This window comes from Nostoc sp., assembly GCF_036919895.1.
Taxonomy (GTDB): domain Bacteria; phylum Cyanobacteriota; class Cyanobacteriia; order Cyanobacteriales; family Nostocaceae; genus Nostoc.
Genome location: NZ_JBALBW010000110.1, coordinates 1 through 57,671 on the forward strand (window position 1 = coordinate 1; position 57,671 = coordinate 57,671).

The window sequence follows — 57,671 nt, forward strand, 5'->3', positions numbered from 1 at the left end:
ACTAAATCCGTCGGGAAGTTTCAGATTACTCAGGTTGAGTGCAGCTGTACCGGTGTTCTTGATGGTAAAGGTTTTGGTCAAGGTGTTACCGGCAACGACATCGCCAAAGTTAATTGCAGTAGTACTACCATCTACAATGTCAACTGTGCCATTGAGAACTTGAATTTCAGGAGCGCTAATAGTGCTGCGGGGGGCTTCGTAGGCACCAATGTCAATCAATGCAGTGCCATTGCCATCGCCATCCTGGGGAGTATTCGTACTAATGCCATTGAAAAGATTGGAACCCGCATCAATTGCAGCGCTTCCAGTTTTGAGTGCAAAATTTCCTTTGGCGGCATCAACAAATTGGGGATCTTTACCCAAAATATTCTGCAACCCTGTGGCCTTTAGATTATCTGAAGCTTGAAATAAATTCGAGTTATAAACAAGGTTGCGATCGAAAGTTACATCTGTTGAGTATTTGATCAGATTGGCATTTTGATTGTCATTTGCATACATGATGTTGTTATAGACCCGTACATTGTCTGAGTAACTAACACCAATCTCTCCAGAGTTTGTAAGAACACGGCTATTCTGATAAACCGTGTTGTTGACAATATCTACATTTGTAGCTTTGAAAGCCTCAATGCCAGAGCTACCATTGTTGTAAACTATGTTATTAGCAACTAAGGTCTTACCGCTATAAGGCACACTATTAGTAGTCTTAGTAGTAGTGTCAAGCATAATCCCGTGACCTTCAGTGATTTTGCCAGCTTCATGCCACGGAACTAGACTTTGATTATCGTAAACAATATTGTCTCGAAAAATCATCCTGTAGTCAGTAGTATTATTATCGTAATTAAAACTACGGAGAGCGCTAATTCCCTGAGTCCCCCAAGGCGAATACCAAGCGTTTCCAGACACAATATTTTTCTCAACAGTAATGTAGTCTGTATTGGTGAATCCCATTCCTGCACCGGGAAAGTTACGGACTGTGTTACCGGTAATGACAATATGATGGGGGTTAGTACCGCCTACCCCTTGACTATTTGTCCAAGCTTTTACTTCAATTCCACTGGCATTAGTTAAAGGGTTGTTGAGGTTGTCCTTTTGTTGTAATGCATAGTCTAAAGTTATATTTTCCCGATTGCCTTCTATATCAAGTCCTTCAATTCGCACGTAGGATGAACTAAATACAAGAATGCCACTTCCTGTTGTTTGGATCTTAGGTGTAGCCCCTGGATAAGCTTTTATTGTTGTCCAGTTATCTGGCGAGCCATTTTTGTTAAAAAGCATCGCTCCTTTGTCATAAATCCCATTCATGACGTAGAGTGTGTCGCCTGTTTTCATCTCATACACGGCTCTGCCCAAGGAGCGAAATGCAGCGCCTTCCTTCAAGCCATTATTGCTATCATTACCTGTTCCAGAAACGTAGTATGTAGTCATTTATTTACTCCAAATGTGTGTGCAAGGGTAATTGGAAGTACACCTCAGCAAGTTTCTTGAGTTGCTAAGGAGCGATTTGGATGGTTAATCTGTCTGGAATTTTCAGACAGTCACAGTTGTGCGATCGCAACTTGAAATTGCGTCGGTTGTAGAAACGCTGTTGTCAAACTGAAAACTTTTTCTCCTGTCAACCGTTGATGGTTAAATCAGGGATATTAATATCGTCAATCGTCAGTGTTTTATTGAGGGTGAACGGACGATTAGCACGTAGACAAGGCAGCGCAAAGCCGGAGACGTTTCCTGTCTTCTCTGAGCTTTTTGTTAGATATCCTGTGATGAAGTCGAGTTGAATAGTATCTTTACCTGTAGCAGCCGCGTAGGCATAGCCCGTCGTAGACATCGCTGCTCTTTGCGAGCCAGCTTATCTGCTATTTTTGATACAAGAATCGTAAATCTGCATAGTCATTCCTTTGAACTTTGTCCGTTGTTTTAGGTCAGGAAGTTGCCAAATCGGCATGGTAGAATGCACCTCCGGGCTGATAACTGAGGACTAAAAGTTACAGTGATCGAAGTTAAATTGGTTGAAACTTTAGTAGGTTGATCCCTTAAGTTAAGGGAACTAATGTAACAACTTAGTCGAACCTGTTGTAGGCGATGTAACTGAGCCTTGTGAACTTAATTAAAAGTAGCCTTTACAAATAGCACTTGATATCAGTAAAAATTCTGAATATGGTAAGTTTTTTTACAACAAAATCAAAATAACTATGGAGGTATAGTGGTAGAGTCCTGTTAATTTCGATAGTGATATGGGGATAGAGAGTGCTTTGTGCGAGGATTGGATGAAGTTCCTTCAAACATTTTTTGCAAGTTACGCCTACGCCAAGCAAAAACCATCTCACCAGTAAGTAGGTTGCCTTCAGGAGGCAGGATAGTAGAGGGTTTTAGCCTAATTCATCAATCTTTGAGATAGTTTGGTTTGATGATGCCAACTGACTTAATCTTCATAATATGAATACTGAAATAAACTCCAGAATACCTGTTGCTTTAACCATTGCTGGTTCAGATAGTGGTGGCGGTGCAGGAATTCAAGCTGATTTACGCACCTTTGCTTTTCACTGCGTCCACGGTACTAGCGCCATAACCTGCGTCACGGCACAAAACACTTTAGGAGTCAAAAGAGTTGATGCCATACCAACAGAGGCTGTTGTGGCGCAAATTCAGGCAGTAGTTGAAGATATTGGCGTACAAGCTGCCAAAACTGGTATGTTGCTCAATCAGGAAATTATCTTGGCTGTTGCCCAGCAAGTGGAAGCTTTACAAATCGAGAATTTAGTAGTCGATCCAGTAATGGTTTCACGTACAGGGGCACAATTGATTGATGATGATGCTGTGAAGACTTTATGCCATGCCCTGATTCCCAAGGCAGTTATAATCACGCCGAATCGCTACGAAGCCCAGATTTTGAGCGGTTTACAAATTAATTCTTTGGAGGATATGCAAGCTGCGGCTGAAATTATTCACAAGACTTTACGGACGAAGGCTGTTTTAGTCAAGGGTGGTGGTATGCAGGGAGATTTGCGTGGGATTGATATCTGGTTTGATGGGGACAAGTTGGAAGTTTTGACTACAAAGCAAGTAGAGACAAAAAATACTCACGGTACTGGTTGTACCCTATCGGCTGCGATCGCTGCTAATCTGGCTAAGGGAAATAACTTGTGGTCGGCAGTGCAACAAGCAAAGGAGTATGTGACTACTGCACTTACTTACGCCCTAGATATTGGCGAAGGGCAAGGCCCTGTAGGACATTTTTTCCCAATTATTGTGGGGACTAGAGACTAGAGACTAGAGACTAGAGACTGGGGACTGGGGACTAGGGACTAGGAAGATTAACCAATTCCCAAATTCCCAATCCCTCATAATAAATCTTTGCCCTTTCGGCATTTTTCTATTATTCTTGGGCATAGTTTCAGGGGTGACTATCTCTGTTAGCATCTCTGTACGATCTACTTACCTTGATTTTTAATACCAAGCCCCCGATGCGAACAACCATAGGTTCTGTTCACAGAAATTCGCCAACACCGACTACTCAAGCCTACCCTCCCTCTGTACCACTATCTGTATACAGGGAATTGTCAGCAGAGTTGCAAGCAGCACAGGCGAGGCTAAATGCACTCACCACCCAAAATCAGCAACTAGCACAAGAAAATCAACTATTACGCCAAGAAATTATCAAAGTTGCCGAGTCTTTTTCTCATTTGCAAAATTTTGTAGATTCCCATGCTACGCCTAGTTATCACCAAGCTTCCCAAGCTTCTAGCGGCGTGAAAAGCGCTACCAAACAGCCAGCAACTCAAGTGTCTCCACGTCAGCAGGTTGCTCATCCTCGTCCACCTATTGTCCCCAAAGCCGCGCCCGAAAAAAGCCGCCACCAAAACTTTTCGACACCTGTAATGGAAATTAATTTCCCGATACAAGAACCAGTTTTTATAGAAGAGCAACAAGTAAGTTATTATTCCACTACTGAGCCAGATGCTAAGGGACTAAGTGGTTGGTGGTTAATTATCACCATTTTGTTAATCATGCTTACTGCCTTTAGCGCAGGATATTTCGTTGTGCGTCCCTTATTTGAACATCAGAAACGTTAGTTTGAAACTCCCACAGTCGGCAGCAGGCTAGCAAGCAATTTCTCTGCATTCACTCTCTAAATATTTGAGGATATCTGCTAAATAACGAAATTTATCTATTTCTAGGTTATAAAAGCTACATAAAATGCTAATTTGACAGCAACTTCTTTTTGTTAGAACCTCAAAGATTATCCAATTAATAAATCCTGGCTGGTTCTCATGTCTCAAGCATCAGGCAATGCATCTACACTTTAAGAAAGTGGTAATTATTACATATCTTTTAGGAAAAGCACTGCTAGTTACAGCTTCAGACTGCGGATCTGGTTAGATATATAAACGAAGCTAGTAGAAGTCAGGAGTCAAGAAGATGAAAAAAGTAGAAGCTATTATCCGCCCATTTAAGCTAGATGAGGTAAAAATTGCCTTGGTTAACGCTGGTATTGTCGGTATGACTGTTTCTGAAGTTCGGGGGTTCGGACGGCAGAAAGGACAAACTGAACGTTATCGCGGTTCTGAGTACACTGTCGAGTTTCTGCAAAAACTCAAAGTGGAAATCGTAGTTGACGATAATCAGGTTGATATGGTGGTAGACAAAATTATTGCTGCTGCCCGCACTGGTGAAATCGGCGATGGTAAAATTTTCATCTCGCCTGTTGAGCAAGTGATTCGGATTCGTACCGGCGAAAAGAACACAGAAGCGGTTTAAAAAAGTTATGAGTTAAGAGTTATGAGTTGTGAGTGAGGACTAAATGAATGAAGATTTAGCAGAATTCATAAATCCTAACTCCTAACTCCTAATTCCTAACTCTCAACTCTCTCCAGTTGCGGAAGTAAAGCTGTAAAAGCCCTGCCTCGATGGCTAATTGACCGCTTTAACTCCCGTGTCATCTCAGCAAAGGTCAATTGCAACTCTGGCACATAAAAAATTGGATCGTACCCAAAACCACCATCACCACGAGGTGTATGGAGAATTTCACCACGACAAATACCTTCAGATTGGAATACGATCGCACCATCAGGACGAGCGATCGCAACTACACAAACAAACTGCGCTTGCCGATTTACCTCGTTCCCTAATTCTTTCAATAGCCTAGCAATCCGTTCTGAGTCGGTTTTGGCATAACGTGCAGAATAAACTCCTGGTGCGCCATTTAGGGCATCTACTTGCAAGCCCGAATCATCAGCGATTGCCCAGTTTCCCGTAGCTTTAGCAATTTGTGACGCTTTCAAACAAGCGTTAGCGGCAAAAGTTTCGCCCGTCTCTTCAATTTCCAATTCTTCCGGTTTGAGGGTTAATTCCCAACCAGAATTTTCCAGGTAAGCTTGCATTTCCCGCAACTTACCTGGATTTCCTGTGGCTACTACAAGTAATTTTGTCATTGGTCATTGGTCATTGGTCATTGGTCATTGGTCATTAGTAATTTACCAAGGACAAAGGACAAATGACTAATGACTGATAATGAATTTTACTCCGCCCACTGTTTGGCCCAAGCAAGAGTTTGATGCACTTGCTCAATTGTCGGGGCTTCGCAGTAGAGGCGTAAAACTGGCTCAGTCCCGCTAAACCGAATCATTAACCAGCTTTTATCAACTAGGCGATATTTGTAGCCGTCAATTGTTTGGCAATCAATTACCGCTAACCCTGCGATTTCTGTTAAGGGTTGGGTTTCCAGTTGTTGTAAAAGACGCGATCGCACTTGCATATTTGCTAAGGGTAAATCAATGCGATCGTAAGCTGAGTTAAACCCGGTTTGTTTCTGCAAGTAGCGATTATACTCACCTAAATCTAAACCAGAGTCTACGATTGCCTCCAGCACATACAATGCTGATAGCAGCGCATCGCGTTCAGGAATATGGCTACCATAGCCGATTCCTCCCGATTCTTCGCCACCCAGTAACACTTTTGCGACTAACATTCTGTCAGCTATGTATTTATAACCAACTGCTGTCTCAAAGACTGAGAGGTTATGTAGTGCTGCTACAAGGGGCATTAAGTCGGAACCACTAACGGTTTTGACTATTTCTCCACTAAAGCCGCGCCGTAGGGTTAAATGGTCGATTAATATCGGGATTAATACTTGGGAACTTAGGAAATTTGCTTCTCCATCCACTGCTGCAATGCGATCGCAGTCTCCATCAAATACTAACCCCACCGTTAAACCTGATTTATCGGTTTCTCGATGATCTTTGATGACTCCAAATAGCTTTGAAAGGTATTTAGGCAAGGGTTCCGGCGCACCGCCACCAAATAGGGGATCGCGTTCTGAGTTGATTTCTTTGACTTGATTTCCTAGTAGTTTTGCCAATCCGCCAGCCGCCGCGCCATGCATGACATCAGCAAATAACGTTAGTTTGCCAGATGCGATCGCTTCTCGAAGTTTGGCGATATCAACTTTACGTTCTAGTGCTTGGGTATAACTAGGCCAAGGATCGAATTTCTCTTGCTTACCTGGGGTAGCTGCTAGTGGTACCTCCACCAACAACTGCTCTTCGATCTCCTTTGTGACTTCTGGCGGTACCGATCCACCAAAATAACCCTTGACTTTTAAACCCAAATATTTCCCAGGATTATGGCTGGCTGTAATTACTAGCGCACCTAAAGCATTGAGTTCTTTTGCCGCCCAACTATAAGCTGGGGTTGGGGCAAAGCTTTCGCTCAGTAGCACATCAAAGCCGATAGCGGTGACAGTATCGGCAACAGCACGAGCAAAATCTTCGGCCATGAATCGGCGATCGTAACCGACAATTATTGTCCGGCTACCCACCTGAGAAAAATATGTATCATATAATACTTTTGCGGCGACTGGTGCGACCAGGGCTAGGCGTTCAAAGGTGAACTCGTCACCAATAATGCCCCGCCAGCCGTCTGTACCAAACTTGATTGAGTTAGCTACAACTGGCATCTAGGTATCCTAACTGTCTACTTGAGGATTCTAGCATTTATACAGTGTATAAAGTAAAAAAAGAATCTAGTAATAATATGTACTAATAATATTTAACACAAAAGTGAGCAAATCTGTGTATTCTACAGGTGCAATGTCTAACGGTTCATCTAGGCTTACCACATTTGAAAGAGGATAGCGCTTTTGTAACATACTGTTTCAAAAGGCTTACACTATTTAGAATTGCAGGTATCTATCGTTAACGTTAAGCAGACTTGAGGGTTCCAGCAAGTCGTATATTTAATTGAGGCTGTAAGGAAAAAAGCAGTGATAGACAATCAGGCAATATCAGTTTATTTACAGGAGCAGGTGGACTAGATATTGGCATAGAACAGGCCGGTTTTCAGGTAGACCCAAAGCCTTGCCTACCTGCAAAAACTCCACCATACCTAAACTTCGTTTGCCACCCTTGTATTTAGAGATACACAAATCTCAATCATCCCAATATTTCTATATACAAACATTAATAATCCTTAATAGTGAACACTATTAAGGATTGTTAATATGAGCAAAAACTGCTCACGAACGTGATTTTTCCTTAAAAATCATCGAGAAACTGACTAAGGCGACTGATTACGGGGTCAACCTCTTGAGGAGGGGTAGCAACAGTATAAGAAGTATTATTTACTACTTCTAATTGACTTGGAGACGGAACGAACGAGCGATTGTTGACTATGAGCGCCAGTTGTGCGACTTGTTGAGAAAGTTGCAGTAGATGATGTTCCATCGCCTCCAAACGATTAGATCCCTTGGCAAAAAAACGTTCCTCAAGTCCAGCCACTTGACGTTGCAGTTCACCGATTTGTTGTTCAACCGGTGTTGTTGCTGCTGTTTGTGGAGCAGGTTGTACAGATTCCGGTACACATAAAGATTGCCACAAGGCTTCTTTACAGAGGTCGCTGAAAGTCTTGTCTGGTTGTTTTTCCAAATAACTTTCTACTTGCGCTAACAAGCTTTCATCAGCAAGCTCTGGGTTGAACGTGACGGATTTAACTACCTTTTTTGACCATTGGAACATCAGCTTTATGCCCTAGCAGCGCGATTGGAGGATAATTGTGCCTCTCCATAAATATACTGCCCCAAAGCATTCGCCTGACGGGAAGGTGCTGCTAAATGAGCATTAATCTTTGCTTCTTTGAGTAGACGTTGAACGTCGTCCCAGAAGAACTCACCACCCCCGCCAGTGAGAATCACATCGGTGACGCGTTCTGGCAACCAGGCTAGCACACGGCTACAGATTTCACGTGAAAACATCTCTGTGAGGTTGGGAAGAAAATCGTCTAGGTTGGTGGGCTTGCTAGCGCCTTTAGGACGGTAATAGCGCTCACCTCTGGGTTTGTTCACAGCAGAAATCAGCGCTAGAGATTGACTATCTGCTCCCTCAATTTCGGCAGACACCAATTCATAAAACTTATTCATGCCGAAATCTTCGCTCTTAGAAGCACCTCTGGCAAAACGGAAGTTATCTACCATCAAAAGATCGACGGTTTGATGTCCTATATCAACGATCGCCACTGATATTTTTGTAAAATCGGGACTACCAGGACTTTTCTTCGGTTGAGCTTCAGACCACAGTAGGCTGCCGTAGCCTTCTGGCATTACCCATACCTTACTGACGTTCAGCGATATAGATTCGCCTCGGAAGTTCAACACATGAGGGCCACCTACTTGGCTAATCAACTGTGCTTTTTCTTTTTCAAATTGCTCTAAGGAAAGAAAAGGCAGACCTAGTACAACTGAGATATCGTCTCTGAGTTTGAAGTAGCCAGCACTTGCTAATACTTTTACCAGTGCAGCCTCTACCTTAGATTGGCCGACTCCTAGATTCGCTCCAAAATCTGCTGCTAGTTGACCAACAGCATATCCATTTCCTTGATACTCCAGCCACAAATCCATTAAGGGGTCAGTAGCTCTGGCTTCAAAAACACCGCCGCGGACTTGTTCTATCGACATCTGCTTGACGTTAGCAGGTACGAACACCACACTGCCTGGTTCACGACTCACACAAGTTTTTGTGGAAGTTCTACCTAAATCAACACTGAGAATAGTTTTACCGGAACCACCGCCTGGCTTAGTACCACTGGTAGGAGGATTATTATTAACAGCATTTATGGGAGTCGTCGATGCTAACGGCTGCCTATTCATGGGTATAGCAGCACTATTCATAGGGTTAGCGGCGGAAGGTTGGTCTGTCATGAAAGCTCCTAGTTCAAATTTAACTGTAAAAAGTTGTCATGCTCATCTTACAAAAATGCGAGCAACCAGAAATTCTAGGTTGCGTCAAGTGTAGCTAGAAATACGCCAAAAATTAATTCGGGCGATATCTCCGATAAGCTCATGCCTTCGCACATCTAGTATTATTTGGCATAGTGTAGGCGAATTTTGGCCAGATGTAACCCCTGCTTTTACTGCTTTCAAACCAAAAGCGTCCGTGTTTCATCTTCTAGTACGTCTTAACTGGCGCTTAAATATCCAAAAAGCAAATGCTAGAACCAAACCCCCAAGTACGATTTTGGATACAGGAGCAAGGTACTTGTCCACAAGTTCATACTGACTACCCAAGGCGTATCCAGAGTATGTTAGCAAACCTACCCAAGCCGCGCTACCTACCGTTGTGTAAAACAAAAAAAGATATAGGACTTATGCAAAACTACATACTGTAGGGGCAATTCATGAATTGCCCCTACCTGAAAATCTTTCTTTTCAGCTATTGTTTGCGTAAGTCCTCAAAAGATAATTATCCTCGCTTGCTAGAATCAAGGTAACTTAGCTGCACTAAAAGTTGGCATCCCAATTTAGAAACAGAGTAAAACAAGTGGAAGCTAGGGGTCTGTTTCATTAATTTTGAGGGTTATAAAAATTCGTAGTCAGTAGCTCTAGTGTTTTAAATTGAGCGATTTATGCCTCACTACGAACCTCACAAAATTCATGAAACGAACCACTAGGTTTTGTTTTCTAATTTTTTAGATCCCTCTTGGTCGGTTTTTTAAAAGGACTAGGAAGGATCGAAAAATTTGATGACCTAATTTCAAAACATACTTTTGAATTTTCTTCTGAGATTGATGCAGTGGAGGGGATGAGGCAGAAAGGGAAGGTAAGGAAGAAAATTTTACTTTCTCCCCCTCATCTCCATCTGCCAATCTTCTTCTAGGCTGTCGGGGTCAATGATTGTACTCTTGGTTCCGATTGCCAGTCTAATGGATTCCAAACTCGATCTTCTAGCGCCATCTGCTCAATTAAACTTGCGAGTCTCAGAGCTTTGAGAGCTTGTTCACCACCTACTGAGGGTTGATTGCCACCGTGTACACAGTTGACAAAATGTTCTAATTCTGCACTTAAGGGTTGAATGTTGCTGGTATAGACTTTTTCAATCAGACCATCTTGCCTGTAAAGTACTTGTCGGTGGTCGGTGAGAGAATTGGCAGTGGTTTGTCGGTGAATCAAAATTTCATTTTTGAGAAAATCTGCCTCAGTAAATGAATTTTTGCAATGGGCGACAATCCGACGAATTTTGCGGTGGGTGACTTTACTGGCGGTCAGAGTAGCAACAATACCATTAGCAAACCCCAATGTAGCGGTTACATAATCTAAATAACCAGAGTCTAAGGAGCGAGTCCCGCTAGCAGTCAATTTTGTGACTGGGGAAGCAGCTAGTTCTAAAAGTAGGTCGATGTCATGGATCATTAAATCCAGTACAACCGAAACATCGTTTGCCCGATCTGAGTAAGGACTCATTCTGTGGGCTTCTAGCGCCAGCAATTCCTCTGTTTTCAGAACTTGGCTTAGTTCTTTAAAAGCTGGGTTGAAACGCTCAATATGACCTACTTGCAGGATACACCCAGACTCAGCTGCGGCATTTACTAAAGACTCTGCCTCAGAAATACTAGCTGCGATGGGTTTTTCAATCAAAACATGAATTCCCGCTAACAGACAGTTGATACCCACGGCATAGTGCAGACGGGTGGGAACAGCTACACAAACTGCTTCCACAAGGGGTAGCAGGTCACAGTAATCTTCAAAAAAACGCACCTTGTAATTGCTGGCAGTTTCTAATCCTCGCTCGACGTTAATATCTGCCACTCCGACCAGTTCAACATCTTTCATTGAACTCAGCACGCGAGCGTGGTGTTGTCCCATGTTACCCACTCCGATCACGCCTATGCGGATCGGTCGTGGCTGGTTGCGCTGTGTATATGGATTCGATTCTGCCACTGACATGCTATCTTGCACTATTATTCTCTCCTCAACCACCAAATATAGAGACGCTACGGCCGTTGGCGTTTATACTCGAAAGCCAGTTACGATCCGTCTAAAACCATCCAGATGGTAACATAGAGCCTATGTTTATGAAGAATTTCAAAGTTTGCGATCGGTTCCCGTAATCTAAATATCTTTTGTATAGATAGTTCGGGTTGGTTTTGGATTTTGCACTTTTTACAGAAAATATGTATCTTTTTATTAAGTTTAAAACATTCAGTAAGACTTAAGTGTAAATTCTCCTTGGCATTGCCTTCTGGCATCTTGCTGAGGTGTAATTTGGTGATTTGAAATCTAAAATTTGCAACTGAGATGAAAGCTGTAATTCTGTTATCTGGGGGATTGGACTCTTCCACAATTCTGTATCAAGCTAAGGCCGATGGCTGTGAATGTCATGGGATCTCCTTTGATTACCAGCAGCGACACCGAAGAGAGTTACAGTCAGCCCTTAACGTTGCTCAAAAGGCTGCGATCGCAAAACATCAGGTAGTAAATTTTGATTTACGACAATGGGGCGGTTCCGCACTTACCGATGATGCGATTGATCTACCCCAAGAGCGATCGCTGGATGAAATGTCTCAAAATATTCCTGTAACTTATGTTCCGGCTCGGAATACCATCTTTTTAAGCTTTGCTCTTGGTTACGCCGAAGCGATCGCAGCTGAACGTGTCTATATCGGTATCAATGCCTTAGATTACTCAGGATATCCTGACTGTCGCCCCGACTATATTCAGGCAATGCAGGAAGTTTTTCGCCTGGGAACTAAACAAGGGCGTGAGGGACAGCCAATTAAGATTGTTGCACCCTTAATCAATTTGAAAAAAACCGAAATCATCCAACTGGGGAATCAATTGGGAGTTCCTTGGGAGCTAACTTGGTCTTGTTATGCAGGTGGAGATGTCGCCTGTGGTGTATGTGATTCTTGTCGCTTGAGGTTGGCTGCTTTTGCCGAATTGGGACTTGCAGATCCACTAGACTATGCTTCTTGAGTTAGGAGTGAGGAATTATGAATTTTAACTCCTAACTCTCAACTCCTAACTCTTCTAACCGTCGCAGTTGAATTTGATGGAGGCGTGGGCCAACAATTGATACCACAGTGAATTCGAGATTTTCATAAAAGAAGATTTCGCCAATGGCTGGAATTTTCTGTAACTGATACAGCAAAAAGCCCCCTAGTGTTTGGTATTCTCTGGTCAGGGGCAAATTGAGATGCAAAACTTCGTTGAGGTCTTCAAGGTTGATTTGTGCTTGCACCAGAAATTTCTGCTCATCTAACATCTTAATCAGTAAGTCGTCACTGCTTTCAGGAACGCTTGCGTCGCCGATGATTTCGGCAATGACATCTTTGATTGTCACGAGTCCTACAGTACCGCCGAATTCATTTACTACCATGACCATAGCGGGCTTCTCTTGCTGCATCATGGGCAACAGTTCACTCAAGGGCGTGTGTTCTGGAACAAACCGGGCGGGACGCATCCAAGATTGGATCTGTGTCTCTAAACTGAGTTTTCCCACAGCCAAAGGTTGTGCCAAATCTTTAAAATAAACAATGCCGCGAACATCGTCTAAGGATTCACCAATCACCGGATAGCGAGAGTAACCAGTAGCAGCCATTTCTTTGAGTAATGCCTGGAAGGTAGCATCTTTTGGCAGCGTGATAATACTGGTGCGGGGGATCATCACATCTTGGGCCCTGACATCCCCAAACTCAAAGACATTATTGAGCAGTTCTCGCTCCGCACGCTGTAAACCAGTAGATCCCCATTCTGTAGAGATAATCAGTTGCAATTCTTCGGGAGTCACAGGTGGCCGCCAGCCTTGACCTGTATATTGGATGCCAAAAATCCGCAATAAAAAACGAGTTGATTGGTTGAGAATCCAGATGAAGGGGCCAAAAAAACGCACGATCGCTTTTACCGGAGGCCCCAAAAACCTCGCTAGCTGTTCTGAGTACAGCATGGCTAAGGATTTGGGACATAGTTCTCCGATCACAATTTGTAAATAGGCAATCAAGAAAAAGGCAATAGGAATTGATAGGGAATGGGCGAGGAAGGTAGTCATCCCAATCGGTAAAGGCCAGGATCTTAACCAGGTATTTACCAGCACGACAATCGTACTTTCGCCAATCCATCCCAACGCCAAACTAGAAAGGGTAATGCCTAACTGGGTAGTAGATAGCAGTCGGTCAATACTACGTTGTAGCATTTCGACAGCGATCGCTGGAATATCCCCAGCCTTAACTAGCTGGTGAATACGCGATCGCCGCACGCTGACCATCGAAAATTCCGCTGTCACAAAAAAGGCATTTATGGCAATCAGTAGTAGCACTGACAACAACCGCAGCGCCACATCCGTCCAAATTAAGTTAGGAAAACCAATCACCGCCAAAGCTCGTGTAAAACTCACGCCCTCCATTTAGAGGGATTGGGGATTGAGTATTGGGAAGAATTCAATCCCCAGTCCCCAATCCCCAGCCCCCAATTCCCAGTCCCCAGTCCTCTACCTTCCTACAGGAATATTCGATGCCTCTAGCTTTAATTGTTGAGCAGGATAATCAGTCAGAGCAAGTGATATTTTCTTGACATCATCAAGTAAAGCTGTGGGAATGCTCACTGTACCTGAAAATGCTGGCCCATTTACAGGCAATTCTGTTGGTAAACCCTCTGTACTAGCACTTAGAGTTCGTCCTTTGTCATCGGTAACATCTAAAAAACTATACAGGAAGCGCACAGAATCTTTACCTTTGTTCTGCATTTTCACTTTCAGTAGCAAATCACCACCAGAGTAACGGGCGGATTGTACAGTCATGGTTACGCCCTCACTTTGGGCAGTAACAGGAAAGCCTGGTAGGGGTTTTTCTTCAACCACTTCTGGAGGCTTTTCCTCTGGCTTCTGCTTGCTGCTATTGGTTTCTTCGTCATCTTCCTCTAGCTTTTCTGATTTAGCAGCCTTGGTCTTACCGTCAATTCGCGCTTTGACAACTTTCAGAATCTCTTCCTCTTTTAATAGCACCAGCCCTCCTTGTTGGGAGCTATTTGTCTTATTGCTGGCAAATTTGGTTGTGGGACGACCATCTGGTGTGGTAACGCCTTTAAGTGCTGAACTCCCTAGTTCAAACCCCAAAAAGGCGCTCACAGAACCTGCTCCCATCATCAGGATTAACAAAATCAAAGTAAGAAGTACAGTAGAATTTATTTTCATTGCTGATAAGCTATCACATAAAAATGCTGGTCTATTTAAGAATAGTGAAGCTTTTGACCTCAATCCTTAAAGGAACCTAATCAATATTAGTCTGTACTATTTCATGATTAAATTATGTAGTATAAAAATCTGGTAAACTATTGTCCAGTATTCACACGTGGTAAATTTGTGTTATAATTACGGAATTGGCTAAACTCAGTGCATGAGGTATTTTCCTCACTCTAAAAATTAGCTAATGTTGACCTAAGAGTTAAAATAATTTACTCGTAGGAACCCAAAACTCTAAAAACGAGCGCCTTTGGCCGATTGGGGAGGCAGCGAACTCATAATTCGCCTTCAGGCTGGTTCGATTCCAGCAGGGCGCACTGAATCATCAAAAAATACTAATAGAAGGCATGGGGTATGGGCACTTGTACTGAATGTTGCTGATAGTGTTGGTTAGTAATTATTATCCCCTGCTCCCCACTTCCCTAATCCCCAATCTTACCGAGGTGGTAAAGTTTCAAACCTGAATTCAGTTCCCACTTTGAGTTTGTTGCTATTAAAACGAGGAGACATCATCAGCGATGTGTCATAAGGATTTGGTAGATCGGGGGTGCGAATATAAGGATCGTTGCCAGCTTGCTGAGTCAGGACATCATGATATAAAGTGTTAACCAACTCAGCATCGCGGGCAATTTCATTTTCTGGGAAGGAACCACCGAAACTAGAACCAGATCCTAAAAGTGAGTCTAGCTGACGCTTAAGGCTACCATTTTCGTAGAAATTGCGATCGTGACTGAAATAAGCCCGTTCAAATACATCACTCGTAGTTTCAGTTTTGGGGGTTTCGGTTTGGGCAAATGCAACTGAGGGAAAAATAATCCCAGCAGCAAGCAGCACCAACAAACCACCAAAGGTTTTAAATTTTATCCGCACGTTTCTGACTCCTCAATTTTCGTTTTTGGCGAATCTTAATTTATGCTTAAGTTCAGAACTCTGATGAGTTCAACCTTTGGTGTAGCACAACTTTTAATGTTTTGTAATGACGTATCCTACTGAAACTCTTACCCACTCAGATATTTGGGCAAGCACTGCTGATTTGACTACCTTGCGCCACAAGCTACTAGATTTATTTTGCCAACTGGCTTATCAAGAGGGTGATTTTCTCCTCTCTTCTGGGCTGCGTAGTTCTTATTATGTCAATAAGACACAGGTAACACTCCATCCTCAAGGTGCTTTGGCAGTTGGACGGTTACTATTTCCTTTACTACCTTTAGATACACAGGCTGTAGGTGGTTTAACAATGGGGGCTGACCCAATTGTGACAGCAGTGAGCATAGTTTCTGTTTATGAAAACCGCCCGATACCAGCACTAATTATTCGTAAGGAAGCCAAGGGTTATGGGACGAAAGCTTATATAGAAGGCCCTAGTTTACCAGAAGGCGCAAAAGTAGTAGTTTTGGAAGATGTGGTAACAACTGGACAATCCGCTCTGAAAGCAGTTGAGCGTCTTAAAGATGCAGGTTATACAGTCAATCAAATAATTTCGCTGGTAGACCGGCAACAAGGGGGAGGTGAGTTGTACCAGTCGGCTGGGTTGAAGTTTGAAACTTTGTTTTCGATTCAGGAAGTTCAGGAACGCTACCGACAACTTGCGAATTTATGAATATCTAAAATATACGATTTAGTTAGAGACTAAAACATATACTCGTGTAATCTAGAGCCAAAAATCCCCCAATGTGGGGGTTTTGCGTTAAAGCCAGCAGCGGGATTTGAACTCGCGACCTTCCGATTACAAGTCGGATGCACTACCACTGTGCTATGCTGGCGAATTTTGCTGTTTACTATTAAATAGCAACCACAATTTCTTATTGTACCATAATAAATTTATTTGTCTAGCTGTAATTCCTAAAAAATATCTCCCTCTTCAGAAATAAGGTTAAAAGACAGATTAGAGATTTGCGCCTAGACAGTTTAGTTAGTGTTGCAATTGTGATGAAACAGAAACAAATCAGCGATCGCAATCACTTCAAAAGCTAACTCAAATCTTAGGCCGGACGCAAAATATCTCGTCAATTCTCAAACTGTATTTTCCTAGCACGGCTTAATAAAGGAACGGAAATATATAATTATTTTTTACAGTTTATAAGCATGGCAGCATTGCTCGGACGAGATTTATTAAGTCTAGCGGACATCAGTCCGACGGAACTTCAAGAACTCCTGGAATTGGCAACTCAACTGAAATCGCAACAGTTGAAGTTGCAGTGTAATAAAGTTTTGGGGTTGTTATTCTCCAAAGCGTCAACTCGCACACGGGTAAGTTTTACTGTGGCGATGTACCAACTGGGTGGACAGGTAATCGATCTCAACCCTAATGTGACTCAAGTTAGTCGCGGGGAACCGTTACAGGATACGGCGCGGGTATTGGATCGATATCTGGATATTTTGGCAATTCGCACTTTTGCACAGCAGGATTTGGAAACTTTTGCTCACTATGCCAAAATTCCAGTGATTAATGCGCTGACTGATGCAGAACATCCTTGTCAGGTATTGGCGGATTTATTGACGATTCAAGAAAGCTTTGACACTCTTGCTGGGTTAACTTTAACCTACGTGGGTGATGGGAATAATATGGCTAATTCTCTGATGTTGGGCTGTGCTTTGGTGGGGATGAATGTCAGAATTGCCACTCCTAGCGGATATGAGCCAGATTCTCAGATTGTAGAACAAGCAAGAGCGATCGCTAACAATAAAACGGAAGTCCTCGTCACTCACGATCCAGAATTAGCAGCTAAGGGTTCTGCTGTACTTTATACTGATGTTTGGGCGAGCATGGGACAAGAAGCGGAAGCAGATAATCGGATGCCTATTTTCCAGCCTTACCAAATTTCGGAACAGCTATTGAGTCTTGCCGAGCCAGAGGCAATTGTTTTACACTGCTTACCAGCCCATCGTGGTGAAGAAATTACCGAGGCAGTTATTGAAGGTTCTCAGTCAAAAGTTTGGGAACAAGCAGAAAATCGTCTCCACGCGCAGAAGGCTTTGCTTGCGAGTATTTTAGGGGCAGAGTAGAAAGTCAAAAATCAAAAGTTAAAGGCAAAAGAAAATAAAATAATCTTACTTTTGCCTTTCATATTTTTACTTTTCTCTTGTTATGGGGAGTTTTTTGTAGTACTAATGTTCTAGAGACATTAATAATTACTTCCCGCAAATTTATGGAACGTCTAACGGAAGCTCAACAAGAACTTTACGAATGGTTGGCAGAATACATCAGATCGCACCAGCATTCGCCTTCTATTCGGCAAATGATGCAAGCGATGAACCTGAAGTCACCAGCACCAATTCAAAGCCGTTTGGAGCATTTACGCACCAAAGGATATATAGAATGGACTGAAGGACAAGCGCGAACAATTCGGATTTTGCGTCCTGTGAAGCAAGGTATACCAATTTTGGGGACGATCGCGGCTGGTGGTTTAATAGAACCATTTACTGATGCTGTAGATCATTTAGACTTTTCTAATTTCGATTTACCTCCCCAAACCTACGCTTTGCGCGTAGCTGGCGATAGTATGATTGAAGATTTAATTACTGATGGCGATGTGGTATTTCTGCGTCCAGTAGCAGAACCAAATCATTTAAAAAATGGTACTATCGTCGCCGCCAGAGTAGATGGATTCGGTACAACATTAAAACGTTTTTATCGCCAAGGCGATCGCGTTACCCTCAAACCAGCAAATCCTAAGTACAATCCCATTGAAGTCAGTGCGATGCAAGTACAGGTGCAAGGTTCACTCATTGGTGTTTGGCGTGGTTACAACTGAGTAATCGGGACTGGGAACTGGGAAAAATAAATACTAATGCCCAATGCCCAATTATTAGGGTTCATGACCACCTTTGTGCTTAACTTATGTACCTGACGAAAAATTCAGTGCAGCAACTGCCCACTTTCCGGTTGAAATTACCTTATGCAAGGGAAAGTAAGGGCAGTTATTACACGCAACCATTACCAGGATGCCCAAGAATGCCTCCGTCTCTGCAATTGCGGGAATATCAGCGCCAAGCGATCGCTAGCTGGTTTACCAACAATGGCAGAGGGACGCTGAAAATGGCTACTGGTAGTGGTAAAACAATTACTGCATTAGCGATCGCTTGTGAATTATATCAGCAGATTAATTTACAAGTTTTGGTGGTGGTGTGTCCCTATCGCCATCTCGTTACCCAATGGGCGCGAGAATGTGAAAAATTTAATTTACAACCGATTTTAGCTTTTGAGAATTTACGCACTTGGCAAAGTCAACTTTCTACGCAAATTTATAATCTGCGTTCTGGTTCTCAACGGTTTGTTACTGTAATTACTACGAACTCTACTTTAATTGGAGATGGGTTTCAGTCTCAACTCAAATATTTTCCTGCCAAAACTTTAATTATTGGGGATGAAGCGCATAATTTGGGCGCACCCAAGTTGGAAGAAAGTTTACCGCGTAGTGTGGGGTTGAGACTGGCTTTATCTGCCACACCGGAGAGATATTTTGATGATTTTGGCACGCAATCTCTATTTGATTATTTCGGCCCAGTTCTCCAGCCTGAGTTTACTTTGAGGGATGCGATCGCTCAAGGTGCTTTGGTGCATTATCTGTATTATCCCGTGCTGGTAGAATTAACTGAAGCCGAAAGTATTGCCTATTTAAAGTTAACTAAAAGAATTGGGCGATCGCTACTTTATCGAGATAGAGAAAATGGCGGAAATTTTGAAGACAATGAAGATTTAAAACCGTTATTGATGCAAAGAGCCAGGTTAATTGGTGCGGCGGAAAATAAATTAACTGCGTTGCGGGATTTAATGACAACTCGCAGCGAAACTACTCACACTCTTTTTTATTGTAGTGATGGTTCACAGGATGCGGGACAACGTTCATCTCTACGCCAACTCAAAGCTGTTGCTAAAATTCTGGGTGTAGATTTGGGTTATAAGGTAAGTACCTATACGGCTCAAACAACTTTACAAGAAAGGGAAATATTGCGCCATCAATTTGAAAGTGGAGAGTTACAAGGTTTAGTCGCAATTCGTTGTTTAGATGAAGGTGTTGATATTCCGGCAATTCAAACTGCGGTGATTTTATCAAGTTCTGGTAATCCCCGCCAATTTATCCAGCGACGGGGGCGAGTTTTACGTCCTCATCCAGGTAAAGAACGCGCAACAATATTTGACATGATTGTTTTACCACCAGATTTAGATAGAGAAACTATAGAAGTTGAACGTAATTTGTTGAAAAAGGAATTGCGTCGCTTTGTGGAGTTCGCTGATTTGGCTGATAATGCGGGTGTTGCAAGAATGAAGTTACTTGATTTACAAAAACGATATGGTTTATTAGATATTTGATGATGAACCAGAAAATAGTTGTATTTTTTTATAAAATTTTTCGAGTTTTGAAAAAAGAAGCATTAAGTATGAAATAATAAAAGTATGGATTTGATAATAATGGGATGTAAGCCGCTTTAAAAATTTGACTTATATCCCATTATGATCTAGATTACTTAATATAATAACAGAAAAGAATTAAAGAATAAAGTGCTTTTTCAAAAAAAATTAGGATTTTAAAGATAACGCTAATAGTGGGTTTACGGAGGCTATCTTAGCACTAGAGAAAGTTAAAATGTAGAAAAACTATATTTTAAAATCCGATATGTCACAAGAGACGAATATCGACGATGTTCAAGAGCCAATAACCAGCGCACCGCCGGAAGTACGGCAAATTATTGAGCGCGTATGGAAGCTGGAAAAAGGCAGGCTAGATAAGAAGATTAACAGCCATATAAATGATAATATTTTAGACATTATTAAGGAAGAAGTGCGATGAAGCTGACTTCAATCAAGCTCTGCAACTTTCGCTCCTTTTATGGTACGACACCAGAAATGATCCTGGCTGGGGGAGATGCTCAGAACACGACAATCATTCATGGCAATAATGGCTCTGGAAAAACTAGCTTGCTGAATGCCTTTACGTGGGTATTGTATGATAAATTTAGTGCTGCGTTTGCATCGATAGAGCAGTTAGTGAATAAGCGTGCGATCGCAGAAACTCAAAAAGGTCAAGCTGTAGAATGTTGGGTAGAAATTGGCTGGGAACATGAAGGTAAGCGTTATCGTGTGAAACGCGCCTGTAGGGGTTATAAAAACGAAGGTGATTTTGACGCTGGTAAAACTCAATTAACCATGTGGGTTGGTGCGGATGATGGCAAATGGAATATTCCAATTCAGCAACCAGACGATATAATTAATCAAATTTTACCCGCAACTTTACATCAATATTTTTTCTTTGACGGCGAACGAATTGAAGAAATAGTTCGTTCTGACAAAAAAGCTGAAATTGCCGAAGCTACAAAAATATTCTTGGGTGTGGAAGTAATCAACCGTTCCATCAGACATTTGGGAGATGCTAAAAAAACTCTAGAAAATGACTTAAAAGCGATTGGTGATTCTGAAACTAAACAGCTATTACGACAGCAAGAAAAAATAGAACGTGAACGTGAACGCATTACCAAACGGCAAACTGAAATTAAAGAAGAGTTAGAATATCAACAAACTTTTAAAAAAGAGACAAGTAATCGTTTACGAGAATTGAGTGCTGCTAAGGAATTGCAAGAAAGATGGCAGGATTTAGAATCGCAGAAAGCGGTTAATCAAGAAGAATATAAAAAAACCAAGGAAGCACTGAAAAAAGTTATTTCCGCACGGGGTTATACCGTTTTACTCTCAGAAACTACATCGCAGTTCCGAGGAATCATCAATGATTTAAAGCAGCGAGGCGAGTTAACCTCTGGAATTTCGCGGGAATTTGTCAACGATTTGCTCAATTCTCAACGCTGTATATGTGGCGCAGAATTACATGAGGGTAATCACTCTCATACTCATGTGAGTACTTGGTTAAATAGAGCAGGTTCTTCGGCGGTAGAAGAAACTGCAATTCGGATGAGCGCTCAAGTAGATGAAATTGACAAGCAAGCAATAGGATTTTGGGAAGAAGTTGATAGAGAACAAACTAGGATTAATCAGTTAAGGCAAAGCATATCTCAAATTGAAGGTGATTTAGACAATATTCAAGAACGGTTGCGAAAAGATGCTAATGAAGAAATTAGCAGTTTGCAAAAACGGTTAGATGAAATTGAAAGTAAAATTGATGAATTGAATCGAGAGCAAGGTGCAAATCAGCAGCAAATTGCTCAACTCACAACTGAGATTGAAGGTTTAAACAAACAAATTGCTAAACAAAAGCTGAATGAAGACAAGCAAACTTTAGCACAGCGACGAATTAACGCCACTCAAGATGCAATCGAACGGTTAACGGAAGTTAGAAATCGTCAAGAACAACAATTTCGTCTGCAATTAGAAAAGCGAGTGCAAGAGATATTTACTGAGATTTCTGTTACTCCATACATTCCTAAAATTAGCGATAAATATGAGCTGACATTAGTAGAAAATACTACAGGGGTGGAAGCACTTGTTGCAGCATCCACTGGGGAAAATCAGATTCTCAGCTTATCTTTTATAGCCAGCATCATTGATAAAGTTCGGGAATGGAGCGAGAAGCGAAAAATGATGATGATTCCCGATAGTAGTACTTTCCCAATTGTCATGGATTCGCCGTTTGGTAGTTTAGATGAAAGTTCGCGGCGACACATTGCAAAGACAATTCCTAAATTAGCGAATCAGTTGATAGTTTTAGTTACTAAGACTCAGTGGCGGGGTGAAGTGGAAGCAGAAATGACAGACAGAATTGGTAGAGAATATGTGCTTACATATTATTCATCTAAGCCAGATTGCGAACAAGATTATATTGAGTTGGGTGGCGAAAGATATCCTTTGGTGAAACAAAGTCCGAATGAGTTTGAGTATACGGAAATTATCGCGGTTGAACGAGATGGGTAATTACTCACGCAGAGGCGCAGAGGCGCGGAGGTTTTTTAGTTACAGTTGAGAAAAGGGAGGAATGAGGTTATGGTGGCGAATCCAGAAAGAAGTTATATGTCTCCCCAGGAATATCTGGAATGGGAAGAACACCAAGAAATTAAATATGAATATATTGATGGTGAAGTTTTCGCCATGACTGGGGATACTCTTCCCCATACAACTATTGCTTTAAACTTAGCTTCAGCGTTAAAAAGTCATCTCAGGGGGAGTGGGTGTCTTCCTTTCATGGCTGATGCGAAAGTTGGGGTATCGGAGAAGGGGCCTTTTCATTATCCCGATGTTGTGGTGAGTTGCGATGAACGGGATAAACAAGCTATTCAATTTCTCCAATATCCTTGTTTAATTGTTGAAGTTCTATCCCCAAGTACGGAAGCTTACGATAGGGGTACAAAATTTACGCGGTATCGTCGCATTCAGACTTTGCAAAAATATATCCTCATTGATGCTGAAAAAATTGGTTTAGATTGCTTCCGGTTAAATGATAGAGGACTCTGGGAGTTACATCCTTATGAAGCAGGGGATGAGGTTCATTTAACCAGTGTTGATTTTCACTTTCCGATTTCTTTGGTTTATGAGGATGTTCAGTTTCCATGAAAAACGAACCGCAGAGGCGCAGAGAAAGCTGAGAGAAGAGAAGAGAAGAGAAGAGGGTCAAATTGAGATTACCCCTAACTAATTAGAAGATGTTTTATGAGTATTAAAACTGAAGCAACTATTGAAGATTTGTACGAATTACCTGACAATTGTAAGGCAGAGATTGTCAATGGAAAATTGGTGCTGATGTCTCCAACAGGATTTTTACCAGGACGTGCAGGTGGTGAAATTTATGCAAGTTTACGGGATTATGAACGTCTGACAAAAAGCGGCTATGCTTTACCTGATAATGTCGGTTTTATTGTCAATCTCCCTCATCGTCGTTCTTTAAGTCCTGATGCTGCATTTTATACTGGTAAACCTACTGGTGGGAAGTTTCTTAATGGTGCGCCTCTGTTTGCTGTTGAGGTGAGAAGTGAAAATGATTATGGTGATAAGGCTGAGAAAGATATGGCTAGCAAACGCCGTGATTATTTTGCGGCGGGGACTTTGGTAGTTTGGGATGTGGATGTACTCAAAGAGGAAGTTATCAGAGTATATCGTGCTGGTAATCCTGAAGAACCCCAAATTTATCGCCGTGGTGAGGTGGTAGAAGCTGAACCTGCGTTACCAGGATGGACTATGTTTGTGGATGATTTGTTTGTTTAGTGTTTGTTTAGCGATCGCCCACATACTATTATAAAATCATACCTTGGCAACTGCGTAAACGTAGCGATCGCTTTTAGCTGTCGGTGGATGATTTGCTTGTTTAGCGATCGCTCACATACTATCATAAAATCATACCTTAGCAATTGCGTAGGCATAGCTTTTCGCTGTCGGTTAAGATGGCAACAATGTAAATATTAATATCATGGCTGAAACTGGCAGAATCAGGGTTGCTAAAGATAAGGCTGAGTTGGTGAAAGGTTTAACATCTTCAGATGGTGGGACAGGGCCTTTTAATACTTTTGCTGATGTGATTGTGTTTGCAGCAGCTTTGGGTGCAAAGCATAAAAAACGAGTGGCTTTGGGAGAGATTTCTAAAAGGGAACCATCGCCAATCAGGATAGAGTATTTTGCCTCAATGGGAAACGATATTTTAATAAAATTATTAGCTATTAATGAAACTCAAGATATAAAAACACTATCTATTAATGAAGAAGAATATGAAAGACAACGCAATCATATATTTGAAGAGTACGCTAATGGTGGACTTGAAATATTGGAAAATGAATTGCGTGGGTCAGTAGATTATGCAGAGCGAATTTTATTATTTCTCAGTTATGAGCGATTCAATCAAGAAAAGGAACCAGAGGAATTCGATTTAAGTAAATTCCTCTGTTGATTCAATCTATTTTGAACCTCTTAATCGGAGTAATAAATACATATTTTAAACGTCTTGTTCTAAATCAGGTTCATCATCATCCTCAGAGCGTTCTTGACTAGAAGACTGGCTATAGAATTCAGATAAGCCAGCTGCGAGTACAGCAGAAAACCTATCACGTACCATATCTCTTTTTCGCTCATCACTCATTTGCTCATGCTCTTTACCATAAAAAGCATTTGTATCAAAACCTTTATACAGACTTTGGTAAGCAATATTACAGTTAGTCCAGTGACTTTTATTTGTGTCTGCACTAAAGAACTTTAGAAGCTTTCGCTTAGACAATATTGCATCACCATTAGCAATATCTATCTTAATTTTGCGTGTTCCGAAATACCACAAACACAACAAATAAAATATTCTGTCCTCTACTGTTTTAGCAACCTTAATTTTGTCACTATTTTGATTTGTAGCTATAAATGTCCATAAACTGAAGGGATGATTGCTTAACTTGGCATCTACCTTGAGAATCCCTTGTTCGTATAATCGATCAAGAAAGCTGAGAACATCATCTATATTCCCTAAATTTTTGTTTTTTCCTTTCTGATCAAATTCTACCAGTCTTCCTAAACGAACCATAGCTTTCTGGAATATCGCTTTGAAAGCCCATTGACTATCTTTCATGCCGTTAATAGCATTTTGGTGAGTTAGTATTTCTCGATTATGCCAATCACTATCCCTAGCATTCTCCTGCTGTTTAATATTTGCTTTATGCTTACTAGTTTGAGCTTGAAATCTGCCAAAAGTACCCTCTACCAAGTTATGCTCACGAGCATATTTAAGTAAATTACGGTACGGCTTGAAGTCAAGTAAAAGTTTAATTAGCCAAGGACGAAAATTGATTTCAAAGCCTTTTATCGCTGAATCAAGATAATGTTCTGGTAAACGCGAAAAAGGTGTATCTGCTTCTCCATCATCGTCACAATAATCTTCTAGATAATATTGGTAAAGAGAACGACCTTCATACTGAACTTGCTGTTCTCCTACGCCAAGTGAATCATTAATGCTATCAATAAATTCTTTGACTTGTTTTGTCTCCATCGGATCACGTGGTGGTTTTATATTTAGTGCTGCCGAAACTAACAAATCAAGATGAACTAAGGAGTTTAAGTAGTAAGATGTATCGAATTTGTGAGAGTCATCTTGCCATCGCACTAGAGATAGAGGAAGTCGATCTTTAGCATCTTGCGCTGTTCTCTCTGTTACCAACGTTCTTACACATTGTGCATTGATGCTCTTGTCGTCAAGAATAAGCTCTCTAGCCTTATCAACAGTCTTGGCATTTTTATTCAAATCAGTGAATAATTCGCGAGCAATTCCCCGAATGGAATAGTCACTTTCACCTTGAACATTTTGGAAACCAGCACTGGGATGAAGCAAAACGAACATAACTGGAATTTTGGTTTGTTGCTCAATTGTGTTGAGTGTACCACCCCGAAAGTTTGGGTCTTCACGAAAGGTACGAAGTGCCCAAAGACGATGTTGTCCATCTACAGCTACAGCAAGTACGCGGTCTTCATCCCAACGAAGTCGCGCAGAAAGTCCAATAGAAACGAATTGGACACCACTAAAGTTAGCAATATTGGCTGATGAATGATTCCATTGTGCATCGTCATGATCTGTACTATCCCAAGGGATCGGCGGTGTCTCAAAACTTGCGGAATTATCAAAGCTGTCCTGAATTTTACCATCTGTCCCTTTTGGCATAAGTACGATGGTAATTGCATTAAAAAATTTTAACTTTTTAGGATCTAAAAGGTATCCTTTAACTATGTCATCCTTGACTCTCTTTTCATCGATTTCTCGCTGGAATAGTTCTTTAAGCGACCATTCTGTGTCTAATGATGCTGGAATCTGTTCAGCAATCTCAAGTTCATCAATGGCTCGGTTAATCTCAAGCAGCGATAGAAAGTAAGGAAGTGCTATTCCTTCGGATAACGTGTAAGTTCCAGTTAAGCCGTAGAGGGGTTTATTATATCTTGCTTTGTCTTCATTGTTTGAGATTATGAACATTTTGTGTCACCCGTACCTGAGAGTAAATGATGGAATAAATAGCCTAAGCTGTTGCACCGTATTTTTGACGTATAGTCAGTTATACACGTGTTAGACTCATTTTATACACTAAGTATCAGGGTAGCATAATAATTTCCTTAAAGGCGAGTAATCGTTAGCAATTACAAAATGGGTGGAAGTCCTACCGCTTTCGGTTCAACAAACTCGCCGTCAAAACTTATAGTTTTATCTTCCACAGTCCTAGCATCCGCCAAAGCTTTACGAAGTTCAGCACGTTCCATCTGTTCCTGAATTCCACCTAAGATGTAAACCAATAACTTCGCCGCTAAATCTCGTCCAGCAACCTGCACCCGCTTTTTATTTGGGTCATACAAAACCCCATACCAGAGAGATTGGGGATATTCCATACCACTAAAGCCGCCTTGCTGGTCAAACTTCCGCAACTTCTTAAAAATATCTGCTAGGGAAAAACCTTTTTTAAATACCAAAATTCCCAAAGCTTGCGCTAATGCAACTTGAGCAACCGGACGGAAAAGCATATTTCCTTCACCTCCATCCTTCTCAAAACTGAAACGCCGTAAAGCTGGTGTATCTTCGTGTTCTAAAATTTTATAACTGGAAAGACTAGCCAAATTATCAAATAGCTTGCTAAATTCCTGAATCCCCTGCTCAAGTTCTTCATCCTCTGGACGCATGGGAATTAGACCTTTCTCCAAGGGTTTCCAGTGGGGGAACTTTTGACCCAAATATCGCTCAGACATATCTTGCAGAGCTTGCAAAGTGGTTAAAACTGTAGAATTGGAGGCTACTGTTGCACTATTCCAATTAACACGGGGATTGCGATCTTGTTTTTGTTCTAATAATGGATGTGTAACTGCAATTTTTCTCGCAACGATCGCAAAACCATCATCTTCATTCAACTGTGTTAGTTGCCCTTTAGTCAAGGGTGCAGCCATCAGGTTAACATGAACAAAAATTGACCTTACCCTCCGCCTCGCCTGGGTGCGAGTTTCTCCAGCCGCTACCGCACAGATAAACTCAATACCAATTTTTTCCTTGGGTAAATTCTGCAAGTAAGCAAGGTCTACTTGGTATTTTTCTATCAAATCATTGACTGTAATAAAACTGTCATCAACACCTTTATCTTTTTTATAGCGCTGGAGTTTACGAGTTTTGATTAATTCCATCAACCCCTGAACCCCCATCAGTCGATGTTGACCATCTAGCGCATAAATGGTTACATCATCCTCTGAAATATTTAGCAGACCTACCTTACCGTCTTTATCTAAAGGTATAAAATCAGTTGTAGACTTTGTAGCGCGTCCTTCGCTATCCCACTCAGCAGCTTTGGGATTATCCACCCACGGTTGATTAATCACTACCAGCACCGGCGGAAACTTATGATTGTCTCTAGCCGCTAAATACTGGACTAGGGGTGCTTGACGTGACCAATCAAGGGGACGTTGCTGAATTTCATCAATACTATCTGCGTCAATCTCGACATTATCTGTCTCAGAATTATACTTTTTCTGAAACAGAGGTAAGCCAGAGGCGAAGTGAACCCTACCTGCGAACCATTCCAGTGTAACAGAGCTAACATAAGCCTCAGTACCACCCATCTCGGTTTTTTGAACGAGAATCTGATCTTTTCTCCCTAAAAACTTCTCTAGGAGTAAAGCTAGTACCTGTTTTTCTTTATTTTCTCGTTCCAGGTATTCTCTAGCGATGTCAGCAGTTGGGTCAGATGCACTATCTTTCATGTTAAATTTTAAAAACAGAATAGGATTATGTTGTTTAATTATCCAAAAAATTGGATATTAGTAGTAAAGTTTTTAAAAACTTTTGCTTAACCCAGGTCAGTGGGTTTTGGATCTGTAGCCGCGTTCGCCCTTGGCGTGCCGGAGGCATCATTCTATTCGCCCTATTTTCCCAGATATTACGCCAGTGTTTCCAGAGATCAGGAGAAATGACTACAGCACAACAACCAGAAAATCAAGTTCAGCAAGCGAATACTGTAGCAGATTTAGTGGCAGATATCCAAGCTCTCACTACTGAAATTCAAGAATTGTATTGCTTAGATGAAATACCTTGGGTTGTGGGTTACTCAGGGGGAAAAGACAGCACCGCGATTTTGCAACTTGTGTGGAATGCGATCGCAGCACTTCCCGACGTAAAGCGAACTAAAATAATCTACGTAATCACGACAGACACACTGGTAGAAAATCCTATTGTTGCTGCTTGGGTACGCAATTCTCTAAAACAGATGAAATCTGAAGCTGAAGCCCAAGGATTACCATTTGCACCCCATTTGCTACAGCCAGATTTTAAAGAGACATTTTGGGTAGGTTTGATTGGTAAAGGTTATCCAGCACCGCGAGGAAAATTTCGTTGGTGTACAGAACGCCTGAAAATTAATCCTTCTAACCGCTTTATTCGTGATGTGATTCGAGCGAGTGGAGAAGCGATCGTTGTGTTGGGGACTCGCAAAGCTGAAAGCACAAAACGTGCTAGCCGAATGAGAAAATTGGAAGCCCAACGGGTACGCGATCGCCTCAGCCCTAATATGAACTTGCCAAATTCTTTAGTTTATAGCCCTATTGAAGACTGGCAAAATGATGAAGTCTGGATTTATTTAATGCAGTGGGAAAACCCTTGGGGGTACAGCAATAAAGATTTATTCAGTATGTATCGAGGTGCTTCTGCTGATAATGAATGTCCTTTAGTTGTTGATACATCTACCCCTAGTTGTGGTAGCTCTCGTTTTGGTTGCTGGGTTTGCACACTGGTGAGTCAAGATAAATCCCTGGCGGCGATGATTCAAAATGACGAAGAGAAAGAGTGGATGCAACCTTTACTTGATTTTCGTAAACAATTAGACGCAGAAGAAACCCGTGATAAAAGAGATTTCCGACGTAGAAATGGCGGTGTCCAACTTTATGAACGTAACTTAGAAGATGGCATATCTATTGAACCTATTCCTGGCCCCTTTATTAAAGAAGCGCGGGAGGATTGGTTAAGAAAGTTGCTTACAGTTGAAAAAGAAATTCGTCAAACAGCGCCAGAAAATATGCGCGATATCACCCTAATTACTCTAGAAGAAATGAGCGAAATTCGCCGCATTTGGCTAGAAGAAAGACACGAATTTGATGATAGCTTACCCCGGATTTATCAAGAAGTGACAGGTGAAGAATTTCAAGATACCCGTCCTGGTGCTGACCTTAGCCTACTAGGCCGTGATGAATGGATAGTATTAGAAGAAATCTGTGAAGGTGACGGGATGCACTTGGAACTCATGGCGAAATTGTTAGACACAGAACGCCAGTATCGCAAAAAAACTCGTCGCGTGGGAATATACGATACTTTAGAAAAATGCTTTAATACGAGTTCCCGTTCTCCAGAAGATGCGATTAAAAATGCTCGTTTGAAACGCGAATTAAGCGAAGCAGTTAGTCAAGGTGATGTTGCAAAAGTCAAGCAGATGACTTTGGGCGATGTTCCAGCAATCAATGAAGTCGATGAAGTTAAAAGTGAAAGTGATGAAGAGGTAACTTGGGCAAGTAGGAAATTTAAAAAGGAAAATTTAGAAGATGGGAGTCAACAAACTACTTAAAGAACGCTTGACAAAGTTTGATTATCTTAAAACAAGCGAGGTTCTATGATTCAAGCCATACACAAATTAGTAACTTTTGAAGATTTTGCAGCTTGGCGGCCTGAAGGTGGAAGATACGAATTACATGATGGCGTGATTGTTGAAATGGCTCAACCAGTGGGAGATCATGAGGATGTTGTTGGTTTTTTAGCGCTAAATATATCTATCGAAATTGGGAGACAAAAACTTCCCTACTTCATTCCAAAAACTGTATTAGTCAAACCACTTGAAAGTGAATCAGCTTATTCACCAGATATCTTAATAATCAATCGGTCAAATTTAGTGAATGAGTCTTTATGGAAAAAGGAATCAACTGTATCTCAACCTGCATCTATTCCATTGGTTATTGAAGTTGTTAGTACTAATTGGCGAGATGATTACTACAAAAAATTAGCTGATTATGAAGCTATAGGTATTCCCGAATATTGGATTATAGATTACGCAGCTATAGGTGCTAGGAAGTTTATTGGCAATCCTAAACTGCCTACTATATCCATTTATCAATTAATTGATGGCGAGTACCAAGTTACTCAATTTAAAGGCGATACCCATATTGTCTCGCCTACTTTCCCAGAATTGAATTTAACCGCCGAACAGATTTTTCAAGCTGGAGGTGTGCAAATCTAGCCACGCTTACCAACACCGAGACAGATACAATCGCATTTCTTAACAGTTAGTGATGGTATTATAGCGGTTCCTAATTGCATGGAATACAGACCTAACCCCCAGCCCCTTCCCTTCAAGATTCAAAGCCTCTCTCCTTCTAGGAGAGAGGTTTGGAGAGAGATCAAAACTGTACTGCACCCAGGCGAGAACCGCTATATCTATATTTCATAGACAATATTTTTTATCAATGCGTCAGACAAAATCATCTAATTAATTTTATCTGATTCCTTTCATAACAAACTTTCTGCTTCTGCGATCGCTGTCGAACTCATGTTAATCTTAAAAATCAATGATATTTCTTGAACTCGTATTACAAAACTTTGGCCCCTACAGTGGCAAACAAGTAATCAATCTTAACCCAAAAATTGATGAGGAAACCTCACACCCAATTATTCTCTTAGGTGGGATGAATGGCGGCGGAAAAACTACCCTTATGGATGCCATTCGTCTTGCCCTTTATGGACAACGCGCCCAATGTTCCACCCGTGGTAATTTAAGTTATAGTGATTTTCTCAACCAATGTGTTAACAACAAAATTGATCCAGTTGCAGACACTCGGATTGAATTACTTTTTGAACATATTGAAAATGATAAGCCAATAAAATACCGTGTTGTGCGTAGTTGGACGAAAAATCCTAAAGATGGTAAAGATACATTAGGTATTTTAGGTGACAGTGATACCTGGCCTGATGCTTTAGTTAATATCTGGGATGAGTATATAGAAAATCTCCTACCACTAGGGATTTCTAACTTATTTCTCTTTGATGGTGAACAAGTTAAAGAACTCGCAGAACAGGAAACACCACCACCAGTTGTAGTAGATGCAATTCGCGGACTTTTAGGTTTAGAGTTAGCAGATAGATTAGCAGTTGATTTAGATATCTTAGTTAACCGTAAACTTAAAGAAGTTGGTAATAGTAAGGATTTAGCAAACCTAGAGGAAATTGAAACTAGGTTAACGCAACAGCAAGAAGATTATCAAACAACAGGAGAAAAGTTAGAAACTCTCAAAAATCAGGTAGAAGAGTTAGAACAAAAGCAGCAAGAAGCCTTTGATAAGTTTATTTCTGAAGGTGGGAAGATTGCAGCAGAGCGCAATCAACTAGAATTACAACAAGGTACAAAAACTGCGGAAATTGAACAAGTACGTCAGTCGATGTGTGAATTGGCGGCTGATGTTTTGCCTCTAGCATTAATTCCCAATTTGCTTAATCAGGTGCAAACACAGGGAGAAAAGGAATTTCGCTATCAACAGGTACAATTATCTAAAGATTTGTTATTTGAAAGAGATGAGCGCTTACTCGCTTGGTTAAATCAAGTAGAAATTTCTCCGATAGAAGTTGAAAAAATTCAATCTTTTCTAGTCCAAGATGTAGATAATTTATATGCAAAGACTATTCAGCTAGAAGCACCTTGGTTATTAGCCGATGATGAAAGTTTAAGTCAGCTAGATAATCTTATATATCACTTACAAAATTCTAAACTTTCTGCAAAAGAGAAATTAGCTATTCTCAAAAATAAAGAAGAAGAAATTCATACTCTCGAAAGACAAGTTCAAACAGCAGCAGCACCAGAAGATTATACAAAGCTGCGTCAAGCACTAGAAACGGCACAAAATCAAGTTGTTGAAGCTAAAACAAATTATGAAACAATCCGCCGTAGTTTAGCTGAATTAGAAACTATTATTGCTAAGTCTAAAAAAGAATTAAGTGAATATACAGTAGAAAATATTAAACATAAAAATAGCGAACATATTATTACATCAGCAGCAAAAGTTCAAGAAACACTCAAGACTTTTCGGGAAAAATTAACTCTGCGAAAACTCAATAAATTAGAGGAAGAAGTAAAAAATTGCTTCCTTTATCTGCTGCATAAATCAGATTTAGTGCATCGTATTACCATTGATACTAAGACTTTCAGCCTTTTGCTTTACGATTTAAATGGTAAACCTGTTCCTAAACATCGCCTTTCTGCTGGCGAAAAACAACTACTTGCGATCGCATTCCTCTGGGGTTTAGCCAAAGTCTCTGGACACCGCCTACCAGTAGCAATCGATACGCCACTAGGTAGGCTAGACTCCTCTCACCGTAGCAACTTAGTTGAACGTTACTTTCCATCCGCTAGCCATCAAGTAATTTTGTTATCTACGGATACTGAGATTGGAAAGAAAGAAGTCGAAACACTGCGGGAAAACGAAGCGATCGCCCGCGAATACCTGCTCAAATACGACTCCTCCACCCGCCAAACAACAGTGGTAGAAAATCAATATTTTTGGTAGTAGATATCGTCTAAAAAAGATATTTACAATATATATCACAACCTTTGGAAAGTAGATAAGCAATTATGAACTCGCCTCATGTATTAAAATTAGAGAATGACCTACGTGTTCTGTCATTAGAAGAATTAGAATGGTTATTAGAACGGATCGCAAAGCAAGTGCAAGAAAGAAAGGAAATAGTAAATAAATTCACTGATGTGAAATATATGAAGGAACAACTAGTTGCAATGGCTAATGATTTAGATGTAAAAACAGAAATTACCTCTATAAATAATGAATTTAGTGTTACAGAAATGGATGGTTTGGAAAAACTGTGAGCATCGAGAGAGGACAAATTTATTTTGTCAATCTTAATCCAGTGCTGGGTCGAGAACAGGCAGAAACAAGACCAGTTTTAGTTTTATCTATAGATGCTATAAATCAATCACCTTTGGTTGTGACTGTAATTGTCGGTACGAAAGGAACAAATATTAAGCGTGATTATCCAACTAATATACGAGTCTCGCCAGGTGACAGTGGATTGCTTATAGAAACAGTGTTCTTATGTTTTCAAATTCGTTCTTTAGATCCAAATCGCTTTCCTGCTGATCCATCTGGGAATATTTCTGACTCAAAGATGCTTGAAGTTGAAACTGCGGTTCGCTACTGTTTGGGTTTATGAGCAAAAACTACTTTAATTTTTAGGAAGATTATGGAATCACCAATCGAAAGAATAAAACTCTCTCAAACAGCTAAAGACCAACTTACCAAACTTAAACGCAGTACCAAAATCGACCAATGGAATATCTTATGTCGTTGGGCATTTTGTCGTTCCCTCGCAGAAGCAACCACACCCTCCCCTGTCCCAATTCCCCAAGATAGCAACGTCGAAATGAGTTGGCGCGTCTTTGGTGGCGAAATGTCCGATATTCTCCTCCTCGCACTTAAGCAACGCTGTCACAATGATGGTTATCCCACCGATAAAGAAACCCTTGCTACTCAATTCCGCTTACATCTGCATCGCGGTATTGGCTACTTAGCAGGCGATCCAAATATCAAGAAAATTGAAGATTTAATTGAACTGGCGGTCAAAGATTGAAAGGATATTAGAGGGTGTTAACTGTTCAGCGTTAACTGAAACTAATATTATGCCTGAAGCGCTAGAAATTGAGCGTCATAGAGCTGCGATCGCTCGGACTGACCTATCTCGCCCTGTACGATTGGCTATAGAAGGGTCAATCCTGAATCCAGACACCACCTTTTTTGATTACGGTTGCGGCTATGGTGGTGATGTTCAGCGAGTAGCAAACTTAGGTTACACCAGCACAGGTTGGGATCCTTACTACTATCCTGATGTACCACGCACCGCCGCCGATGTGGTCAACTTGGGCTATATCCTCAACGTCATTGAAGACTCAGAGGAACGCCGTCAAAGCCTAATCCAAGCTTGGGAACTCACCGGGAAAGTTTTAATTGTCGCGGCTCAAATCCTGATCAATGCTCCCAGTAAAACCCAACTTGCTTACAATGATGGCATTGTCACACGGCGCAATACTTTTCAGAAATATTACGAACAACAAGAACTCAAAACTTATATTGATGAAGTCCTAAATGTCGATGCAGTACCGATCGCACTAGGCGTATATTTTGTTTTTCGAGATGAAGCTGAAAAAGAAAGCTACAAAGCTATCCGCTTCTTTTCTGCGACTTCTACACCGCGAGTCCGCATCCCCACGAAGCGGTTTGAAGATTATCAAGAACAACTGCAACCACTCATGGCGTTTTTTACCAAGCGCGGTAGACTACCCGTGAAAGGTGAATTGGAAAATGAACCGGAATTAATTAGCGAATTTGGTAACTTCCGCCGCGCCTTTGGTGTAATTTTACAAGCTACTGATGAGGCTGAATGGGATGCGATCGCTTATCGTCGTTCTCTCGATATCCAAGTTTATCTCGCCCTGACCCACTTTGATAAACGTCCTGCATGGCAAAAGTTAGCCCCAGAAATGCGTCACGATATCAAAGCTTTTTTCAGCAGCTATGAGGAAGCTTGTCAAGTAGCCGACCAAAAACTTTTCAGCTTGGGGAAACCTGGAGTGATTCAAACTGCTTGCGAAAAAAGCAAAATTGGTAAACATACACGCGGTGCGCTTTATGTCCATGTTTCCGCACTAGCAGCACTTGACCCCATACTACGAATTTGTGAAGGTTGCGCTAGCCGTACCATTGGGCGTGTAGATGAAGCCACTTTGATCAAATATCACACTGATAAGCCGCAAATATCCTATCTGTCTTACCCCGAATTCGACACCGATCCCCATCCGGCGTTAAAAGCCAGCATCGGTATTGACTTAAAAACCCTCTTCGTCACTCACCGAGACTACGAAACTAGGGCAAATCCGCCAGTTTTGCACCGAAAGGAAACATTTGTTACCCGCGACTATCCGGGCTACGAAGAATTTGCTAAACTCACCCAACAAGAAGAGGAATTAGGATTGCTCAAGGACAAAAGCGACATCGGGACTCGTGAAGGTTGGAAAAAATGCCTTGCTGCATACGGGGTAGAAATCAGGGGGCATCAGGTTTATTCAATTAAGGAAAATTAAGGAATAATCACACTGTTAGAGCAGCATTGATATGTATCTTAAATAAAGAAAATCTTAGCAGATTTGTGTGCTTATACGAAATTAGACAGCAGGTATGGCAAGATAACTGCAATTCAACTTAGATAACAAGGAATCTTCAATATTGTGCAAGTAAATAAATCGCTGCTGCGAATTTTTGGCAGCCAGAAGATGGGAGCTTTGTTATTTCTTGGCTTTTCATCAGGGTTGCCGTTATATTTAACCAGTCAGACATTGCAAGCCTGGTTGACCAAAGAAGGGATTGGCTTGGCAGCGATCGCCGCTTTTAGTTTAGTCAAGCTACCATATTCTTTAAAATTTCTCTGGTCGCCTTTACTAGATAGATTTGTACCCCCTTTTTTGGGGCGGCGTAGAGGTTGGCTGGTAATTATCCAAGTAGCATTACTGTTAAGTATAGCTGCAATGGGTTTACAAAACCCATCCCAAGGGCTACAACCTTTAATAATTGCTGCTGTAGCCGTTGCCTTTTTTAGCGCCAGTCAAGATATTTTAGTTGATGCTTACCGCACTGATGTAGTGGAAGCAGAAGAAAGAGGTGCTGGAGCATCTATTTACTTACTGGGTTATCGCATTGCCATTCTAGTAACAGGTTACGTCACTCTATTTTTAGCAGATAGGATGCCTTGGCAAGCTGTTTACCTGTTGATGTCGCTGTTGATGCTCGTAGGCTTTATCAGTTCTATTTTTGCACCAGAACCAGTCCTGCGCGATCGCCCGCCTCAGACTTTATCCGCCGCCGTCAAATTACCCTTCATTGAATTTTTCCAGCGTCAGGGATGGCTACAAGGACTTTTAATTTTGGTATTCATTGTGATCTACAAGTTGGGAGATTCTTTACTAAAGAATGTATCCACCCCATTTTTGTTAGATAAAGGTTTACATTTCACTCAAACCGACATCGCATTTCCTGGCGCATTGGGAATTTTCGCCACTATTGTTGGCACCTTGGCAGCAGGAGCAATAATGACCAAAATTGGTGTTAATCGCTCACTCTGGATATTTGCTATACTCCAAGCTGTCGGTAACTTGGCTTTTTTTGCGCTAGCAGTAGTCGGTAAAAATTTCTATCTGATGTTAGCTGCCGTTAATATCGAACAATTCTGTGCTGGTCTAGAAACTGCTGCTTTTGTAGCATTTTTGATGAGTCTTTGTAACCAAAGCTTTTCAGCTACACAGTACGCCTTACTTTCCAGTTTACAAGCTTTTAGTAGAGATATTGTCACGGCTCCAGCAGGTACATGGGCGCAAGCCACCGGTTGGTCTACATTCTTTCTACTGACAGCAATAGCAGCTTTGCCAGGATTACTATTATTGCCATTTTTTGCCCCTTGGAATCCCAAGCCAGTGGTAGTATTATCCAGACCAGGACTTGACGACGAAGAAGAGGATATATGGGGAATCAAGTAGTTATTGCTGTAGGCACATTTATTCTCTTACTGACTGGTTTATTACTTGGGTATGTTCTCTCGCAGTTAGTTCTGGGATATCTAGCATTTAATCTCCTAACTTTTTTCGGAACACTCAGCCTAATTTTAATTTTTGGTACACTTTATTACGTTTTATTTTGGCAGTTGCGAAGAAATCAGTCCCGACCATCAACTATAAATCAAGGGATACCAAACCAAGTAGACGATGGTGTATCTGATAGCTATCTCAAAAATAGGCTAATTGCTAAGTTATCTGGTGACACTGCCGCAGCCGAACGGTTAATTGAACAGGCAAAGGAAACTTATCCTGGGATGCCGGAAAATTGGTATTGCGAGAGAGTGCTTGATGATTTAGAGCGCAGCCAATAGTACTAGGGGAGTAGGAGGCAGGGGGCAGGGGAGGCGGGGGGGGGGGAAGAATTAATACAGCACCTCCGGCTATTATGAAGCACAATTTTACCTATATCCCTTTCCTATCCTAACTTTTGAGACTGTGTGCGTACCTCATAGCAGGCGCAAGTGCTGTAACCAATGCCCAATTCCCCATTCCCCATTTCCATATACAGAAAATTGCTAAAATAAAGAATGCTTCACAAATCTTCAGCTAAGTTCTCATAAAATTTCCTAGTTCTCTTTGCAATTAAAATATGGCTATTTTTCGTCAATACATCGCCCCACTCCTTGCAGTTTTGGTATTTGTCTTTGCCCTAGTCGCAGTCAGCGCCCGCATTTTTCTACCATCCGATATGGCAGCACCTGCACCAATTGAAGAGGTAGGGATAAGTTCTCAACCCACTCCTGCTAATTTGCCACCCGCACTTCAAAACTCAGCTAGTTAACTCAATAAATGCCAGAAGTTTCTGAGCAACTACTACCGGGGTATATGATTCGCCGTGGTTCCACGTTGGAGCGATCGCTGCTGCTTAAATTTATGCAGCTAACTTACCAGGATCTCTTGCCCAATGAGGATTTTTCTCACCTAGAGCAAACAGTTAAGCAATACTTTTCTAGCGATACGCCCTTGTGGTGGGTAGAAGAAGAGGGGGAGCGGGGGAGCAGAGGAGAAAGAAGTAATTTTACTTCTCCCCCTTACCCCCTACCTCCTGTCCCTCTGCCTCTTATGCCCAATACCCGATCCCCAATTGCTTGCCTTTGGGTGGGTAATGCCATAGATCAAGTACATGGTAATCGCCATGCTCACATCTTTATCCTCTACGTTGTGCCAGAACATCGGCGGCGAGGTATTGGTACAGCTTTGATGCAATATGTGGAGAATTGGGCAATTCAAAGAGGCGATCGCCAGATCGGATTACAAGTGTTTCAATCGAACAAACCCGCATTAAATCTTTACAATCAGTTAGGTTATCAAACCCAATCCCTGTGGATGGTAAAATTCCTGAGTGCAGAAAAATAAACTAAAGAATAGACATAACATACTTTAAGTATTTGAGTATATAACGGTTCTCGTTTGGATAAAATTCAACGAGGGGAAAGGAAAGTGTATAATTACGCAACTTATAAAGTTTTAACTTATTGGCACGGGGATTATGTATTAATCCCTTTTCGAGATTGAAATGAAATTATGTATGACGAAGACGATCTAAGCCTACTCGACATTGAGAAGGAGCTAGAAAGCCCCCTAGATAAAATAGAGCCGCTAACTGCCGATTCAGTTGTGGCGAAGCCCGATCCGGAAGTGATGCTAGCCCTCCTGGAAAATCCCCAGCCCCAGCAAAGAATGTTAGCGGCGCGTGCTTTTTGTGATATAGAAGATGCGCGTGCCACCCCCCATCTGATTCGCCTGTTAACTGATATTTGTCCCTTAGTTCGGGTGAGCGCATCTTATGCCCTTGGACGCAATCCCAGTTCAGAAGCAGTGACTCCATTAATTGCTCAACTAAACAGTGATTGGAATGGCTATGTGCGTAAAGGCGTTGTTTGGGCTTTAGGAAACTGTCGCGATCGCCGTTCTTTACCGCCCCTAGCAGATGCCTTAAGAACTGACATTTCCGCAGTCCGTTTGTGGGCTGCTAGCGCTTTAGCACAGATGGCAGAAGTGGGTTATGAAGCAGTTATAGGGGCAATACCACCATTAATTGAAGCCTTAGTCAACGATCCCGTGGCAGCAGTACGGAGTAACTGTGCTTGGGCAATTGGTCAACTGTGCCGCGAACTACCTTCTAATGTAGTTTATGCCACAGCAATCGATGCTTTAATTCAAGCCTTTGCCGAGGATCGAGATTTGGGAGTTCGAGAAGACGCGAAAGCTTCACTGTTAGGAGTGGGCGATCCCCGTGGCTTGCAACTGATTGAAACCCTCGAACAAGAAGGGTGGTTTTGATTTGGGGATGGGGCATTGGACATTGGGCATTGGTCATTAATCACGCCCACCTTTTGTACAGACGCGATTAATCGCGTCTCTCACTAACCTTCAGCTACAGCTTTGACCAAATTTAAGTCATAAGGACGCTCAGTATCATCTTCGCCCAAATATTCACCATTTTGAATTTCCAGAATAACTAGCGGAATATGCCCAGGATTTTCTACCTTATGTAGGGTTGCTGCGGCGACATAAGTTGATTCGTTTCGATTCAGTAATATTTCTGCATCGCCACAAGTTACCTTGGCTACACCGGAGACTACAACCCAATGTTCGTTACGATGATAATGGATTTGTGGTTTAATTCCGTGCCTGGGCTTGATTTCAACACGGCTAATTCTATAAGTATCTCCCTCCTCAATCACCTCCACCTCTCCCCAATAGCGTGTACCTGAATGTGGAGGCAATTCGTTGATATTTGACTGAGTATTATTTTCATTGGGAGTCATAATCAATTTCTCAAGCAGATAAGTATTAGTATTTTTCTGTAATTTACCGTAAAGGGGATAAACCTGGGTATAGAGATATAGTCATAACTGCTCTAACTTTACTCTAGGGAATTATTCATCCCCCCGTATACTGAATCCGATAAATCCGATTATTGGCTTCTTCTGTTAGTAATAAACTACCATCTGGCAACACGAGTAAACCTACAGGTCGTCCCCAAGTGGTTGGTATAGAAGGATTCAGCAAAAATCCTGTGAGAAAGTCTTCGTAGTAGCCAAGCGATCGCCCCTTAGCATCGAAGGGAACAAATACAATTTTATAACCAGTGCCGCGATCGCGATTCCAAGAACCACGAAAAGCAACAAAAGCACCATTCCGGTATTTTTCTGGAAATGTTTTGCCATCATAAAACTGTAAACCCAATGCTGCTGAATGCGCTTGGAACAGCACATCTGGCGTTTGGGTGCGGGCTGCTAAATCGGGGCGTTTACTTTTGCCATCGGTTTTTTGACGCGGATCGAGGTTATTTGGTGTCAGATAGGCATAAGGCCAGCCGTAAAATGCCCCCTGTTTAACCCGTGTCAGATAGTCTGGAACCAAATCATCACCAATTCCATCCCGTTCGTTAATAGTGGCATAAAGTTCTTTAGTTACAGGATGAAAGTCCAAACCAACAGGATTACGCAAGCCGAAAGCGAAAGTTTGCTGTTGAGAACCATCTAAATTCATCACCTGTATCGAAGCCCGTGGTAGAGATTCTTCATCCACATTTGTTCCCGATCCCACTGAGACATATAATTTATTGCGATCGGGTGAGACAACAACATTGCGCGTCCAATGGTTGTTATAACCTTGAGAAGGTAAGTCGGCGATTTTTTCCCCTTTACCTGTAATCTTGTTTTGACCTTGAGTATAGGGAAAACGCACCACAGTATCTGTGTTTCCTAGAAAAAAGGAATTATCTGCAAAAGCCATACCGAAGGGTCTATTGAGTCCGTTGTCCCCACTAGCAAAGGTTTCTCGAACGTCGGCTACGCCATCACGGTTGCTGTCACGTAATAGACGAATACGATTTTGCCCGGTTTCAGTAACCAGAACATCACCACTGGGAGTTAAAGCTAGCCAGCGTGGGGCATCTAAACCTTCGGCAAAAACATTAACTGTAAAGCCTCGTGGTACGCGCAGCACCGGATCTTGCGGAATGGGCATAACTTCAGGACGTTTGGAAGCACTTTCTGTTGCGAAGGGTGCTGGTAAATTATTCAGGTTTATCCGAATCGGCTTAGGTGAGAGTGCTTCAGTTCGGACAATATTTTTTGGCTGTGTAGGATTCTGTGTCAGTTGGGCAGAAGGTACAGATTTTTCTGGTGTGGGATTATCTGAGGAAGTGCGAGTCTGGTTACACGCTGCTGCCAAAGTCAATAAAAAAACTGGTAGCAAGAAACGCGCAAAGACTTTCATGACAGTAGACACAATGACACAATTTTTTTACTCTAGACTTAATATTTGATAATTGCCACCTGTCTAAAGTCAGATTTTTCTTGCTTAGTCAACCTATCAGAGGATTGGGAATCGAAAAGTAAATTATTTCCCATTTCCCAATCCCCAATATTCACACATATAAGCATTTGTTAGTCAATAAAAAATTTTCAAATTCTGCTGCTGGTAATGGATGACTAAATAGAAAACCTTGCATAGAATTACAGTTGTGTTGGCGCAAAAAAGCTAGTTCTGCTTCCGTCTCTACACCTTCAGCAATTACATTTAAATTGAGATTATGAGCCATCTGAATTAATGCTTTAGTAATGGCTGATTTTTGTGGGTCTTTAGCAACATTATGAATAAAATAACGGTCGATTTTTAATGTATTGATTGGTAAGTTTTTCAGATAAATTAAAGAGGAATAGCCTGTACCAAAATCATCGATCGCAATTTTTATACCCAAGGATTGCAATTTGCCCATAGTAGCGATCGCACTATTTACATCTTGCATAATCATGGTTTCAGTTAGTTCTAGCTCTAAGTCATCTGGTTCCAAATTATTGATATCTATAAAGTTGACTATTTTATGAATAAAATCTGGTTGATTAAATTCGATAACTGATAGATTTACAGCAACAATCAAGGAATTAATTCCGATATCACGCCAGCTTTTTAATTGTTTACATACACTTTTTAATACCCATTTACCAATTGGAACAATTAAACCCGTAGACTCTGCTAACGGAATAAATTCTGTTGGGTAAATCATCCCCAATTCTGGACTTTGCCAGCGCAATAAACTTTCAGCAGCTACTATTTTCCCAGAATTAATATCAACTATTGGTTGATAATAGATTTCAAACTCTTGAAAATTATGTTGTTTGATAGTCCGGTGTAAGTTAATTTCTAACAACTGCATTTTGGGAGACAAATTGTTAATTGCAGTCTGAGGAGATAAATACCTTTTTAAAGTAGCGTACTTTTCTAACCTGTTCATGATAGCACTTAATAACTCAGTCCTAGTGAATGGCTTAGTTATATAGTCATCAGCACCCATATCCATACCTTGACGGAAGTCAGATTTGGCAGATTTGGCAGTGAGAAAAATGAAGGGAATTGTTGCCGTTGATGGATCTTGGCGTAACGCTGTTAGCACGCCATAACCATCAATTTCTGGCATCATCATATCACAGAGAATTAAGTCAGGAACTTCGCAGATAGCTAAATGTACACCGATTCTGCCATTCGCCGCAGCAATAGTTTCAAAATCCTCAGCTTCTAGCAAATCTAAAAGATTTTCACGGACTGCTTCCTCGTCTTCTATTATTAAAATTTTCGGCATATTTCACCTCAATTTATATTTGATTATTCGATAACATAATGAAAATAAAATTTATACCAAATCCCGGTATAATTGTGACAAATTTTTTACCTTATTACATATCCAAACATTTTTTTACAATTGCCATTCCTAATCCAGTGCCTAGTATACGATCGACATTACTGCTGTGATGAAAGGATTCCAATACCGAATGGAGAAGGCTAGACCAAAAGCCAGGATATTCAAGTTTTTTCCGCGTTTTATAACGGGTAAAAGTGACAATATTTTTCGACAAACTGGAAACTGCCGTTGAAGATGCCGTGAAATCGTCTTTCACTCTCACGCAATCCTACTTTTGCTACACGGGAGGTACTATTCACACAAACTCCAATGAGGCGAGCAAATTTGTCGTGTCTGTCAGTACTATAGCGCGTGGTAGTAAGCATTTGTACTTGAGTAACTGGATCTCAACGAGAATTTGATATGCTATAGGACTCATATTTGATTTTTGAAATACACATAGGGTGTGTTAGGCATAAGCCGTAACCACCTGACTCCAAAGCTTTTGGTGCGTTACGCTGACGCTAACACACCCTACATATACTTAGATTTTTTCATAAATCAAATCGGATTCCTATAGAAGGAAGAAACTTGTTAATAATTCTCCCTTGTCCGCCTGTTCCTTCTGCTGCCTTGCATCTTCATTAGGGATGCAACTGCACCCGGCGTTCGCCGTAACGCAATAGCCTTTCTATAGTTACAAGGCGATTTTCCCAAACTTTGACTTGATAGGAATTCGACTTAATTTCTTGACTCATCAATACCCGAAATTGAGACTGGAAACGAGTTAGAGAGGCTTTCGCCACTAGCAAGTTACTAGCAGAAGGGGAAGCAGCAAGCTGATTTAAAGCACTGCGTAAAACTTCTGCCTGGTTGTTAAAATCTGATATTGTCTGAGCAGGTCTTTCTAGTGGATCATTTTGGAAAACAAATTTCCATTCCCGTTGCAGTGCGGTGTAACGGATGGCAGCAGTTTTAAAAGGTTGGCGGTGAGGAATCGGTTCACTTGTTTTGGATTGAACTCTACCTTGGGTGCTAATAAAAAGCTTTTGTAGATCGTTGTTAAAATTCTCTGCGGCAAAGAGTGCGTAACCACTCACTGGCAAGTCCCTTACCAACTGGAGCTGATCGAATGCCCCGATTGTTGGTAAAGAAAGTAAGCGAATTCCCGGCACTAACAATGTAGCTCCCAATTGTTTCGAGGCGATCCAGGGTTGGGCTAGTCGCTGAAAGCGCGAAGTATCCAGAGCATAAGTCATAGGAACAATTAAATCTACATCTCCCCGCCTTGCCCAAGTTTCCCAGTTTTGTTGAATTTTCTGAATCCGCTCTTGTTGTGGCAGCGGAAATACTGCAACCGATAAAATCAAATTCGGTCGTTTTTGTCGCAACTGCTCTGAAACTTTGGCAACAAAGCTATCAACTTGCTCGGTGCGAAATGCTGTCCACTTTTGCCACAAGTCTGGTTGACTGGGGGAAATATTGATCGGATCTATGCCAGTAAGTTGCTGAAACTGCGCTCTTGCAGCTTTGCCATAGCCATAAGTTCGCCCTGCTGATGGGTCTTGAAAAGGGTAGCGAATGTAGTCTAACTGTAGACCATCCACATCATAGCGAGTAACAATTTCCTCGTACAGTTTGAGTAAGTACTGCCGCACTTCGGGGTTGGCTGGATCAAAGAATGGCTTAGTCTGACCAACGGGAATCATGTTGCCAAGATTATCGTAGTTTGCCCAATCGGGATGAGCCGCTAGTACTGGCCCTGGATAATTTGGACTAACGTTGATAATCTCATTGTGCCGTTGATTGCCAGCAGCAAAAGTCCAAACCCAAGCGTGTAATTCCATGTCGCGCTCATGGGCTAATTTCACTGCATCTTCTAGTGGGTTCCATCCATGAATTAATGGGTTTTGCTCTTTTGCAACTTGGCTGGGATAAATAGTATAGCCAGCATTAACAGTTTCAAAGAAGACAGTATTAATCCCAGTTTGAGCTAGGCGATCGAAAATCTGGGCTAGTCCCGCCTTGGTACCAGCACGAACAATTGTCCCCCGATCTAGCCAAACTGCCCGAATTTCTGGTTGTGCCACTCTTTGATCGACAGGGAACTGCTGCCACAAAATTGTCTTTGCTGCTAGCCATTGCTGACGAGCCAGAGCATAGTTTTTTTGAGCAATCAATTGGGGTAAGTTGTTGGCAATTACCCTTACCTGTGCCAAGGCTTGGTCTTTGCTTCTGACTAACCCACCTAATTTAGTTGAGGCCAATTGCGTCGGCTGCACATTAACAGGTTGGGGAGTGTAGGTATCCAGATGCCTAGCAGACTGCTTTTTCTCAGATATCCCAACGCTTTCGTTAGCCACATCAGCTGACACCGCTAAATTAGCGCTTTCCACCCGACCAATGAGATTTTCTAGCTCTTGCTGGAGGGCGATCGCTTGATTGTTATCAATCGGCTGATTGGAGTTCGGCGTAACATCCAGACGGACTGCTTGTTCTAACTGATCGATAGCCTCGGAATTGGGGGGTTTGACTATAGTCAGCGCTCTCGGTATGGGAGCAGTCGCACTTTTAGGAGGAGGGGATGACGGAGATGAGGGAGGAGATGAACTACCCCTCTGCATCTCTGCCCCTCTGCCCCCTTGCTCCCTTGGCGCAACTGCTACCGTTGTAGAGCAGTTTGAGGAGCCTCCTGTTACTTTTTTCATTCGACTTGATGGTGGTGGCGCTGTCAAATAATGATTGAGAGCAGCTTTTAACCAGGCATTATCTAATTCTGCTGCTGAGGCTGTATCTGTTCCCCAGCGCCAGCCAAAAAAGGTGGAACGCTCAGTTGTTACTACTGCGGCTGGATTATCTTTGGAATTCCAAACAGCAGCAGATTCAGCGCCCATATCATTAGGAATCACAACACCGCCGCGTATTTTGCCAAAAAGTTCAGTTTGATTTGCCCATTCTGGGGTATTAGTTTTTATGGGTTTGATCTGTTCTGTATCACTAAGGCTGAATCCCCAATAACCTCCCAAGAGCGATCGCAATAACTGCCGCACTCCTGCCGATGACAAACTACCCAAGGGGCCACTAGCAATCAAGCGCCCTCCCTTACTCATCCATTCTTCGAGAGCGATCGCTTGGGTTGGCGTTAATGTCTCGACATTTGGCAAAAATAATACTCTGCGATCGCCCCAATCTGCCCCACTCTTGACATCATTTAGGGGGATTACACAATATTTCACCCCTATTGTCTGCAAGCGGTCAGTTATCCCTGTCCATTGATTCGCATTTTCTGGGCTATGCACTACGCTCAATACAGGTTCTTCAGTCGCCGCCGTCACTGGCAAAATACTAAAACTATTTAAAATTAAAAAGTTAAAACTTAAAATGAAGAATCCGGCTTTTTTTATTTGTGAATTTGCCTTTTTATGATCCTCTTTCCGATTCTTCACTACTGACTCCTCAGTGGATTAATTATTAGGTTATTACTTCTTATTTATCATCTAGCATAACAATAAATTACCTCCGAAAAACAACTGATCTTTGATAACTAAACCGGAGCATAATTAAAAATACAGTTTTTAATTAAATCTTCCACTCCTGCTACTGGGAAAAATTTTGTATTTAGTCTACTTGCTAATTCCTCAATACTCATATCATCTAAAAATACTAATTCCCCATTTTTTAACATGACATTGGGTAGCAAAATCCCATCACCTAAATCTTCACCTTCCAAATTCAAAAGCAAATCATGACCAGTTAGTAATCCGGTTACACTGATAGTTTGTCCCCAATAATCACTACATAAAGCACGCATATTTACTTCTAAACCTTCAACAGAATTTAAGCGTTTCAAAATAGGTTGAAATGCTTTTTCTACGGCGTTGCCCACGACCCAAGTTAATTTTCTTTGAGGATATACTTTTGGCGGAAGTAATTCTGCTGCAACGGTGGCAAATTGCTTGATAAATAATTGAATCGAACCAACTCCGTTATCAATTTGGGGATATTCTTCATATTCTGATTCGCTGGGTAATTCCTTACCTGCAATCAAAAACCACTCATCGGCTAACCAAACAACGCTAGAACCGAATTGTTGGCAAAATTGCCGTGAGAGGATTTGCACCTGGGAAATGACTTCTTGAGCTTTTTCCCTAGTTACGGGTATGAGTTCGTCTTCTGGAGGGCGAAACCGTGTCAACCCAACTGGCACAACTGCCACTGATGCCACCGCAGGCACTTCACCAGTATGAAAAGACGCTAAATCTTTAAGAGTTTGTTCCAGGTGTTTGCCATCATTTATACCAGGACAAACAACAACTTGAGCATGAATTTGTAGTCGCCTTTTTTGAAACCACTTGAGTTGTTGTAAAATTTGTCCGGCACGCGGATTTTTTAGCAGTCTAATTCTCACATCTGCTTCTGTAGCATGAACAGAAACATACAAGGGAGACAAGCGCATTTGCTCGATTCGCTGCCATTCTTTTTCTGGCAAATTGGTCAGGGTAAGATAAGAACCGTACAAAAAGCTCAGACGATAATCGTCGTCTTTCAAGTACAAGCTGGTGCGCTTACCTGGTGGCTGTTGGTCGATAAAACAAAATGGACAGCGATTATTACACTGAATTAAGCCGTCAAATAGGGCAGTTTCAAATTCTAGTCCCAAGTCTTGATCGTAATCTTTTTCGATTTCCAGGCTATGAGTTTTACCAGCAGTATCTAAAACTTCTAGTTCCAAAACTTCATCAGCACACAGAAACTGATAATCAATTAAATCGCGGGGACGTGTACCATTGATTGCAACGATCGCATCCCCAGCCTCAAAGCCAATCTCGGCGGCTATTGAGTCGGGAATAACCTTGGTAATTCGGGCGGGATGAATGGTAGTCATGGGAATTAGGAATTGGGAATTGAGAATTTGTCATTTGCTTTAAACAAATGACAAATGACTATTATGAAATTATCCTTTCCAACCTGCGGCGATCGCAGCTAAGATAGTGATGCCAAATGCTAATCTATACCATACAAAAATCAAAGTGTTTTTGGTTTGTAAGTACTTGATCAAAAATGCAATTGATAGGTAGGAAAAAATAAAGGTTGAAATAATCCCTACAATTAATAGTCCAACAATATTATCGGGTAGTTGGTGAGCTTGAAATAATTTGAATATTTTCAAACTTTTATACAGCGTAGCAATGGTAAGAGTTGGAAACCCTAACAAGAATGAGAATTTGGCTGCTGTATCGCGTTCTAATCCTAAAAATAAGGCAGTTGTCAACGTTGAGCCAGAACGAGAAACTCCCGGAATCAAGGCAAGTGTTTGTCCCAATCCAACCAAAATACCATCCCGAATCTGCAATGAATCAAAATTTCGCTTGCGAGTACCAATTCTTTCTGCCAAAGCTAATACAAGCGCCATGATGATTGACATGATGGCAATAATTAATGAACTCTCTGGTAGAACGTCTTTTAAAAGAAAGCCGAAAATTAAGGCGGGTAATGTTCCTACTACAATCCCGACGAGAATTTTCCATTCTTCCCGTTGCCAATCTTTCTGTTTTAGTGCTTCGATTCCACCTTTGACAATACTAGAAATCAGTGACCAGAAATACCCCACAATTGCGATCACACTGCCAAATTGAATGGCATCGACAAAATCTTTAGAACCTAGTTCTTTCCAACCAAATACCTTTGTAAAAATCAGAAGATGTGCAGTGCTACTGATTGGCAAAAACTCTGTAATCCCTTGAACGATACCCAAAATAAAAGCTTGGATAAACTCCATTGCAATTAATACCTTTTTCCTGTTCTAGACATCATTATGAACATTGTCTAGATGATGATGTTGCTTTATATACTCTCTACTGCACCTAATCTTATAGAAAATCCGATTTTACCGATCAATAACATCATCTAAGACGCTGACCATGTTCTTACACCCACTTCAATAAGTCAACGAAATTTTAGCAGTTCATCAAACTTTAATATTTAGCGGACTAATATCGTTCGCTTTTTAACTGTTAAATTTTACCCTTCATCTCTCTGTAGTCCCCTATCTACAAGAAACTACAGAGCGGTTTTGTCTGGTTTGCACCAGCGCTCCGCCAAATTTCAGTATAATTACAATGCCCCTGGGGTGGATTTTAAAGTGTGATATCTTAAATAAGATAAAGTTTAGTAACAAATATTAAAAACTTTGATTAATAATACACTGTCTTCCTTCACTGCTTCTACCCCTTCTATTGATACCGAGTTAGATTTGGCTGATACTGGACAGAAGGGGATCGGGCAATTGGAATCTACACTTTCCTTTTCTGCCTCTCTCCCTTTATCTATTTCTGCTAGACAAAGTTGGTTAGTGTTTGCGGCAGCGGTGTTTTTGGTATCAGTACCAGTATTTGTAGAAGCGCCAATAGTCCGATCGCTACCAACTCTGAGTTTAGCGTTGACAGCATTTTGGCTGTGGCTAAGTTTTTCCTTAATGTCGCGTTCTGCAACTTATGTCTGGGGGGATTTGCTCTTAGGATTTAGCTGGAGTTGGTTAGCAGGGGCGATTTACTGGGGCTGGTTACGTTGGGAACCTTTATGGCATCTACCAGTAGAATCTATAGGTTTACCCTTTGCTTGCTGGTGTCTGGCAAAGAATTGGGGCAAGGTGGGTAGCTGGTTTTATTTAGGTTCTTTACTCGGTACAGTTTTAACAGATGTATATTTTTATCTAGCAGACTTGATGCCCTATTGGCGGCAAATTATGAGAGTAGATGCAGATGGCGCAACACAAATATTACAAAATGCCCTCATGCAAGTACAAACCCCTTGGGGACAAAGTTGGGCAATAATTCTCGCCTTAGTGCTTTCAACAGTCGGGATTTTAGCTTTAGGTCGAAATCAAAGACACTGGTATGCCTTTGGTGGAGCAGTTTTAAGCACAATTTTGGTAGACAGCTTATTTTTGTTAGCTGCGATCGCAGCGTGAAGCAGGCAGAAGGTTGCAATGATTGTGTAGGCTTTTCTTCGCAAAACTTTTTCTAGTCAACCTACAACACATCAAAAATGATGCTGTAGATAATTAATTAGTTAAGAAATATTACATAATAGTCCATCACCCTGAATTATTCTTGCTAGGGTATTCGGTATTAGACATCGAACGGTTTCGTGTCTGCTCGGAATGTAAAATCAGCCACCCCGAAAAGATTTATGTCTCGCTGGGAATACGACCGAAATCATTGATAGAAGTCTATTACAGCTATGTAGACACAGCGCTCGTGATAAAAATTTTTCCTAAAACTACAGGTAAACCCAGTAACAGTAAATATTGTGCATATTAATACGCTGTATATTAGTTTCTGATGACTGCTGTGTTAATTAAGCTATCAGGTTTTGTCTTTTGTCCCTTGTCCTTTGTCCTTGGCACTCTCACTAATGACCAATGACTAATGACCAATGACCACTTTTAGCTTAAAACTTTTATTTCTGTTTGATGGAAAGAGGTAGAAAATCGTGAAAGGATTGGCGCGTTTATTAACAGTGTTTAGTTTGTTACTTAGTTGCTGGGGATTGTTGGGAACAACTCAGATAGCCCAAGCTGCTAGTTTCAACAGTTTTGCTTTTCCTCAAGTCCCAATTCTGGCAATTGAGCGGCAGAATCGGGCAGATAAGAAGCTAGGAACGGAATTTGGTAAGAAAATCGATTTGAATAATACCAATGTCCGAGCTTTTCAACAATATCCAGGGCTTTATCCCACCCTGGCGAAGAAAATCATCACAAATGCTCCCTACAAAAATGTAGAGGATGTATTGGATCTTCCAGGATTGAGCGATCGCCAAAAACAAACCTTGCAAGCCAACTTGGATAATTTTGCCGTGACAGAACTAGAACCTGCCTTCAACGAAGGAGACGATCGCTTTAACAACGGTATCTACAGATAACTGACTTGCAGTTAATGTAGCAAATAGCAGCCCACTCCTAATTCTAGGGAGTGGGATTATTCTATTAAAAATGAAGGGGATGAGGAGGATCGCAAAGACAAGGGAAACAAAGAGGACAAAGTAAAATTTTCCCCCTGCTCCCCTGCTCCCCTGCTCCCCTGCTCCCCTGCTCCCTCTTCCCCCCTCCCTCATTACCTTGTCTCAGATAGATATTCCTAGCCAATTTGATGTCTTAGTAGTCGGCGCTGGTGCTGCTGGACTATACACGGCGCTGTGTCTACCAGAGTCTTTGCGAGTCGGTTTGATTACCAAAGAAACTGTTGCTTTGTCTGCCAGTGATTGGGCGCAAGGTGGTATTGCCGCAGCCGTTTCCCCAGAAGATTCTCCCACACTACACATTGAAGATACGATCCTGGCAGGTGCAGGTTTGTGCGATCGCACTGCTGTAGAATTTCTCGCCCAACTTGCCCCTAACTGCATTCAATCCCTAGTTAACTTGGGGGTTGCTTTTGACCGTCATGGTCAAGCCTTGGCTTTAACTTTAGAAGCTGCCCATTCTCGCAACCGCGTTCTCCATGCTGCGGACACCACAGGGAGGGAAGTTACTACCACCCTCACCACTCAAGTATTACGTCGTCCGAATATTCAAGTTATTCAGCAAGCTTTAGCTTTAAGTTTGTGGATTGAACCCGAAACTGGTCGCTGTCAGGGAATAAGCCTGTTTTATCAGGGAGAGATCGCATGGATTAAAGCTGGTGCTGTAATATTGGCAACTGGCGGCGGCGGCCAGGTATTTGCCCAAACTACTAACCCGGCGGTGAGTACGGGTGATGGGGTAGCGATCGCATATCGGGCTGGGGCTATCCTCCGCGATTTGGAATTTGTGCAATTTCACCCCACAGCCCTAACAAAACCTGGTGCCGATCGCTTTCTCATTAGCGAAGCTGTACGCGGCGAAGGCGCACACCTTGTTGATAACGAAGGGCGGCGTTTTGCTTTTGACTACCATCCTGCGGGTGAACTCGCACCCAGAGATGTAGTCAGTAGAGCAATTTTTAGCCATTTACAACGTACCGCAGTTGATTTGGCGACTGCCCATGTGTGGTTGGATATGCGCCCCATCCCTGCGGACAAGATTCTTCACCGCTTTCCCAACATCATCAAAGTTTGTCAGCATTGGGGAGTTGATGTTTTCCATGAACCAATTCCTGTAGCGCCTGCTGCTCATTACTGGATGGGTGGGATTGTCGCGGATCTAATGAATCGCACAAATATTAAAAGTTTGTATGCAGTGGGTGAAACTGCTAGTACTGGAGTACATGGGGCAAATCGTCTTGCCAGTAATTCCCTGCTGGAGTGTATTGTGTTCGGGGCCCAGATGAGCCAAATTGAGCTAGAAAATATTGGGTTGCCGTCAGAAATACCAGTGTTACCATCACGTAAATTTAGTGTTGATGCTAGCGAGGGAAACATCCAGCAAGCACAGCTAGAAGCACTTAGAGAGAAGTTACCGCGTCTGGTGTGGGAAAATGCTGGTATTTGTCGGGAGCAATCAAAGTTGGAAACTGCGATCGCCACTGTCGAATCTTGGCAGCAAGATTTCGCTGCCTTGCCTTTAAGTCAATTCTTGGTTGCTTTACGCCCAGCAGAGCCAGCTAATTTTGACCTACCAGATGTTGAACGGCAATTGCGACTTTGGGCAGAAACCCGCAATTTATTAGATGTGGCTAATTTAATTCTCAAAAGTGCTGCTTTTAGAACCGAAAGCCGAGGTGGACACTACCGTTTAGACTATTCGCAGCCAGACCCAAATTGGCAAGCTCACACCCTTGTACAAACACATCATTGGTGGAAATCTTCACTATTATCTTGAATAAATTACCCTTGGCATTTCCCAAGGCAAGAAGACTCACTAAAGATTATAGATCCTCTCCCAAGAGCGATGGCATATATCCAAGCAAAATATGCGGTGTCTAAGACACGATCTACACGAACGCACTGTTTTACCACAATCTAAAATTTAAAATCCAAAACGGTCATCAACGAGTGCCGCTACCATGCTGACTGTCAGGGCCACCATAATTTGGTGGAATATATGTGTCTTTTAAATTTTGAGAACTGACTTGATGGGTGATTGAAGTATTGTTGCTAGTAGTACCACCAGTATTAGCACTTGCAGTACTGGACATACCCGTATAAGCGGCAATCTTCGGTATTAACATGCAAGCGCTTATACATAATATCATGATTTTTGTGATTCGGAAGTTATTTCTCATAGACTCAGTAATTTTACTAGTTTTGACTTTTAATGGTGATTTTATTTTTTAGCGTGTATTTACTTATATTGATGAGAAAAATATTTTAACTTTATTAAATTATTGCTAGTGGTTTACAACTAATCGTGGTATTCACTTGTACACAAATTTTAATTTGCTGGTATTAAATAATTCCTATACTTAAGAAATATTCTTAATGAACCGTTTTTACATCAGTCTAAAGTTAGATATGTTGATGAATCACTGTAAGCTTTTTATCTACTTCACTATTTATTAATAGTATCTTAATGCTTTTAAGTATAAACACTATGCCTGCTGAATAAAAAGTTTATCAAATATTAAATAATACTTAATCTCTTGTATAGTTAAGTTTTTATCAAAGTAAAGATAAAATAATATAATTGTTATATTGTAAAGGTTTTAAAAAGTGTAGGAGTATAAAAAACCGTAATAGCACTATCAAGTATAAGTATTATTTTTGCAGTAAAATAATTACATAAAAATATTTTTTTCCTAATTACTTCTAAGAACTAATTTCTTGCTTACCTATATTCTTAGTTTTGGTTATTAGGTCAAAAAGCCTTGCTAACTCTATGTCTTAACTAAAAAACCATCTCTAGACATAATACACAATGCTTTTTCAAGACCGTACCTTGCATGTGTTTAAAATCCGAATTCCGAATTTTAAGGTAAAAATTTTTACTAAAGTAATAAAAATCTGGGGACTTGACCCTTGACTAATTAAGAAAACTCGTATCGATTTTTACCCAGATGCTTGGCCCGATACATTGCTGCATCTGCTTGCTTCATCAAAGTTTCACTGTCTTGACTGTTGTATGGGTAGACACTAATGCCAATACTGGCAGAGATTCGGATGGCATAGCCGTCCAAAACAATTGGCTTAGTAATACTGCTTAAGATTTTTTCGGCCACCTTAGCCGCTATTTGGACGTTAGGAATTGCCCGTAAAATTATAGTAAATTCATCGCCGCCCAAACGAGAAACTGTATCACTAGCGCGTAAAGAGTTGCTCAGTCTTTCAGCGATAGTTATTAGCAAGCGATCGCCCGTCTCGTGCCCCAGAGTATCATTGACTTGCTTAAAACCATCTAGATCGATGAACAGCAGTCCTAGCAAGAGGTTATTGTGTTGCGCCCAATTTAACGACTCATAAAGTTGTTCGGCAAAAAATTTGCGATTGGATAAACCGGTCAGAGGGTCGTGATACGCCAAATAACGCAAGTGGTCTTCTTTGAGTTTTAATTCATTATTAGATCGGAATAGTTCAGCAGCAGTCCGCTTGAGTTGTTCCTCCATAAGCTTGCGCTGAGTAATATCTCGGATAACCCCAACTAAAAAGAAATTGCCAGCTGAGTCTTTATGGAGCGATCGCTTAGTGGCAATTTGATGAGTCTTTCCATCTGCATTTGTAAATTCTTCTTCATGTTCCTGGGGTTTTTGAGTCCGAAATATAAGATCGTCCTGTTGTCGAAACACATCAGCCTCATGTTTAGGGAAAAAGTCATAGTCTGACTTTTCAATTAACAACTTATTCGGATAACCGATAAATCGACAATACGCCTCATTTAAAACAATCCACTGGTGTTGTTCATTTTTCACAAAAATTGGATCGGGAATCGTGTTGATGACGCGATACAAAAATTCTTTTGAACGTTTCCACTCTTCCTGCATGTGGGCAATATGACTGGTCATCCATATAGCTGAACTGCCAAAGCTAAACAGTGAGGGAATGAGCGGTATCCACCAACCATACAAAAAAGCAAGGTATGCACTCAGGGTCAATACAAAACAAGAAACTAAGATACTGAGCAGACCTCTCATTGCATGTCGTATCCGCCACGTAGTCACGGCTCCTAGATAAGACCAGACAAAAATCCACAAATTTTCTACTAAGTCAGGCCAGACCTTGAGTAAGGGCCGTCCACCAAGGGCTGCTGAGATTAACTCACTAATAAAATAAGCTTGCAGTTGAATACCAGGTACAGGCTTTGCCGTACCCATTAGACTACTGGAATAGGGAATGAATACAAAATCTTGGAGACTGGGGGCGGTGGAGCCAATGAGTATAATCCGATCTTTGATTAAGTTTTCTTTGACTTTATCTGCCAGTACATCTCTCATCGATACCTGGCGAAAATTACACAATTCTTTAGATGAACCTTGACATTTGGGTTTGGGAAAATTGGTTAAAAGTTGGTATCCTCTATCGTCGGCTCCCACATAGCCACCATCATTAGCCTCAAAACGAGTAAATTCTGCTTTACCCAATTGCAAATACTCAGGGTTGTTTTTTGCTTTGGTGGGGGTAATTCCCTTTGACTTTAAATACAATAAAGCCAACTTCAAAGCAAAACTTTCGTGTGGCTGATTATCAACAGACCAATACAACAAACTGCGACGTACCTTACCATCAAGATCGTACAGCAGGTTATTAAAGCCCACTTGATTCTGATTCAGTCCCTGTGGAGGCAAAACACTAAAGTTTCTGTTTTTGTTTTTGTCATTTGTCAATAGCTCAATACCAATTAAGTTGGGCATTGACTTATAAACATTACGCAGTTCTTGGTTTCCTGGCTCTACTGGCAAATTTCTGTAGATATCTAAGCCAACGGCAAGGGGTTTGTGGACATTTAATTTTTGTAACAACTGGGCAATCTTCGTATCTGGAATCGGCCACGAACGTATTTCGTTTAAATAGGATTCATTAATCACTACAATCGTAATCCGCTCTTCTGGCGGCTCATTTGGACGTAGGCGAAAAAATTGATCCAAAGCTGCCAACTCCAAAGATTGCAATAATCCGATGGAGTGCAAAAGCAGGACGCAGACTGCAACGCTGACGGCAGTAATCAATTCTCTGTGTCCTCGACTAAGCGATTGTTTGAGTCTAAAGATTAACTTTACAAAACGCTTGTCTAGTTGCTGATTCATTCCCATTACCTAGTGGGGAGAAATATTCTCTATTTCCTATAGATATTAACTATCGGACTAACATAGATCAAAGGAGAACTCAATAGAGTTTCTAAGAGTTTTTTCAAATCAGCAAGGTTCTTAAAGAGATCCTAGTATAGAATTCCGATTTGATTTCTAAAACATACTGAGACTGGAAAGCGCATTTTATAATGGGTTTCATCTAAAATCTTGTTCAAAATCAGATATGAGTCCTATGCTTGTGAATGTATTACCATATATTCAGGCAAATTATCTTACAAAACGGCAACGGGGACTTTTTTGGCTATCGGCACAAATTAAGTATAAATCTTGATTAATTTCCTTGAGCTTTAGGTATTTGCGGATAAAAGCCACAAGAGAATTGGTTATCGGGTATTGGACAACACCTATTATCTATTACCAAAAACAAAAAGCCAACTGGAAACAGACTTTGCTGTATTCATCCAATTGGCTGTACTCAGGACTCTTGATCTGGGATGTGAACTACACCTTACCGCTAGCTAGCTCAGTGTAGACCATGCTTGAGACTTCCTGAAGGTAAGTAACTACTTGAAATACTTGAAGTTGCGAGTCCCTGTGTAACCAGAAACTTTTGCTAGTTCCTCTAAATTTTGGACTCCACTATAGCTTTTCCCATTAACGATCCAAGTGGGGAAGCCTTCAATTTTTGCGGACTTACATAGTTCAGTTTGAGCATTGAGTCCTTCAGGAGCGCACTCTACCTTAACATCTTTGTTGATTATTTCCTCGGCTTCTTTACCAAAAAGCATCTTTTGTTCATGGCAGTGAGGACACCAGTAAGCACTATATTCCTTCGCGCCTATCTTTGCTAGATGGCTTGCCAAGGCTATTTCTGCCTCGCCAGAAGTAGTAGTAACTTCCCAACCGAAGGCTGGGTTAGGGTCTCCTTTGGAATTAAAGGTAATTTTAACTGGTTGTCCAGGAGTTCCAGATGTTACATCTGATTTATTAACGCCAGCATAAACCCCTAAAGTGCCAATCAGCGTTACCATCCCCACAATTAGGGCAGTAAATAAGATTTGTCCAATATCCTCCCAAGTGCGACCCATAATTGTTAGTATCAAAAGACTCACAGAAAACAAAGCTGAACCGATACAGTAAGGACAAATAGCTTTGATTTGAGATGCTAACACGTACATTAAGTAGCCGCTAAAGACAGACATAGCGATCGCACCCACTAGCAGCAACCACCACGTTAAATTTTCTAATTGTTTGCGGCTATTGTTTTCCCCTGAGTTCAATACCAAGGGAGCCAAAGCAAATATCACCATACTGATATATGCCAACAACCCAAACAAAGCTAATGGCTGACCAAGAACTGTTGCCCAAGGACTTGAAAGCACATCATTACAGCCCTTAGCACCAGCCTCTGCTACACAAGCAGCACTGCCTCCTGTTAACTTTTCTACGGTGAGATAACCTGTGATCAGCGCACCACATCCAGCGATCGCAGCAATCAATGGACGTGACCATTTATGAATCCAAGGAGTAGAACGGCGGCGAATCATAAACTGTTATTGGGGATTGGGGATTGGGGATTGGGGATTGAAAAGAGGCAGGGGGCGGGGTGCGGGGGGCAGAGGGGCAAACTCTTCTCCCTTGCTCCCTTGCTTCCCCCATTTAAGAATGTAACTTCACTTGTTCTACTGATTTACTTTCACTTTTGGAGTTCCAATTGCGACGGGCAGCTTCGACAAATTGACTGACGCGAATTGGGTCAATTGGTTGCTCAATCCGTCCGTGACGTTTCAGAGAACTGGAAACTATTACACC

At 41.5% G+C, this 57,671-nt stretch carries 52 protein-coding genes, 2 tRNA genes and 1 pseudogene (1 of these 55 running past the window's edge); 29 read left to right on the forward strand and 26 right to left on the reverse strand.

The annotated features are described in order from the left end of the window. On the reverse strand, positions 1 to 1,425 hold a 1,425-nt coding region (locus V7K55_RS21535; RefSeq protein ID WP_334834685.1), incomplete at its 3' end, for a right-handed parallel beta-helix repeat-containing protein. Between the two features lie 187 nt (positions 1,426 to 1,612). Next, the gene (locus V7K55_RS21540) at positions 1,613 to 1,825 is read right to left on the reverse strand and encodes a hypothetical protein (RefSeq protein ID WP_334834686.1); all 213 of its coding nucleotides are present in this window, start codon (positions 1,823 to 1,825) and stop codon (positions 1,613 to 1,615) included. 608 nt (positions 1,826 to 2,433) lie between these two features. Between V7K55_RS21540 and thiD the strand changes: the two genes are divergently transcribed. From thiD to V7K55_RS21555, 3 genes are all read left to right on the forward strand, one after another. After that, complete coding sequence (thiD, locus tag V7K55_RS21545; protein ID WP_334834687.1) at positions 2,434 to 3,264, forward strand: bifunctional hydroxymethylpyrimidine kinase/phosphomethylpyrimidine kinase; 831 nt, start codon at positions 2,434 to 2,436, stop codon at positions 3,262 to 3,264. Positions 3,265 to 3,461: 197 nt separating this feature from the next. Further along, the gene (locus V7K55_RS21550) at positions 3,462 to 4,070 is read left to right on the forward strand and encodes a cell division protein ZapB (RefSeq protein ID WP_334834688.1); all 609 of its coding nucleotides are present in this window, start codon (positions 3,462 to 3,464) and stop codon (positions 4,068 to 4,070) included. A gap of 346 nt (positions 4,071 to 4,416) precedes the next feature. Further along, on the forward strand, positions 4,417 to 4,755 hold the full coding sequence (locus tag V7K55_RS21555) for a P-II family nitrogen regulator (RefSeq protein ID WP_012410794.1): 339 nt from the start codon (positions 4,417 to 4,419) through the stop codon (positions 4,753 to 4,755). A 95-nt stretch (positions 4,756 to 4,850) separates the two neighbouring features. Here V7K55_RS21555 and rdgB read toward each other — a convergent pair whose 3' ends face one another. The 6 genes and pseudogenes from rdgB to V7K55_RS21585 all read right to left on the reverse strand — a co-directional run bounded on the left by rdgB (position 4,851) and on the right by V7K55_RS21585 (position 11,221). After that, positions 4,851 to 5,429, reverse strand: a complete 579-nt coding sequence (gene rdgB, locus V7K55_RS21560; protein ID WP_334834689.1) for an RdgB/HAM1 family non-canonical purine NTP pyrophosphatase — start codon at positions 5,427 to 5,429, stop codon at positions 4,851 to 4,853. A gap of 86 nt (positions 5,430 to 5,515) precedes the next feature. After that, positions 5,516 to 6,952, reverse strand: coding sequence for a phosphoglucomutase/phosphomannomutase family protein (locus tag V7K55_RS21565; RefSeq protein WP_334834690.1), 1,437 nt, complete (start codon positions 6,950 to 6,952; stop codon positions 5,516 to 5,518). Positions 6,953 to 7,529: 577 nt separating this feature from the next. Continuing rightward, positions 7,530 to 8,009 carry a plasmid segregation centromere-binding protein ParR gene (locus V7K55_RS21570; RefSeq protein WP_334834691.1) on the reverse strand — a complete coding sequence of 160 codons (480 nt, stop codon included), beginning with the start codon at positions 8,007 to 8,009 and terminating at the stop codon, positions 7,530 to 7,532. 5 nt (positions 8,010 to 8,014) lie between these two features. Continuing rightward, complete coding sequence (locus V7K55_RS21575; protein WP_334834692.1) at positions 8,015 to 9,187, reverse strand: ParM/StbA family protein; 1,173 nt, start codon at positions 9,185 to 9,187, stop codon at positions 8,015 to 8,017. Between the two features lie 240 nt (positions 9,188 to 9,427). Continuing rightward, positions 9,428 to 9,619: pseudogene (locus tag V7K55_RS21580) on the reverse strand (DedA family protein); the annotation flags it as partial. Positions 9,620 to 10,138: 519 nt separating this feature from the next. Further along, a complete protein-coding gene (locus V7K55_RS21585; RefSeq protein WP_334834693.1) occupies positions 10,139 to 11,221 on the reverse strand; it encodes a Gfo/Idh/MocA family oxidoreductase in 1,083 nt (360 codons plus the stop codon). A 339-nt stretch (positions 11,222 to 11,560) separates the two neighbouring features. Between V7K55_RS21585 and queC the strand changes: the two genes are divergently transcribed. Next, entirely contained in the window at positions 11,561 to 12,238 is a 678-nt protein-coding gene (gene queC / locus V7K55_RS21590; protein ID WP_334834694.1) for a 7-cyano-7-deazaguanine synthase QueC, read from the forward strand. A gap of 31 nt (positions 12,239 to 12,269) precedes the next feature. Here the strand turns inward: queC and V7K55_RS21595 are convergent, their stop codons facing one another. Continuing rightward, entirely contained in the window at positions 12,270 to 13,664 is a 1,395-nt protein-coding gene (locus V7K55_RS21595; RefSeq protein WP_334834695.1) for a hemolysin family protein, read from the reverse strand. Between the two features lie 84 nt (positions 13,665 to 13,748). Continuing rightward, positions 13,749 to 14,450: a hypothetical protein gene (locus V7K55_RS21600; protein WP_334834697.1), complete on the reverse strand. Its 702-nt coding sequence runs from the start codon at positions 14,448 to 14,450 to the stop codon at positions 13,749 to 13,751. Positions 14,451 to 14,742: 292 nt separating this feature from the next. Between V7K55_RS21600 and V7K55_RS21605 the strand changes: the two genes are divergently transcribed. Next, positions 14,743 to 14,815, forward strand: a tRNA-Ile gene (locus V7K55_RS21605). 118 nt (positions 14,816 to 14,933) lie between these two features. Here the strand turns inward: V7K55_RS21605 and V7K55_RS21610 are convergent. Then, the gene (locus V7K55_RS21610; protein ID WP_334834698.1) at positions 14,934 to 15,368 is read right to left on the reverse strand and encodes a hypothetical protein; all 435 of its coding nucleotides are present in this window, start codon (positions 15,366 to 15,368) and stop codon (positions 14,934 to 14,936) included. 106 nt (positions 15,369 to 15,474) lie between these two features. On the opposite strand from V7K55_RS21610, the gene pyrE reads away from it, so the two are divergent. After that, positions 15,475 to 16,098 (forward strand): orotate phosphoribosyltransferase, encoded by a 624-nt coding sequence (pyrE, locus tag V7K55_RS21615; protein ID WP_334834700.1) that lies wholly within the window; start codon positions 15,475 to 15,477, stop codon positions 16,096 to 16,098. A 91-nt stretch (positions 16,099 to 16,189) separates the two neighbouring features. Here pyrE and V7K55_RS21620 read toward each other — a convergent pair. Next, positions 16,190 to 16,261: transfer RNA gene (locus V7K55_RS21620), tRNA-Thr, on the reverse strand. Positions 16,262 to 16,583: 322 nt separating this feature from the next. On the opposite strand from V7K55_RS21620, the gene argF reads away from it, so the two are divergent. From argF to V7K55_RS21655, 7 genes are all read left to right on the forward strand, one after another. Next, positions 16,584 to 17,504, forward strand: coding sequence for an ornithine carbamoyltransferase (gene argF, locus V7K55_RS21625; RefSeq protein WP_334834701.1), 921 nt, complete (start codon positions 16,584 to 16,586; stop codon positions 17,502 to 17,504). A gap of 143 nt (positions 17,505 to 17,647) precedes the next feature. After that, positions 17,648 to 18,253, forward strand: a complete 606-nt coding sequence (gene lexA / locus V7K55_RS21630) for a transcriptional repressor LexA (protein WP_334834702.1) — start codon at positions 17,648 to 17,650, stop codon at positions 18,251 to 18,253. Between the two features lie 86 nt (positions 18,254 to 18,339). Then, positions 18,340 to 19,812 (forward strand): DNA phosphorothioation system restriction enzyme, encoded by a 1,473-nt coding sequence (locus V7K55_RS21635; RefSeq protein ID WP_334834703.1) that lies wholly within the window; start codon positions 18,340 to 18,342, stop codon positions 19,810 to 19,812. A 304-nt stretch (positions 19,813 to 20,116) separates the two neighbouring features. Continuing rightward, positions 20,117 to 20,290, forward strand: coding sequence for a hypothetical protein (locus tag V7K55_RS21640; RefSeq protein ID WP_334834704.1), 174 nt, complete (start codon positions 20,117 to 20,119; stop codon positions 20,288 to 20,290). Beyond that, on the forward strand, positions 20,287 to 22,359 hold the full coding sequence (locus V7K55_RS21645) for an AAA family ATPase (RefSeq protein ID WP_334834706.1): 2,073 nt from the start codon (positions 20,287 to 20,289) through the stop codon (positions 22,357 to 22,359). Before V7K55_RS21640 ends, V7K55_RS21645 begins: the two co-directional genes overlap by 4 nt. A gap of 69 nt (positions 22,360 to 22,428) precedes the next feature. After that, the gene (locus V7K55_RS21650) at positions 22,429 to 22,995 is read left to right on the forward strand and encodes a Uma2 family endonuclease (protein ID WP_334834707.1); all 567 of its coding nucleotides are present in this window, start codon (positions 22,429 to 22,431) and stop codon (positions 22,993 to 22,995) included. A 96-nt stretch (positions 22,996 to 23,091) separates the two neighbouring features. Next, complete coding sequence (locus tag V7K55_RS21655) at positions 23,092 to 23,643, forward strand: Uma2 family endonuclease (protein ID WP_334834708.1); 552 nt, start codon at positions 23,092 to 23,094, stop codon at positions 23,641 to 23,643. Here V7K55_RS21655 and V7K55_RS21660 read toward each other — a convergent pair. Then, positions 23,640 to 23,798 carry a hypothetical protein gene (locus V7K55_RS21660; RefSeq protein ID WP_334834709.1) on the reverse strand — a complete coding sequence of 53 codons (159 nt, stop codon included), beginning with the start codon at positions 23,796 to 23,798 and terminating at the stop codon, positions 23,640 to 23,642. The genes V7K55_RS21655 and V7K55_RS21660 overlap by 4 nt on opposite strands. A 47-nt stretch (positions 23,799 to 23,845) precedes the next feature. Between V7K55_RS21660 and V7K55_RS21665 the strand changes: the two genes are divergently transcribed. Then, on the forward strand, positions 23,846 to 24,319 hold the full coding sequence (locus tag V7K55_RS21665) for a DNA phosphorothioation-associated protein 4 (RefSeq protein WP_334834710.1): 474 nt from the start codon (positions 23,846 to 23,848) through the stop codon (positions 24,317 to 24,319). A gap of 45 nt (positions 24,320 to 24,364) precedes the next feature. Here the strand turns inward: V7K55_RS21665 and V7K55_RS21670 are convergent, their stop codons facing one another. Next, complete coding sequence (locus V7K55_RS21670; RefSeq protein WP_334834711.1) at positions 24,365 to 26,371, reverse strand: DNA sulfur modification protein DndB; 2,007 nt, start codon at positions 26,369 to 26,371, stop codon at positions 24,365 to 24,367. A 161-nt stretch (positions 26,372 to 26,532) separates the two neighbouring features. After that, complete coding sequence (locus tag V7K55_RS21675; RefSeq protein WP_334834712.1) at positions 26,533 to 28,131, reverse strand: DGQHR domain-containing protein; 1,599 nt, start codon at positions 28,129 to 28,131, stop codon at positions 26,533 to 26,535. 206 nt (positions 28,132 to 28,337) lie between these two features. Between V7K55_RS21675 and dndC the strand changes: the two genes are divergently transcribed. The 12 genes from dndC (at position 28,338) to V7K55_RS21735 (ending at position 39,356) form a co-directional block, all read left to right on the forward strand. Further along, the gene (gene dndC, locus V7K55_RS21680) at positions 28,338 to 29,981 is read left to right on the forward strand and encodes a DNA phosphorothioation system sulfurtransferase DndC (protein WP_334834713.1); all 1,644 of its coding nucleotides are present in this window, start codon (positions 28,338 to 28,340) and stop codon (positions 29,979 to 29,981) included. Between the two features lie 45 nt (positions 29,982 to 30,026). After that, complete coding sequence (locus tag V7K55_RS21685) at positions 30,027 to 30,647, forward strand: Uma2 family endonuclease (RefSeq protein WP_334834714.1); 621 nt, start codon at positions 30,027 to 30,029, stop codon at positions 30,645 to 30,647. Between the two features lie 328 nt (positions 30,648 to 30,975). Then, entirely contained in the window at positions 30,976 to 32,964 is a 1,989-nt protein-coding gene (gene dndD, locus V7K55_RS21690; RefSeq protein ID WP_334834715.1) for a DNA sulfur modification protein DndD, read from the forward strand. A 65-nt stretch (positions 32,965 to 33,029) separates the two neighbouring features. Continuing rightward, positions 33,030 to 33,281 (forward strand): hypothetical protein, encoded by a 252-nt coding sequence (locus V7K55_RS21695; protein WP_334834716.1) that lies wholly within the window; start codon positions 33,030 to 33,032, stop codon positions 33,279 to 33,281. Further along, positions 33,278 to 33,625: a type II toxin-antitoxin system PemK/MazF family toxin gene (locus V7K55_RS21700; protein ID WP_334834717.1), complete on the forward strand. Its 348-nt coding sequence runs from the start codon at positions 33,278 to 33,280 to the stop codon at positions 33,623 to 33,625. Before V7K55_RS21695 ends, V7K55_RS21700 begins: the two co-directional genes overlap by 4 nt. A gap of 30 nt (positions 33,626 to 33,655) precedes the next feature. Then, on the forward strand, positions 33,656 to 34,042 hold the full coding sequence (dndE, locus tag V7K55_RS21705; protein ID WP_334834718.1) for a DNA sulfur modification protein DndE: 387 nt from the start codon (positions 33,656 to 33,658) through the stop codon (positions 34,040 to 34,042). 49 nt (positions 34,043 to 34,091) lie between these two features. Continuing rightward, entirely contained in the window at positions 34,092 to 35,549 is a 1,458-nt protein-coding gene (locus tag V7K55_RS21710) for a DNA phosphorothioation-associated putative methyltransferase (RefSeq protein ID WP_334834719.1), read from the forward strand. Between the two features lie 144 nt (positions 35,550 to 35,693). Further along, positions 35,694 to 36,995, forward strand: coding sequence for an AmpG family muropeptide MFS transporter (locus V7K55_RS21715; RefSeq protein WP_334834720.1), 1,302 nt, complete (start codon positions 35,694 to 35,696; stop codon positions 36,993 to 36,995). Next, positions 36,980 to 37,384, forward strand: a complete 405-nt coding sequence (locus V7K55_RS21720; RefSeq protein WP_334834721.1) for an ABC transporter permease — start codon at positions 36,980 to 36,982, stop codon at positions 37,382 to 37,384. The genes V7K55_RS21715 and V7K55_RS21720 overlap by 16 nt, the downstream gene beginning before the upstream one ends. Positions 37,385 to 37,662: 278 nt before the next feature. Beyond that, positions 37,663 to 37,854, forward strand: a complete 192-nt coding sequence (locus tag V7K55_RS21725; protein ID WP_334834723.1) for a hypothetical protein — start codon at positions 37,663 to 37,665, stop codon at positions 37,852 to 37,854. Positions 37,855 to 37,862: 8 nt separating this feature from the next. After that, the gene (locus V7K55_RS21730; protein ID WP_334834724.1) at positions 37,863 to 38,429 is read left to right on the forward strand and encodes a GNAT family N-acetyltransferase; all 567 of its coding nucleotides are present in this window, start codon (positions 37,863 to 37,865) and stop codon (positions 38,427 to 38,429) included. A 168-nt stretch (positions 38,430 to 38,597) separates the two neighbouring features. Beyond that, positions 38,598 to 39,356, forward strand: coding sequence for a HEAT repeat domain-containing protein (locus V7K55_RS21735; RefSeq protein WP_334834725.1), 759 nt, complete (start codon positions 38,598 to 38,600; stop codon positions 39,354 to 39,356). 83 nt (positions 39,357 to 39,439) lie between these two features. Here V7K55_RS21735 and V7K55_RS21740 read toward each other — a convergent pair whose 3' ends face one another. The 7 genes from V7K55_RS21740 to V7K55_RS21770 all read right to left on the reverse strand — a co-directional run bounded on the left by V7K55_RS21740 (position 39,440) and on the right by V7K55_RS21770 (position 48,484). Continuing rightward, positions 39,440 to 39,844, reverse strand: coding sequence for a phosphomannose isomerase type II C-terminal cupin domain (locus V7K55_RS21740; protein ID WP_334834726.1), 405 nt, complete (start codon positions 39,842 to 39,844; stop codon positions 39,440 to 39,442). A 115-nt stretch (positions 39,845 to 39,959) separates the two neighbouring features. Beyond that, positions 39,960 to 41,303 (reverse strand): PQQ-dependent sugar dehydrogenase, encoded by a 1,344-nt coding sequence (locus V7K55_RS21745; RefSeq protein ID WP_334834773.1) that lies wholly within the window; start codon positions 41,301 to 41,303, stop codon positions 39,960 to 39,962. Between the two features lie 151 nt (positions 41,304 to 41,454). Further along, positions 41,455 to 42,666, reverse strand: a complete 1,212-nt coding sequence (locus V7K55_RS21750) for an EAL domain-containing response regulator (protein WP_334834727.1) — start codon at positions 42,664 to 42,666, stop codon at positions 41,455 to 41,457. 239 nt (positions 42,667 to 42,905) lie between these two features. After that, positions 42,906 to 43,091: a hypothetical protein gene (locus V7K55_RS21755; RefSeq protein ID WP_334834728.1), complete on the reverse strand. Its 186-nt coding sequence runs from the start codon at positions 43,089 to 43,091 to the stop codon at positions 42,906 to 42,908. A 258-nt stretch (positions 43,092 to 43,349) separates the two neighbouring features. Continuing rightward, positions 43,350 to 46,151 (reverse strand): family 10 glycosylhydrolase, encoded by a 2,802-nt coding sequence (locus tag V7K55_RS21760; RefSeq protein ID WP_334834730.1) that lies wholly within the window; start codon positions 46,149 to 46,151, stop codon positions 43,350 to 43,352. Positions 46,152 to 46,249: 98 nt separating this feature from the next. Next, positions 46,250 to 47,590, reverse strand: coding sequence for a TIGR03279 family radical SAM protein (locus V7K55_RS21765; protein ID WP_334834731.1), 1,341 nt, complete (start codon positions 47,588 to 47,590; stop codon positions 46,250 to 46,252). 69 nt (positions 47,591 to 47,659) lie between these two features. Further along, the gene (locus V7K55_RS21770) at positions 47,660 to 48,484 is read right to left on the reverse strand and encodes an undecaprenyl-diphosphate phosphatase (protein ID WP_334834733.1); all 825 of its coding nucleotides are present in this window, start codon (positions 48,482 to 48,484) and stop codon (positions 47,660 to 47,662) included. A gap of 411 nt (positions 48,485 to 48,895) precedes the next feature. On the opposite strand from V7K55_RS21770, the gene V7K55_RS21775 reads away from it, so the two are divergent. The 3 genes from V7K55_RS21775 (at position 48,896) to nadB (ending at position 52,501) form a co-directional block, all read left to right on the forward strand. Further along, complete coding sequence (locus tag V7K55_RS21775; protein ID WP_334834735.1) at positions 48,896 to 49,675, forward strand: DUF3120 domain-containing protein; 780 nt, start codon at positions 48,896 to 48,898, stop codon at positions 49,673 to 49,675. 524 nt (positions 49,676 to 50,199) lie between these two features. After that, a complete protein-coding gene (psbU, locus tag V7K55_RS21780) occupies positions 50,200 to 50,628 on the forward strand; it encodes a photosystem II complex extrinsic protein PsbU (RefSeq protein WP_334834736.1) in 429 nt (142 codons plus the stop codon). A 196-nt stretch (positions 50,629 to 50,824) separates the two neighbouring features. Further along, entirely contained in the window at positions 50,825 to 52,501 is a 1,677-nt protein-coding gene (gene nadB / locus V7K55_RS21785) for an L-aspartate oxidase (protein ID WP_334834737.1), read from the forward strand. Positions 52,502 to 52,667: 166 nt separating this feature from the next. Here nadB and V7K55_RS21790 read toward each other — a convergent pair whose 3' ends face one another. The 4 genes from V7K55_RS21790 to btpA form a co-directional block, all read right to left on the reverse strand. Further along, positions 52,668 to 52,850: a hypothetical protein gene (locus tag V7K55_RS21790; RefSeq protein WP_334834738.1), complete on the reverse strand. Its 183-nt coding sequence runs from the start codon at positions 52,848 to 52,850 to the stop codon at positions 52,668 to 52,670. 795 nt (positions 52,851 to 53,645) lie between these two features. Next, entirely contained in the window at positions 53,646 to 55,856 is a 2,211-nt protein-coding gene (locus V7K55_RS21795) for a CHASE2 domain-containing protein (RefSeq protein ID WP_334834739.1), read from the reverse strand. A gap of 566 nt (positions 55,857 to 56,422) precedes the next feature. Further along, complete coding sequence (locus tag V7K55_RS21800; protein ID WP_334834740.1) at positions 56,423 to 57,406, reverse strand: vitamin K epoxide reductase family protein; 984 nt, start codon at positions 57,404 to 57,406, stop codon at positions 56,423 to 56,425. Positions 57,407 to 57,518: 112 nt separating this feature from the next. Further along, on the reverse strand, positions 57,519 to 57,671 hold the final stretch of the coding sequence (gene btpA, locus V7K55_RS21805; RefSeq protein WP_334834741.1) for a photosystem I biogenesis protein BtpA. Its footprint extends 696 nt past the window's final position; only the last 153 of its 849 coding nucleotides appear in the window; the start codon falls outside the window, past its right edge; the stop codon is at positions 57,519 to 57,521.

Bases quoted from the DNA above. Each gene is read 5' to 3' on its own strand.
- V7K55_RS21540 (WP_334834686.1), bottom strand. From the start codon at position 1,825: ATGTCTACGACGGGCTATGCCTACGCGGCTGCTACAGGTAAAGATACT.
- thiD (WP_334834687.1), top strand. From the start codon at position 2,434: ATGAATACTGAAATAAACTCCAGAATACCTGTTGCTTTAACCATTGCT.
- V7K55_RS21550 (WP_334834688.1), top strand. From the start codon at position 3,462: ATGCGAACAACCATAGGTTCTGTTCACAGAAATTCGCCAACACCGACT.
- V7K55_RS21555 (WP_012410794.1), top strand. From the start codon at position 4,417: ATGAAAAAAGTAGAAGCTATTATCCGCCCATTTAAGCTAGATGAGGTA.
- rdgB (WP_334834689.1), bottom strand. From the start codon at position 5,429: ATGACAAAATTACTTGTAGTAGCCACAGGAAATCCAGGTAAGTTGCGG.
- V7K55_RS21565 (WP_334834690.1), bottom strand. From the start codon at position 6,952: ATGCCAGTTGTAGCTAACTCAATCAAGTTTGGTACAGACGGCTGGCGG.
- V7K55_RS21570 (WP_334834691.1), bottom strand. From the start codon at position 8,009: ATGTTCCAATGGTCAAAAAAGGTAGTTAAATCCGTCACGTTCAACCCA.
- V7K55_RS21575 (WP_334834692.1), bottom strand. From the start codon at position 9,187: ATGACAGACCAACCTTCCGCCGCTAACCCTATGAATAGTGCTGCTATA.
- queC (WP_334834694.1), top strand. From the start codon at position 11,561: ATGAAAGCTGTAATTCTGTTATCTGGGGGATTGGACTCTTCCACAATT.
- V7K55_RS21595 (WP_334834695.1), bottom strand. From the start codon at position 13,664: ATGGAGGGCGTGAGTTTTACACGAGCTTTGGCGGTGATTGGTTTTCCT.
- V7K55_RS21600 (WP_334834697.1), bottom strand. From the start codon at position 14,450: ATGAAAATAAATTCTACTGTACTTCTTACTTTGATTTTGTTAATCCTG.
- pyrE (WP_334834700.1), top strand. From the start codon at position 15,475: ATGACGTATCCTACTGAAACTCTTACCCACTCAGATATTTGGGCAAGC.
- argF (WP_334834701.1), top strand. From the start codon at position 16,584: ATGGCAGCATTGCTCGGACGAGATTTATTAAGTCTAGCGGACATCAGT.
- lexA (WP_334834702.1), top strand. From the start codon at position 17,648: ATGGAACGTCTAACGGAAGCTCAACAAGAACTTTACGAATGGTTGGCA.
- V7K55_RS21635 (WP_334834703.1), top strand. From the start codon at position 18,340: ATGTACCTGACGAAAAATTCAGTGCAGCAACTGCCCACTTTCCGGTTG.
- V7K55_RS21640 (WP_334834704.1), top strand. From the start codon at position 20,117: ATGTCACAAGAGACGAATATCGACGATGTTCAAGAGCCAATAACCAGC.
- V7K55_RS21645 (WP_334834706.1), top strand. From the start codon at position 20,287: ATGAAGCTGACTTCAATCAAGCTCTGCAACTTTCGCTCCTTTTATGGT.
- V7K55_RS21650 (WP_334834707.1), top strand. From the start codon at position 22,429: ATGGTGGCGAATCCAGAAAGAAGTTATATGTCTCCCCAGGAATATCTG.
- V7K55_RS21655 (WP_334834708.1), top strand. From the start codon at position 23,092: ATGAGTATTAAAACTGAAGCAACTATTGAAGATTTGTACGAATTACCT.
- V7K55_RS21660 (WP_334834709.1), bottom strand. From the start codon at position 23,798: ATGCCTACGCAATTGCTAAGGTATGATTTTATGATAGTATGTGAGCGA.
- V7K55_RS21665 (WP_334834710.1), top strand. From the start codon at position 23,846: ATGGCTGAAACTGGCAGAATCAGGGTTGCTAAAGATAAGGCTGAGTTG.
- V7K55_RS21670 (WP_334834711.1), bottom strand. From the start codon at position 26,371: ATGTTCATAATCTCAAACAATGAAGACAAAGCAAGATATAATAAACCC.
- V7K55_RS21675 (WP_334834712.1), bottom strand. From the start codon at position 28,131: ATGAAAGATAGTGCATCTGACCCAACTGCTGACATCGCTAGAGAATAC.
- dndC (WP_334834713.1), top strand. From the start codon at position 28,338: ATGACTACAGCACAACAACCAGAAAATCAAGTTCAGCAAGCGAATACT.
- V7K55_RS21685 (WP_334834714.1), top strand. From the start codon at position 30,027: ATGATTCAAGCCATACACAAATTAGTAACTTTTGAAGATTTTGCAGCT.
- dndD (WP_334834715.1), top strand. From the start codon at position 30,976: ATGATATTTCTTGAACTCGTATTACAAAACTTTGGCCCCTACAGTGGC.
- V7K55_RS21695 (WP_334834716.1), top strand. From the start codon at position 33,030: ATGAACTCGCCTCATGTATTAAAATTAGAGAATGACCTACGTGTTCTG.
- dndE (WP_334834718.1), top strand. From the start codon at position 33,656: ATGGAATCACCAATCGAAAGAATAAAACTCTCTCAAACAGCTAAAGAC.
- V7K55_RS21710 (WP_334834719.1), top strand. From the start codon at position 34,092: ATGCCTGAAGCGCTAGAAATTGAGCGTCATAGAGCTGCGATCGCTCGG.
- V7K55_RS21720 (WP_334834721.1), top strand. From the start codon at position 36,980: ATGGGGAATCAAGTAGTTATTGCTGTAGGCACATTTATTCTCTTACTG.
- V7K55_RS21725 (WP_334834723.1), top strand. From the start codon at position 37,663: ATGGCTATTTTTCGTCAATACATCGCCCCACTCCTTGCAGTTTTGGTA.
- V7K55_RS21730 (WP_334834724.1), top strand. From the start codon at position 37,863: ATGCCAGAAGTTTCTGAGCAACTACTACCGGGGTATATGATTCGCCGT.
- V7K55_RS21735 (WP_334834725.1), top strand. From the start codon at position 38,598: ATGTATGACGAAGACGATCTAAGCCTACTCGACATTGAGAAGGAGCTA.
- V7K55_RS21740 (WP_334834726.1), bottom strand. From the start codon at position 39,844: ATGACTCCCAATGAAAATAATACTCAGTCAAATATCAACGAATTGCCT.
- V7K55_RS21745 (WP_334834773.1), bottom strand. From the start codon at position 41,303: ATGAAAGTCTTTGCGCGTTTCTTGCTACCAGTTTTTTTATTGACTTTG.
- V7K55_RS21750 (WP_334834727.1), bottom strand. From the start codon at position 42,666: ATGCCGAAAATTTTAATAATAGAAGACGAGGAAGCAGTCCGTGAAAAT.
- V7K55_RS21755 (WP_334834728.1), bottom strand. From the start codon at position 43,091: ATGCTTACTACCACGCGCTATAGTACTGACAGACACGACAAATTTGCT.
- V7K55_RS21765 (WP_334834731.1), bottom strand. From the start codon at position 47,590: ATGACTACCATTCATCCCGCCCGAATTACCAAGGTTATTCCCGACTCA.
- V7K55_RS21770 (WP_334834733.1), bottom strand. From the start codon at position 48,484: ATGGAGTTTATCCAAGCTTTTATTTTGGGTATCGTTCAAGGGATTACA.
- V7K55_RS21790 (WP_334834738.1), bottom strand. From the start codon at position 52,850: ATGTTAATACCGAAGATTGCCGCTTATACGGGTATGTCCAGTACTGCA.
- V7K55_RS21795 (WP_334834739.1), bottom strand. From the start codon at position 55,856: ATGAATCAGCAACTAGACAAGCGTTTTGTAAAGTTAATCTTTAGACTC.
- V7K55_RS21800 (WP_334834740.1), bottom strand. From the start codon at position 57,406: ATGATTCGCCGCCGTTCTACTCCTTGGATTCATAAATGGTCACGTCCA.